This is a genomic window from Xylanibacter sp. (genome assembly GCF_057607445.1).
Window position 1 is genome coordinate 1 of record NZ_DBLZAX010000017.1, and the last position, 57,671, is coordinate 57,671.

Consider the following 57,671-nt stretch of genomic DNA (forward strand, 5'->3'; position numbering starts at 1 on the left):
TGGATGGCAGCATGAAGCTTACCAAAGACTCTAACATTGAATTTTCCATGATGCAAAGATAAGATTTTTTTTCTTTCCCCACTATTTATCGGGTGAGCCCTGAATTCACCGATAAGCTGTAACAGATATCTGTTTTGGTTTACACCACTATCATTCTCACATTTAAAAAATCCGCATGGCGCAAAACTAAAACTTAACAATGACAAAGGAGACAAAGCCAGCAACGACAACATCATTTCACTCATAGCATTTAAGTTTTAGGTTGCTTCTTATACTCCCCAAATTCAGCGTTAACAAACTGGTATTAGATTAATGGAAACAAAAAAGGCATGGGAGTTTCTACTTCTCGCCCATCCCTGCTCTCAGGCCTTCGCATTGCCTCAACTCAAGGATAAGCAACGCAGCCAGCCCACGCCAAGTGGAATTATATATACAACACACAGCCATATAAAACTTATATGGCCATCATTGGGATATAATTCACCCACGCAGACGTTCCGTTGCATTATTTCTGTGAGCTGATTCAAAGTTTGCGAAGTTTTGAGAGCACAGAATTAACGTCCGTAAACGCCTTTCTGAAGTCAGCATCCTAAAAATGCCTAAACTTCAATCCATCGATGTTATGACCCCGCCCGTTCCCAGGGAACTGGCATCGTCGGTGGCAAAAATAACAATATTATATCAAATAAAAAAGTTTTTATGTTTATTTTTTATGTCACACGGTATTATTTTTACACACAATCGCCAATTTGTCTAGCATTGAAACGATTTTATAGACAAACGGTCGGCTGGCAGTATATTGGGTTTATATTATACAATTAAACTTATGTTTTCAGCCGTCTTTTTGTTTACTATTTGCGGCTTGCCGCCTGAACAAGCAGAGGCAGACGTCAACATAAAAATATCCCGGCCGTGGACTGCCGGAAAAACAGGCTATACACGAGACTAAAGACAAGAAAGACATTAAGGAAATATTGACTGAAAATCACATCAGCGGCGAGAACACACGCATCAGCGACTCAAGCAAACGGTGAGGGAACGAAAGACGGCGCGTACTCATATACTTTTCATAGTCGACACACTGCTTCACGTCTTCCATAAAGACCGACTTGATGCGAAGGGCCATATCACGGTCGTAGATAAAGGCGTTGACTTCAAAATTGTTGTCGAAGCTGCGGAAATCGATGTTGGTAGAACCGCAGGTTGACAGGCTGTCGTCGCTGACAAGCAGCTTTGAATGGTTGAAACCGGGCTTATACAGATAGACCTTAACACCGGCATCAACGCTCTCCTGCACGTATGAACGGCTTGCCCACTCAACGAATTTGGCGTCGGAGTGCAGCGGAACCATCAGCCTTACGTCTACTCCGGCAAGGGCTGCGGTGCGCATGGCAAAGAGCACCGGTTCGGTTGGCAGGAAATATGGCGTCTCCATATATACATATTTCTTTGCCTCCAGCAGTATGCGGACATACCCCTGCATCATCTCGGGCCACGGACTGATAGGGCTGCTGGTAACTATCTGCATTATGCAGTCGTTAGGGCGGATGTCGTCGTGGGGCGGATAATAGCAGCGGTTGCTGATGAGCGTGCGGTCGACGAAAAACCAGTCGACAAGGAAGGCGCGCTGTATGCCGTAGACGGCGCCGCCCCTTATGCGCAGATGAGTGTCGCGCCATGCGGTTCCGTTGCGGCCCTTGATATATCGCAGGGCTATGTTCATGCCGCCGATAAAGCCCACGCGGCCGTCTATAACGCACAGCTTGCGGTGGTTTCGGTAGTTGACCTTGCTGGTAAATGCAGGAAACTTGACCGGCATGAAGGCATGCACGTCTATTCCGGCATTGCGCATACGCTCGAAGAACGAATTGGGAACGTTCCAGCAGCCCACGTCGTCGTAGATGAAACGCACCTCAACGCCCTCTTTTGCCTTGGCAATGAGTGCGTCGGAAACGAGACAGCCCAGAGGGTCGTCGCATATAATATAGGTCTCGAGATGTATGTGATGGCGGGCTTGGGAGATGTCGCGCAGCAGAGCATGAAAGAATCCGCAGCCGTCGGTATAGATGTCGGTCTCATTGTTCTTGAAAGGCAAAGCCCAGTTTTGGCTGGCAAAGAGCTTTATGAGCACGCTGTGCTCGTCAGGCAGCACGAGGTTTTGCTGCTCGGCAAATCCGAGCATGGAGCGCTTTGTCAGCTGGTCCATGCTCTGCTGGCTAATGAGCTTCTCCTTGCGTGTGTTCTGCCCGAAGAAGAAATATAGCACGAAGCCCACAACGGGAAGGAATACAAGCACGAGTATCCACGCCATGGTCTTGGCCGGCTGACGGTTGTCCATGAGCACGGCTACCATTGCTGCTATCACTATGAATGCATAGAGCAAGAAGAATATCCAGTGTACGTAAATCATACGGTATGCCTTTTTACGTTATCTATTCCGCCTGCACGCAAGATGCCTGCGGCTGTATTCTCACTGCCTGAGTGCAACGTCCGGCCACGCAGCATGATGCTGCATGAGATGCTACGTCACACGATTATCTCGCTGCCGAGTTCTTTGGCTATCGAGTTGCGTATGCCCTGCATGTCCTTATATTCGGCCATGAGGCTCATCATCTTTTCGGTGTCGCCTGATGCCTGGGTTATCTCGCGCTTCAGGTCTTCCATCTTATGCTCAACATAGTCAAGGCGGAAGTCGAGTATGAGATGTATCACCTGGTTGCGGAGCGTGTCCTCATCTCTCTTCACCTGCAGGCTGCGGCTCAGTTGAAAATGGTCGATAGCCATGTCGGTGGCCACGCGGCTCACTTCGATGTCGGGATGATGGGTGAAGTAGGCCTCTGAGTTGAAGCCTTCGTCGTCGTTGTGTTCAACGGCTTCCTGCAGTATGCGGTTGTAAAGCTCGTTGTGAAACTTGAGTCCGTCTGCCCCGAGGTCGTAGCTGATATACTGCGACACGCTCAGGTTGATCTTTCCGCCGTCCTCGGTCTCCACATCTTTATATAGCACCTCGTTGCCGTGGCGTACCACCATCTGCGTGAGCATGTATTCTACCTTCGACTCTACATCCGACTTGGCGTCTACCTCCACTGCAGGCGGCTGTGCGGCGGCTCTTGCCTCCTCGCGCCTTGCCTCCTTGAGCTGCTCCTCCATCTCGCCCTGTATAAACTTGTTGACAGTGCTAACGAGCGTAGCCTCGTTTATGCCAAGCCGGTGTGAACATTCGGTCATGTATGTGGCCCTGGTTATCTGGTCGTCTATTACAGACACGCTCTTGATAATGCTGCTTATGGCCTGCGAGCGCTTTATCGGGTCGGTTACGCCCTTTAGCAGCAGGTTGGTCTTAAACTCGATGAAGTCGGTCTGATGCGCTTCGATATAGTCGCGAAACTCCTGTGCAGTGTGCTTACGCGCAAAGCTGTCGGGGTCGTCGCCGTCGGGCAACAGCAGCACCTTTACGTTCATTCCCTCGGCCAGGAGCATGTCTATGCCTCGTATAGAAGCATGTATGCCGGCAGAGTCGCCGTCGTAGAGCACGGTGATGTTTTTCGTAAAGCGGCGTATGAGGCGTATCTGCCCCGTGGTGAGCGATGTTCCCGACGATGCCACTACGTTTTCTACGCCGCTCTGGTGCATCGATGTAACGTCGATATATCCCTCGACGAGATAGCAGCGGTCGTTTCGCGTTATAGCCTGCTTGGCCTGATATATGCCGTAGAGCTCGTTGCTCTTGTGGTATATCTGCGACTCGGGCGAGTTGACATACTTTGCCACATTTTTATCGTTGGTAAGTATGCGCCCGCCGAAGGCCACCACGCGCCCCGTTATTGTATGCACGGGAAATATCACACGGCCGGCATATCTGTCCTGAAGCTGTCCGTTCTCCTTACGGTAGCACAAGCCGGTCTCTATCAGAAACTGCTCCTTGAAGCCTTTTGCCAGGGCTGCACGTGCCAGCGCGTCGCGTTCAGGCAGCGCATAGCCCAGCTGGAACTTATATATCGTGTCGTCGCGGAATCCGCGCGAACGGAAATACTGCATGCCGATGGCCTGCCCGTCGCGGGTGTTCATCAGGTTGTCCTGGAAGTATTTAAGCGCCCAGTCGTTCACGATGAACATACTCTCGCGCTCGCTCGCCTCGCGCTTCTCCTCGTCCGAGAGTTCGCGTTCCTGTATCTCTATGTGATATTTCTTGGCAAGCCACCTCAGCGCCTCGGGATATGTCATCTGTTCGTGCTCCATGATGAAGCCTACGGGATTGCCGCCCTTGCCGCACGAAAAGCAGTGGCAGTAGCCCTTGGCGGGCGACACCACGAACGAAGGAGTCTTCTCGTTATGGAAGGGGCACAGTCCCTTATAGTTTACGCCCGCCTTGCGGAGCGAAACAAACTCAGACACCACGTCAACAATGTTGGCGGCATCCATTATCTTGTCTATCGTTGCCTGATCTATCATAAGCATTAAAACGTCCGGCATATCACCGCCCTGCCGCCTTAGGCAGACGGAACGGCTGCGGACGAACTAATGCAAAATTAAATATAAATAGCGAGATAAGCAAATGGCCGACTGATTTTTGTATAATCGGAACATATATTTATCGGTACGACGGAACGGCAAACAGACCTGTCATGAAGGCATTACGGGATATTATGGACAAAGTGAGCCATGACGTCAGAATGACACTTTGCAAACCGGCGGAGCAGCATGACGCGCAAAACGTAAACAGAGAAAATACAACTTTACTGACCATTCTAGAGAAATATCCGCACCGAAAGCCACGAGGCGCAACGCAGACCGGCAGCCTCAACACGACAAAACGACCAACACAGCAGCAAAAACGAACTGCACCGCCGATATAACACAGTGCTTTTTAATACCTAAAAGAGTGCAAATCACAACCCGAAACGGCAACTTTCGACATGCAAAAGGCATGCTTTCAGCCAATAAAGCGCATCAAAAAGATGCACACGTCGACAGCAGTAGCCCGTAAACCACTGTAGAAGTGCGCCTTACACGCTGCACACCAATATCTGCATTATTCTCGTCCGGCGGAGTTTTATCTGCAAATATCGCAGTACGGAAGCGTCAGCAGAAATCAATATGTAAGCAAAGCAGCCGATTAAACGACATGAATTTTCATCGCTGCAAAGCTGCCGGAAAAGGCGCGCCGCACCACTGACGCAACGGCATACGGAAGGCGTCATGACCACGCATAAGACAATATGCAAAAAAAACGGAATTATGCGAAACATTAGTTATTTATGGTCTTTATTTTACTTTTTCATCGATAATTTACTTAAATTTGCACCCCAAATGGTCAAAAAGGCCACTGCAATCAGGCTGGAAGCACCGGCCAGAAAGACCGGACGCAACCGGCAAAAGCCTGAAAGACAACATTTTATTAACAATAAAGAGTAAAAGGAATGAAAAAAGTATTTGTAGCATTATGCATGGCAGGACTGCTCGCAGCCACAACGTCATGCAAGACATCTAACAGCGCTGCATCATCAGTGTCTGCACTAAACGGAGAATGGAAAATAACCGAAGTTAACGGTCAAAGCATAACAAAGGCAGACAACGACAACGAAGCCTTCATAGGATTCGACGTTGAAAAGAAGAGCATGTACGGAAGCACAAGCTGCAACCGCATCTTCGGCCAGCTTGACGCTGACGCAAAGAAGGGCACGATATCTTTCGGCACAGTAGGCAGCACACGGATGATGTGCCACGACATGAAGACCGAGGAGCAGGTGCTCAAGGCTGTCAACGAAGTTAAGGCTTACGAGCTGAAGGACAACAGCACGCTTACGCTGAAGTCAGCCGACGGAAAAGTGCTGATGACTCTGCAGAAGCGCAACAAGTAACAACAGCCTGCAAGACGGTGAGGCGGCATCAGCGCCTGACATCAGTGAAACAGAGCATTATTATGTGTGCGGACACAACGCGCGTTGCACATGCCGCAACCGTTTAAAAGGGTTTAAATACACGGGTAAAAACGTACGTTTTTGCCCGTTTTTTTTGTCAAAAAGCAAAAATAGTGTATTTTTGCAATCTAAGAATTTACATTATAAGCTTAATCTATGAATTTGAAAATCATCGTACTTGCAAAACAAGTACCCGACACGAGGAATGTGGGCAAAGATGCGATGACAGCCGAAGGCACTGTTAACCGCGCCGCGCTGCCGGCAATCTTTAACCCTGAAGACCTTAATGCCCTTGAACAGGCACTCAGACTGAAAGAACAGAATCCGGGCTCAACCGTAGGAATCCTCACCATGGGACCTCCGCGTGCAGCCGAAATAATCCGTCAGGGACTTTATCGTGGAGCCGACACAGGCTGGCTGCTTACCGACCGCCTGTTTGCCGGAGCTGACACCCTGGCCACTTCTTACGCACTGGCTACAGCCATCAAGAAGATTGGCGGAGCCGACATCATCATAGGCGGACGTCAGGCTATCGACGGCGACACCGCACAAGTAGGACCTCAGGTGGCTCAGAAGCTGGGTCTCGCTCAGGTTACCTATGCAGAGGAAATACTGAAATGCGAGGACGGAAAGCTCACCATACGCCGCCACATCGACGGAGGCGTTGAAACAGTAGAGACTCCGATGCCCGTGCTGATAACCGTAAACGGAAGCGCAGCACCATGCCGCCCCTGCAACGCAAAACTCGTTATGAAATACAAATACGCCACCGTTCCGCTCGAGCGCACACCCGACATGCCTTATGCCGAGCTCTACGAGAAGCGTCCTTATCTTACACTTAACCAATGGTCAGTGGCCGACGTTGACGGCGACCCGCAGCAGTGCGGACTGGCAGGCTCGCCCACAAAGGTGAAAGCCGTTAAGAACATCGTGTTCCAGGCAAAGGAATGCAAGACTCTCACATGCTGTGACGACGAGATCGACTGCCTCATCAAAGAACTGTTGGACGAAAAGATTATTGGATAAAAAGAACCTGAGGAACTGCCCGCCGCACATGCCTTCCGCCGCCTTAACGGCAACTGCGGACGCATGATACCACAGAAATGCACAAGGACACGTTCCCGGTTTTCTTTCACAAATAAAGCAAGTAAATTATGAATAACGTTTTTGTTTATTGCGAAATAGAGGGTACTGCCGTTGCCGAAGTATCTCAAGAATTACTCACCAAAGGACGCAAGCTGGCCAACCAGCTCGGTGTTGAGCTCAACGCCGTGGTTGCCGGTACAGGCATCAAGGGCAAAGTGGAAAGCCAGATACTGCCCTACGGCGTCGACAAGCTGTTTGTATTCGACGCTGAAGGACTGTTCCCCTACACATCCGCACCGCATACATCTATCCTGGTAAATCTGTTCAAGGAAGAACAGCCGCAGATTTGCCTCATGGGAGCAACCGTAATAGGCCGCGACCTCGGTCCGCGCGTATCGTCATCTCTCACAAGCGGACTCACCGCAGACTGCACACAGCTCGAGATTGGCGACTACGACGACAAGAAGACAGGCAAGCACTATGAGAACCTCCTGTATCAGATACGCCCCGCTTTCGGCGGAAACATCGTTGCCACTATCGTCAACCCTGACCACCGTCCGCAGATGGCTACAGTGCGCGAGGGCGTGATGAAGCGCGAGATTCTCGACGAGAACTACAAGGGCGAGGTGGTTTATGCCGACGTTGCGAAGTATGTTCCCACAACCGACTATATCGTAAAGGTTATCGACCGCCATGTTGAGAAGGCTAAGAACAACCTTAAAGGCGCACCCATCGTTGTTGCCGGAGGCTACGGCGTAGGCAGCAAGGAAGGCTTCGACATGCTGTTCAAGCTGGCAAAGGAACTTCACGGAGAGGTTGGAGCAAGCCGCGCCGCTGTTGACGCAGGCTTCGTTGACCACGACAGACAGATCGGACAGACCGGTGTAACCGTTCATCCTAAAGTATATATCGCCTGCGGTATCTCAGGCCAGATACAGCACATAGCCGGCATGCAGGACTCAGGCATCATCATCTCGGTGAACAACGACCCCGACGCTCCTATCAACCTGATTGCCGACTACGTAATCGTAGGCAACGTTGAAGACGTGGTTCCGAAACTCATCAAGTATTACAAGCAGAACAGCAAATAATCAAATAAACCGGGAGTTGAGCCTCACAGCCACAAGCCGGCACAGCATGCCCTACGCATCGCGACAGCCGGCGCACGGCGGCAGACACAAGGCAAGGCCCTGACACGACGCCAGCCGCAACACAGCTCCCATTTATCTCATAAAAAGAATAACAACAATGGCAAACTATTATACAGACCATCCTGAGTTTGAGTTTCACCTCAACCATCCTTTAATGAAAAGGATTGTCGAACTGAAGGAGCGCAACTTCGCCGACAAGGATGAATATGCAGACGCACCTGTTGACTATCAGGACGCTTTGGAGAATTATAAAAGAGTGCTTGAGATTACAGGCGACATTGCTGCCAACGTGCTCGAGCCCAACAGTGAGGAAGTAGACCTCGAGGGTCCGCACCTCGTTGACGGACGCATGCACTACGCATCGAAGACCTACGAGAACCTTGACGTTACACGCAAGGCAGGACTCTGGGGCATATCAATGCCTCGCCGTTACGGCGGCCTCAACATGCCGGTAACTCCCTACTCTATGGCTTCTGAGATTGTTGCCGCAGCCGACGCCGGCTTCCAGAACATATGGAGCCTTCAGGACTGTATAGAGACTCTCTATGAGTTCGGCAACGAGGAGCAGCGCCAGAAGTATATTCCGCGTGTCTGCGCAGGCGAGACAATGAGTATGGACCTCACAGAGCCCGATGCAGGTTCCGACCTGCAGCGCGTAATGCTCAAGGCAACATACAGCGAGGAAGAAGGCTGCTGGCTGCTCAACGGCGTAAAGCGCTTCATCACCAACGGCGACTCTGACATCCACCTCGTTCTGGCAAGAAGCGAAGCCGGCACACACGACGGCCGCGGACTGTCAATGTTTATCTATGACAAGCGTCTGGGCGGCGTAACAGTGCGCCACATTGAGAACAAGCTGGGTATCCACGGCTCACCTACCTGCGAGCTTGTATACAAGAACGCCAAGGCTGAGCTTTGCGGAAGCACACGCATGGGTCTTATCAAATATGTAATGGCACTTATGAACGGCGCACGTCTGGGCATCGCAGCACAAAGCGTGGGCGTAAGCCAGGCTGCATACAACGAAGCTCTTGCATACGCCAAGGAGCGCAAGCAGTTTGACAAGGCCATCATTAACTTCCCGGCCGTATACGACATGCTGGCACGCATGAAGGCAAAACTCGACGCCGGACGCAGCATTCTGTATCAGACAGCACGCTACGTTGACCTCTACAAGGCTCTCGAGGACATCTCGAAGGAGCGCAAGCTCACACCTGAGGAGCGCCAGGAGATGAAGACCTACACACGTCTGGCAGACGCATTCACACCGCTGGCAAAGGGTATGAACTCTGAATATGTAAACCAGAACGCCTACGACGCAATACAGGTTCACGGCGGTTCGGGCTTCATCATGGAGTATAAGAGCCAGCGCCTCTACCGCGATGCACGTATCTTCTCTATCTACGAGGGTACGACACAGCTGCAGGTGGTTGCCGCTATACGCTACATCACCAACGGAACTTACCTCTCTATCATCAAGGAGATGCTGGCTGAAGAGGTTGCCGAAGAGCTGAAGCCGCTGCAGGTACGCGTTGCCAAGATGACAGAACTCTATGAGCAGGCCGTAAACTATGTAAAGGAGGCAGGCAACCAAGAGGTTCAGGATTTCCTTGCACGCCGTCTGTACGAGATGACCGGCGACATAATCATGTCACTGCTCATATTGAGCGACGCCACACGTGCTCCTCACCTCTTCACAAAGAGCGCCAACGTATATGTACGCCATGCTGAGGCTGAGGTGATCGGCCACTCTGCTTATGTAAAGAGCTTCATCGAGGAAGACTTGGTAAACTTCCGCGCAGTTGAGGAGAAAGCCGCAGAGGAATAAACAATGAACAAACGAAAAGACATGAAGACGGTCTCGGCAAAGATATCTGAAAGTCTTTTTATTTGATACGTTACTACGCGTAACAACAACAGCCAGGCACATACGGAACCGGTTTCCGCTATGTGCCTGGCTTCGTTTTTACCATATTCTGTTATCTGCCATATAACAATCTGCCCGACTTATGCAGCCACTCGCTGCCAGGCAGAATGACAGAAAAACTTTTTCTTAAAAAACTCGTCACTCGTCACAACCGGCCTTAACATGCAGAATATCAGCAAGATGCAGTGTGACGAGTTGAATTGTCAACTCATCACAACTCGTCACATGACGCTTTTTCGCCCCCTAAACCGGCCATCATTATTCTGCTTTGTTGCGGTATGTTTCCGGCAGAGACTGCCGACCACGATACGAAAGGCAGACGGCAAGACGACAACGGAAAAGACTAGAACGGCTTAGAGCATATATGTGTCTGTAGGATAAATCAAATTCGGGCAATGAACGGTTGACGGTTAAACGCACAGCGCCACACTACGAAAGTTTCAGGCACGTCCGCATGACGCTCATTTCCACACCTGCCATCCGTCTACAAGACTGAACAGACGGCCGAGCGACTTGCTGTATGCCGCCGGATAATGCAGCGCATAGACAAACCATACATTGTCGCCCTTGACATATTTTGCATAATAACGGAATCCGTCGATGAGCATCCCGTCCTCATAAAGCGGCGACGACACCACAAAGCTGTTGCCCCTGCGGCGGCATGAGTCGGCCTTCATGGCAGAGGCTATCGAGTCCATATACTCCTTGAAGCCGCGCTCCTTTCTGTCGTAGACCACGTAGCACTCTATCGTAAGCTGCCAGAAGTCGAAGCGCGAGCATCCGAAATAGCGGCCGGTGGTGTCGTTGTTCTTTACGAATATGTCGGGATAACGTGCCACGAAGCCAAAGTCGCGGTCTTTATATTCTGCAAGCGGCGCCACATTGAGCCTCTCCATGAGCCGCCGTTCCATGTCGGGCATATCGTCCTTGCGGTCAAGGGCGTCTATGCCGAAAGCCAAAGCCGTGAGCAAGATGGCAAAAACAAGTATCTTTCGCATAATGCTTAAATCTGAACTATCCGGGTTGTTACATTGCGCAAGCATGCTGCCGCTGCTGCCGGACATTCAGTCTGCATGCCGAAGGCACACATACCGACGGCTGAGCGGCAGCAGCCCGGCGCAAGCTGTGGCAACTATGCAAAAGTAACGATTTGGCTTTTTTGCAGTGAAAAAACTTACTGACATTTGTCTGACATTTCACGGATAACGCCCCGAAATGAATGTCAGACAGCAAAGACCGGGAACACCCGCTTTGCAAAAGGTCATCTTTCAGCCTGCAAAAGGGCACCTTTTACAAGCTAAAAGGCCGTCTTTCGGAAGGTGAAAGACGGCCTTTTGTAACGTGCTGAATATGTGTAGGTTACGAAAGACATAAGCAACGGCGACATGATGCGGCAAGAGCATCATGCAGGCAGGGCTGCATCCGCCACACCGGCCAAGACTAACCGACGATATGCATCTGCCTCAGCCGCTACCTGCAAGCCCTGGGCGCATACTATTTCAGCATTATTATGCGGCGCAGGATGAGCGTCTTATACTGATGCTTCATGTCTTCCGGCAGGAACGACATGTCGATAAGCTCAAACCACTTAGGCAACACGCGGCTGAACTTGCGCGCCATGTTCTCTATCACCTTCTCCTCAATGCCCGACGAAGCTATCGACTTTATGAAGTCGGCCTTGCGCAGCTTGCGCTTCTTTCCGTTGAGCGTCAGAGCCAGTTCCTCGGTGTCCTCGGGCATTACGAGGGCCGTTGAGAGCATGTCGTAAGCCGGAGTGAGCGTATACGAGCCGTCCATGGCGTTGTAAAGCGAGAAGTTTTTCAGATGCATGTCGGCGTTGCCCGTTATCCATGAGAAGACGACAACCTCCCAGAAGTTTACCACATCGAGCTTCGGCGTGGCCGAATATTTCTTTATCGCCTTGGCTATCTGCTCGTAAGAACCTTTATATTTATACTCGGTAAGCCTCTCCGTCAGCTGGCACATATCCTCCATCGGTATCTTGTGTCCGTCGGCCGTGCGGTCTATTCGCCTTGTTATGTAGCACAGCTCGCCGTCGCTGAAGCGTATAAGACTATGCGGAACGACGGTTATCTTGGCTGCCTCGGCCAGATGCATCGTCAGGTCTTCAAGCTCGGGCAGCGCGCGGTATGTGGTGGTCTGAGGCTTCAGGATGAAGCGTCCCCACAGGCCAACGATGGTAAAGCGGTCGGGCTCGTTCCTGCCTCCGCGGTCGATGTCGAGCGAGAGCTTTGCCTGCACACCCGTAAGCGTAGTCTGACTGCGCACCACCTGACGCGCCAGGTCGCCCAGCTGCGCCCTGACATAAGGCAATGAAGGCGCATTGCGCGTGCCGAAAAACTTGCGGGCACAAGCCGGATGAAAGTCGGTCTGCCCCTCCTTCAACTCCTTGTAACAATAAAGACACCTCATGGTTAATTCATAATTATTAGTTCATAATTCATAATTGAATAAACAAAAGAACACCGAGAAAGAGGATTTAAATTTTTAATTTTTACCTTTTAATTTTTCATTCTTCCCGTTCTTCCTCCTTGTCGTCCTGTTCCGGCACCACGCTCACAGCCCCTATGCAGTCCTTGCAGCAGGCAAGAAGCAGAGACATGCGGTCGCGCTGGTTTATCTTCCAGCTCTTCTCAGCAATGTTGAGGAGCCATCCCTCAGGAATAAGTCCGTCGAAAAACGGAAACAGCACGGTGTCGTGATAAGGCTTGTCGGTAAGCGGCAGTGTAAGGCTGACGGCCTCCGCCCCGTCGGAAGCAAGAAAGTCGGGGTCGTACAAGAACGTAAATCCGTTCTCGTCTTCAGTGAGTCGCCCTGCCAGACGGTCGTAAAGATATACTATCGCTGTTTTCATAGGCACAAGGTTTTAGTCTGTAAGGAATAAAAAACACGGAGACAAACACGCCATACGGCCATGCCCCGCATAACGGCACACGGCACAGCCTACTCATGTTCGCGCCCGGAGCGTATCTCCACGGCACCCACCTGTCGGCCAAAAAGGCTCAGCACTTGGTTCACTTTGTCCATGCGCAAGGTCTGCTTGCCCTGCTCCAGCTCACGGACAAAGCGCAGACCAACGCCCGACTTGTCGGCCAGGTCTACCTGAGTGAGGTTAAACTTCTTTCGCATTTCTTTAACAAAATCTGCTATCAGTCTGTCGTCCATTTTATACCCGTTTGGGTACAAATATACAAAAGAAATATAACAATTATACCTTTTAGGGTATAATTTTATTAATTTTATCTCATATTACACCCTATCGGGTATAAACATAAGTAATATTACCAAACTTTTTATTAAATAAAATTAGGCATAAAAACTAAAAAAGGCAGGCTAGCCATGACGGACTAGCCTGCCTTATGGTCAAGGACGGCACAGCGCCTCGCACACGCGGTCTTGAAAACGGCGGCCCGAAGACGAGTGTCTTATGCCCATGTTGATTATCGAGAAGCACAGCACATGGCCGTTGGCAGCCGTGCAATAGCCCGCAAGGGCACTCACGCCGGTAACGGTTCCGGTCTTGGCATGCACGTTGCCGCGAGCATATCCGCGCTGCATGCGGTCGTCGAGCGTGCCGTCAACGCCGGCCACAGGCATGAGCTCGCGCAGCGGCTCATATATCTTTTTATGCTTATAGGCATATTTCAGGAATGCCACCTCAAGCTCGGGCGACACATAATTATACAGAGAAAGGCCGCTGCCGTCGGCAATGTAATACTTTGAAGGCTTGAAGCCGAGCTGCTGAATCAGCCGGTTCATAACCTGGCGGCCCTGCTTAGCCGTGGCTGGAGCATAAGAACCGGAAGACGCTGCCAAATGATAGAACACCGATTCGGAATAAAGATTGTCGCTCTTTTTCATCATGCGGATCATCACGTCGCCTATAGCCCGCTCAACGGTGCATATCCTGCGGGCGTTGCCGGGCGTGCGGCATGAGCGCACGCTGCCGTCTACGACGATGCCTGCCCTGTCAAGTTTCTTTCTGAACGACTCCACAAATTCGTCCTTTCGCGATACTAGCAGCGGCGATAGCACGGGGTTGTCGTCGTCCCAGCACCATCCCTCGCCAAGGCGGTCGTCGTCTTTCATGGAGAAATCGGCACAGATGTCGCCTGCAATAGTGTCGATGCCAAGACTCTTCAGGCTGTCTACGAAGTCGTTGAGGTCGGACGTTGTGAACGCAGGGTCAAAGTCGCCCTTGCAATAAATATCACCCCTGAGCACACAGCTGTCTATCGTACCTGAATAAGAAAGCGTGGTCTTATACTTATATCCATAGCCCAGCCTGTCGAGCGCGGCCACAGCCACCATCATCTTCAGCGAGCTTGCCGGACGCATAAGCTGCCGCGCGTTGTGGCAGAATATAGCCGAGTCGGCCGTAAGGTCGTACACCATAATGCCCACTGTCGACGTCTCGAACATGTCGTTCTCAAGAAGCGAGCCTATCCTTGCCTTTACATTTGCCGGCCAGGGCAGGTCTTCTTCGGATATAACGGTGTCGGCGTCGGCCGTGTCTTCGTCATTAACGGCATATGCCTCCATGCTTCCGCGCCCGCTTGCCGCGCCTGCCATGCCCGTCACAGACACCATGGCAACCAGCATCAAGGCAAAAAACAGCTTTATTGCAGATTCTGTATTTCTGTTATTCTTTATCTTCATCTTTATTAATGTTTAAGCTTATGCGCTCCTGCCGGTCTCTCACCTCGCGCATGAAGGCCTCCTCATTGATCGGCTGCACAGTGGTTTCATGGCCTGCGCCATACTCTATAAGGATGTATCTCACGCCAAGCAGACCGGGTCTGACCACCCTCATGCGGATAATCTCGTTGACGGGGACAGACAGGCTGCGCGAAAAGCGGCCGCGACTGATAATCAGCCGTCCGTCGGACGTGAGCACATAGACCGTATGTATTATCCTCTCTATCATCAGGACGACGACACCCATAAGCAAAAAGCCCACAAGGGCATTGACGGCAGAGCGGTGCCATAAAGAATATATGGCTGCCCCTGCAACTATAGCTATGCACGTGTAATTGAGCCACGACGCACGATAATGGAAAGAACGGTTCACTGAAACACTGTTTTTTAATATTTGCCGTATGGCAGAATGCCATTGCCGGTCTTACGGCACGAAAGCAGCGCAGCGGCAGATAACACGCCTGCGGGCGACAAAAGCGCGCCGACGAAGCCGGCAGACAGGCCACACGGACCACCAACATCTATTTTTTTGACCATGCAAAGGTAGCTATTTTATCATTAAAAGTGGCATTTTGATGTTTTAAAGTAACCTTATATATGTCAAAAATAGAAATCAGGCACACTCAATTTCAAAAATTCTTATTACTTTTGCAAATGTTTTATAATATATCTTTATGGTATTCAAATACGACTTTTTGATTATCGGCGCAGGAGTTGCCGGTATGAGCTATGCCCTTAAAATTGCAAGAGCACACAAAGGCAAGATATGTATTATTTGCAAAACTACACTTGACGAGGCAAACACAGCGTTTGCCCAAGGCGGCGTAGCGTCAGTAACCAACCTCAAGGTGGACAACTTTGAAAAGCACATTGAGGACACAATGATTGCGGGTGACTACATAAGCGACCGCAAGGCTGTGGAGCAAGTTGTAAGAAACGCGCCGGCGCAAATAGCAGAACTCGTCAAATGGGGAGTGAACTTCGACAAGAAAGAGAACGGAGAGTTTGACCTTCACCGCGAAGGAGGACACTCTGAGTTCCGTATCCTTCACCATGCCGACGACACGGGAGCCGAGATACAGAGAGGCCTGATGGAGGCTGTGAGGAACACGCCGGAGATAGAAATAAAGGAAAATCACTTTGCGGTAGAGATTATAACGCAACACCATATGGGCATCGAGGTGACAAGACGCACACCTGACATTGAGTGCTACGGTGCCTACGTGCTGAATCCTGACACAGAGAAGGTGGACACTTACCTGAGCAAGGTTACGCTTATGTGTACGGGAGGATGCGGAGCCGTGTACCAGTCGACCACCAACCCGATTATATCTACGGGCGACGGCGAGGCCATGGTATACCGCGCAAAGGGAACAGTGCAGGACATGGAGTTCGTACAGTTCCACCCGACAGCGCTCTATCATCCCGGAGAGACTCATCCGGCATACCTCATCACCGAGGCAATGCGCGGCTACGGAGGCATACTGAGGCTGCCTAACGGCGAGTCGTTCATGGAAAAATACGACAAGCGCCTGTCGCTTGCGCCACGCGACATCGTTGCACGCGCTATAGACAAGGAGATGAAGATTCACGGACTTGACCACGTATGCCTTGACGTTACGCACAAGGACGCAGAGGAAACCAAGCATCACTTCCCCAACATCTACCAGAAGTGTCTGTCGATAGGCATTGACATCACAAAAGACTATATACCCGTAAGACCTGCAGCCCACTATATGTGCGGAGGCATCAAGGTTGACCTCAACGGCGAATCGAGCATACACCGCCTGTATGCCATAGGCGAATGCTCATGCACCGGACTGCACGGAGGCAACCGTCTGGCAAGCAACTCGCTGATTGAGGCCGTTGTATATGCCGACGCTGCGGCACGCCACTGCCTCGAGCATGTTGACGAATACAGCTTCAACACGCAGATTCCCGAGTGGAACGACGAGGGAACGATGACCAACGAGGAGAAGGTTCTCATAACACAGAGCGTAAAGGAGGTTGGCCAGACCATGAGCAACTACGTGGGCATAGTAAGAAGTAACCTGCGACTGAAGCGCGCATGGGACCGCCTCGACCTGCTGTATGAGGAGACCGAAGCCCTGTTTAAGCGCGTAAAGGCAAGCCGCGACATCTGCGAGCTGCGCAACATGATCAACGTGGGCTACCTGATTACGCGTCAGGCAATAGAGCGCAAGGAGTGCCGCGGACTTCACTACACGATAGATTATCCGCTCCACGCCTACGACAACAAGAAAGACTGACAAGCCGAGGGCTTTGCTACCAGCGCGAGGAAAGATGCCCAAACGCCGGACGCACGCCTGAAACTGATGATAAAACAGACAAGAGTCTGCCGCCCTTAACTCACGGACGGCAGACTTTTTTTGTGCCTTTTCGCATGGCAGGCAAGGCGGATAATTATGTACAGAGTTTTCTGTAATCTGGAAGACGGACTTTAAACGGATGTTAATTTAATACTGACTAAAGTCCCATTTCATTAACTTACGTTCACAAAATCGGCATAAAATAGCCAACAAATCATCAGTTTTCCACACTGAAAGCAGTGAGTTTGCGTCATGATTTGTGCCGTTTTGCATCATGAAAGCTATGCTTTTGGCATACAAAAGGCCACGTTTTGCATTCTCAAACCATACGCATAATCGTACATTTAAGCATAACCATCTGATAGACAAGACATTACATAGTACATTAAAAAATTGGAGTTTTTCATCCGAAACCATGCTTTTGCCAAGAGCATGGGCATTCTGAGAGCGTCAAAATCAAAAAGTTTTCTGTTTGCAATGCCACAAAACACGACAAGCGTAACCTGCCCTAACAGGCTGAGGCGCATACGATCAGGCACAGAAAAACCGTCAGACAGCATTAAGTTGTAAGCCCTGCGGCTTGCAGAAGTGACATAAATATCTTATTTTTGCAGACAGAGACACATGTTAAACCTTGCGGCAGGCTACGGCACACACCAACAGGCCGGCCGGCAAAAACAAAAGACACGGCAACATGAACAACACTTTGATAATCAAGCTGACTGCATTTCTGACGGCACTGCTATGCATGGCTTCATGCACGGTAGGCGGAGACGACGACAACGAATACGGAAAAGGTATGCTGGAAGAAGGCACCATTGCCCCCGACTTCATGATATACACCGACAGCCGGCCCGAGGGCTTCGCGCTCAGCTCGCTGCGCGGACAGTATGTTCTGATAGAGTTTTGGGCGTCGTGGTGTCCCGACTGCCAGAAAGAAACCGAAAACATGAAGCAGATGTATGCCACTTATGCTCCGCAGGGCGTGGTGTTTGTTGGCGTTTCGTTCGACACCGACAGAGACCAATGGCAGCAGTATATCAGCGAGAACGGTCTTAGCTGGATTCAGTTCAGCGAATTAAAGCCGTGGAAAGAGAGTTCTATTTCCACGGCTTATAACGTCAGGTGGATTCCCACCTTATATCTTATCGACAAAGACGGCCGCGTGGTGCTTGGCACGGTCAGCGTGGCCGAGATGAGCAGCAGGCTCGCCGCCCTTGGTCTTAGCGGTCAGTAACGGCTGTAACAGGACTGCCGATGCTGCCGTTAGGAATCTGTATGTCTATCATGGCGCACACCGTAGGCACGATGTCTGTCATCCACACTCTTTCGTGAGTCTCGCCCGGCTCTACGTGCCATCCCATCAGCAGGAACGGAATGTGCGCGTCGTAGGGGTTCCATGTGCCGTGAGTTGTTCCGCCGTCAATCTTCTCTCCATACACATCATAGTTGGCCGGCTGCACTATCAGCTGTATGTCGCCGCTGCGCATGCGGTTGTATCCGTTGATAATCTTCTCGCGGATAAGTGCAGGAACCGTTGCATCCGACACGTGCTCAAGGTCAACCACATAAGCAAACATCGGGTCTTTCTTCAGCCACTCAATGGCAGCCTTCTTCACGTCGTCAAGACTTACCGCCATAGCCTCAACGGCCTCATGGTTGATAAACACCTTGTAGCTGTCTATGCAGCGCACCAGACTGGTCTTTGAACCGAACTTGTTCATGAGATACGCGTCAAGTTCCTTCTCAACCTTCGGCACCACAAAGCCGTCGGCAGGAATGCCGTGTTCGCGCGACAGAAGTATGCTGTTGGCAGCTCCGTGGTCGGCCATGAGGAACACGAGATACTGGTCCTTGCCTACATTCTGGTCGAGATAGCCGAACAGGTCGGCCAGACGCTTGTCGAGGTCAACATAAATCTCACACGTTTTGTCGCTGTGAGTGCCATACTTATGGCCTATCATGTCTGTGCAAGAGAAGCTTACAGTAAGCAGGTCGGTTACATTGTCGCCGCCGAGCTGCTCTCCTGCCACGGCAGCCTTGGCCATTTCCTCAGTTATCTTGTTGCCGAGCGGCGTGTAGCATATCTGGTCTTTCGTCACCTTTCCGATGCTCTTGTTATAGTCAACGGCCCACTCCGGCAGTTCTTTCATATAGTAGGTGCTGCTTATGAAGGTGCCTGTTGAATAGTCAATCCAGTAAGCTCCGTCGGCAGCATGTCCTGCAGGGAGTATTGCGGCGCGGTCTTTGAGCGACACGCCGATGACTTTTGCCTTAAAGTCGGTGGCTATTTTAAGCTCGTCGCCGATGGTGGTTGTGAGCATGTTGCGGGGCGACATCTTGCCCTCAGCCGACTTGCTGCCCACTGTGCTGACGGTTGAGTCGGAGCAGCAGTACACCATCTTGCCGTTCAGCAGGAAGTTGTTGCCTGCTATTCCGTGTATGGCAGGCACGGTGCCGGTGTATATCGACGCATGGCCAACTGCCGTTATCGAGGGCACATAGTTTATCATCGTGTTCTCACAACTGAAGCCCTCGTTCATAAGACGCCTGAATCCGCCTTCGCCAAACATGTCGTAATAACGGTAAAGATAGTCCCAGCGCATCTGGTCAACAACAATTCCCACAACGAGTTTCGGCCTATCGGCTCCCGCAGCCAACGCTCTGGCGCTGCCAAAGGCCGTGAACATCAACACCGCCGCAACGGCATTAGCAAGTAAAGAAAATCTTTTCATCTTTTGTGTATATTAATTACAGTTTGTTCAGGGTGCTAAATTAACAACACCGGTTTACACGAATGTTTCACCGGTGTTACAATTAAGCTACGCAGCACCACACAAAGTGCGGTGCTGCGTATATGCTAATAAGTAAAATTCTGTTACAGATCCTCGCCCGTGTACTCGAGCAGCGGCAGCGTTCCCCTGAGTGCCCCGAGGGCGTTGTAGGCAAGAGAGCCCATCTCGTCCTCGCCCGGACAGATAACCACAGGAGCTATATATTCTACCTGTGTCTTCAGTCTGTCGGTGCAATAAGTGTCGTAGGCAATACCGCCGGTAAAGATAATGGCGTCCACCTTTCCTACAAGGGCCACATACATGGCGCCTATCTGCTTGGCGATGGTGTAGAGCATGGCGTCTACTACGTTCTTGGCGTGCTCGTCGCCTTCCTCAACATTGCGCGAGATTGTTATCATGTCGTTGGTGCCGAGATAAGCCGTGAGACCTCCGCGGCCGCTTATCATCTGCTTGATCTGCTTCTGTGTGTATTCTCCGCTGAAGCACATCGCAACGAGCTGGCCTGCCGGAAGCGTGCCCGCACGCTCTGTTGAGAAAGGTCCTTCGCCGTCGAGGGCGTTGTTTACATCAATCACCTTTCCCTTGCGGTGCGCACCAATAGATATTCCTCCGCCAAGATGCACGACGATGAGGTTAAGGTCTTCATACTTGCGGCCTATCGAAGCGGCGTATCTTCTCGCAACAGCCTTCTGGTTGAGGGCGTGGAACACCGACTTGCGCTCCATGCCGGGAATGCCCGTGAAGCGTGCTTCGGGACAAAGCTCGTCGACAACCACAGGGTCGGCTATATATGCCGGACAAGAGCAGCGCACGGCAATCTCGTCTGCAATGAGCGCTCCGAGGTTGCAGGCATGCTCCATCTGGGCATGTATGAGGTCGTGCTTCATCTTGTCGTTGACGGCATAAACGCCTCCCTTAAGAGGCTTCAGCAGTCCGCCGCGTCCGATAACGGCGTCGAACTTCAGCTCGATGCCGGCCTCCTCAAGACACTTGAGGATGAAATCACGACGATATTCGTATTGGTCACTGATATGATGGAATGCGGCAAGCTCGCTCACCGGATGGTGTGCACCGGTCATCCATACAGACTTTTCGTCTTCATAAACAGCAAGTTTAGTTGACGTAGAGCCAGGGTTTATTACAAAAATTTTCATTCAAGACAAATTGTATAAATGATAAGTTAAAGAACAATTATCTATGGCATGGCCGCCAGAGGCAGCCACGCTCACATGGAAATGTTTTTGCCCTGAGGGCGCGTCAGCCAAGTATGCCTGTGCAGGCAAGAGCCAGACTGTAATATTTTGACTCGCACGAGTCGGCACGTGAAGCAACAACAACGGGCACTGTTGTACCGCAGAGTATGCCTGCCGTCTCGGCTTTTGCAAACAATGTGATTGTCTTATAAAAGACGTTGCCCGACTCGATATTGGGGAATATCAGCACGTCGGCATTGCCCACAACGGGCGATGTTATACCCTTGATGCTGCCGCTGTCGGCATCGCATGCCGTCTTGACATCCATCGGGCCTCCCAGACACACGTCGCCGTACTCGCCTGCCTCTGCACGCTTCTTCAGTTCTTCGTAGCAGATTGTGTGAGGGAACTTCTCGTTCACCTTCTCTGTGCAGTTGATAAGAGCCACGTTAGGACAGCTTACGCCCATGTGGCGACTTGCGCTGACGGTGTAACGCAGTATGGCATCAAACTGATCGAGAGTAGGACGCGGAACCACTGCTGCGTCTGAGAACACGATAAGCTTGCGGTAGCTCGGTATCTGGGCAATAGTTATATGGCTCAATACTCTGCCAGGCTCAAGCAGTCCGTGCTCTTTATTAAGAATGGCGCGTAAAAGGTTATCGGTGTTGAGCGTGCCCTTCATGAGCACGGCAGCCTGACCCTCCCTGACAAGATCCACAGCCTTATAGGCCGCATCGTCGGGAGTAGGCTCCAGATACACCTCTACATGTCCCTCATACATCGAGCGGAGACGCTCGAACTCGGGTTTACACTCACCAGCACACACCAACAAGAAGTCGGCAATTCCTTCCTTAAGACATCGTCCTACTACATATTCAGTGTGAGAGTCGGCCGGGCAGACTACTGCCACACGCTTTCTGTTAGTAACAGAACACTGACGGCTGACAATGTCGTCAAAATTTTGTATTGATTCCATAGCGAATAAGATTTGAGTATATAGACTGATTTTGCGGGCATGAACAGACTCACGGACTGTCATTAACTGCACAAATCGCCTTGTTTTGTGCAAAGATAGTGTTTCAACGGCAAACTTCAAAATAATTAGAGCAATAATAATGCGTTTTAAAGAATCTTAGACCAATCAATACGAAAAATGCGGTGTTTTATATCACAACGGCACTAAAACACACAGCCAACAGGTGTATATCATGGCTTATATTTACAATAAGCTCGAAGATTAGCACTTTATTACACAAAACGTTAGTTACGAATTGAAAGCAGAACCATCTAAACGGCTGTCCCGACAGGCCGAAAAGCACCCGACAGACACACCCGGAGAGACACAGGCAGATAAAAACCGCAAGTAAAACACCTGTATTTGCTTGTATCTATCACAAAAACTCTACAAATAGTTCTATAATCAAAAGAAAACAACAAGCATTTGGTTATAAACTAAAAGCTATCCTTTCAGGATGCAAAAGGGCATCTTTCACACTGCGAAAGGTCACCTTTTACAAGGCAAAAGCATAGCAACTGAACGGCATGCGCCCCACCCTGCCGGCACGACGCACGCAAACAAAACGGCACAATAGTACTTCAAGGCGTCGGGATGCTTACAGACTGTAAGATGCAGGACGCTAAATAAGCGACAGACCATAGTCGTGCTTTATCTCGTCCATGACAAAGACGCTCTCGATAGACGACAGATAGTCGAGACGGCCGAGCACGTTGAGTATGAAATCCCTGTAACTCTTCATGTCGGTAACGTTCACCTTGAGCAGATAGTCGTATCCGCCGGAGATGTTGTAGCACTCAGTAACCTGCGTCAGCGACCTGACCACGCCGGCAAACATGGCTGCCACATCGCTGTTGAGGCGCGTCAGCTTTACCTTGCAGAACACCACGAAGCCGCGGTTGAGCTTGTCGGCGTTGAGCACGGCCACATATTTCATTATATAGCCTTCGCGCTCAAGACGCTTAAGGCGCTCGAACACCGGTGTGGACGAAAGACTGACGCGCGACGCCAGTTCGCGTGTTGTGAGCCGGGCGTTATCCTGCAGTGCCTGCAATATCTGTAGGTCTACCTTGTCGAGTTTGTCTGTTGCTGCCATAGAATATTTTTCTTTTTAGATGCCGAAAGCGGCATTTGTAAATATTATTTTTCTAAATACAAAGGCAAATATAGTGATATTTTCTAAATTACAGACACATATTGGCAGAATAATCCATACTTTATAACTTTGCAGGACGAAAACAACATTAAGGATAACGTATAACCCTAACAAGACAAACGACATGAGCAAGAATGACGGAAAACTTAGATTTGAGACGCTGCAGCTGCATGCCGGACAGGAACATGCCGACGCTGCCACGGGAGCAAGGGCCGTGCCCATATATCAGACGGCGGCATACGTGTTTGACAACGCTGCCGACGCCGAGGCGCGCTTCAGTCTGAAACAGCAGGGCAACATATACAGCCGGCTGACCAACCCCACGCAGGAGGCGCTCGAGACACGCATGGCAGCGCTCGAAGGCGGCGTGGGCGCACTGGCTGTGGCATCGGGGGCGGCGGCCATAACGTATGCCGTAATGAACCTGGCAAGGCAGGGCGACCACATCGTGGCGGAGAAGAACATATACGGGGGAACATATAATCTGCTTGCGCACATGCTGACTGACTATGGCATAAGCGTAACCTTTGTGGACATATACGATCTCGACGCCATTGAAAGCGCCATAAGAGACAACACCAAGGCTGTGATTATAGAGACGCTGGGCAACCCCAACTCTGACGTGGCGGACATAAGGGCCATAGCCGACATTGCCCACAGGCACGGCCTGCCGCTGATTGTGGACAACACCTTCGGCACACCTTATATAATAAGACCGATAGAGCACGGCGCCGACATCGTGGTGCACTCGGCCACGAAGTTCATCGGCGGCCACGGCACTTCGTTAGGAGGAGTGATTGTAGACGGCGGAAACTTTGACTGGAATGCCGGACAAAAGTTTGAACAGCTTACGCGTCCCGATGCCGGATATCACGGACTGGTGTTCACCGAGGCAGCCGGACGGGCGGCATACATAACACGCATAAGGGCTACGCTGCTGCGCGACACGGGGGCAGCCATAAGTCCGTTTAACGCCTTCATGCTGCTGCAGGGTCTGGAGACGCTGTCGCTACGCGTTGAAAGGCACATCGAGAACACGCTGAAGATAGTAAATTTCCTCGACAGCCACAGCAAGGTTGAAAGCGTGAGCCACCCCTCGCTGCCGTCGCACAAGGGGCATGACATCTACAAAAAATACTACGACAGGGGCGCAGGCTCTATCTTCACGTTCAACATCAAGGGCGGCAAGCATGAGGCTTTCAGGTTTATAGACAGCCTCAAGATATTCTCTCTGCTGGCAAACGTGGCCGACGCAAAGTCGCTCGTGATACATCCTGCCAGCACGACCCACTCTCAGCTCACGCCCGAAGAGCAGATTAGCCAGGGCATTGGGGCAAACACGATACGCCTGTCGGTAGGCATAGAGAATGCAGACGACCTTATAGACGACCTTAGTCAGGCTCTCGACAGCATCTAACCCCAATCAGTCATTAGGCCGCACATAGCTTTATCAATTCTGTGTATTCATGCTTTCAGCCTGCCTTTTTGTTTCTATTGGCGTCTTTTTGTTCGCTTTTTCTTGACATAGCCCGCTATGCCTGCAAAAGATCCAACAAAAAGCTGCTCAATATAAAGCAAAAATACAGACCTAATCATAATAACGGATTGGGGGTTAACTCTAACAGGCTGCACATAAAAACGCCAAGGAGCACATATCCCGAGGAGCCATGCCGCATGGCATAGGCTTTGTTCCGCAGGGATGTGTGCGCCTTGGCGTATGTCTTTATCGCGTAAGCGAGAACTTCAGACTCAGGCCAAAGTCCTGAGTGGTGGTAGGATAGCTGCTGCTCGAAAGCAACGGCGTGTTGGTCTGGCGGTCGTAATAGAAGCTCATTGTGAGCAGGCGCGACAGCGTGTAGTCAGCCGAGAACGACAGCTTGAACGCCGAGTTGCCGCTGCTGGCAGAACTTGTCATCGAGGCTATGTCGCGGCAGATGGACGCCTGCTTGCGGTAAGACAGGTCGAGACGCAAGTTGAGGTCGGTGTTGAATCCGGTGCTGCGCGAGCTGTTCGACGTTGAGTTGTTGTTGTTTTCGTCGTTGCTGCGGCTGCTCTTCACCTTGCGACGGCGGCGTCCGCCAAACAGTTTGAAGTTGTTTATCTTGTAACCCATGCCCACAACCCAGTCGTGACTGGTGGCCTCGTTGATCTGTATACTTGTCATACTGAGGCTGAGCACTCTCGTTGTGCGGTACTCCAGCTTGCAGGTAAGGTTGTTGTTGAAGGTCATGTCTATTCCGAGCAGCGGCGAGAAGGCCTCGTTGATGCTCACGGTGCTGATGTTATACATGCTGCTCGGCACGGGGTTGCCGGTTGACACGTCGCTGACGAAGCCCAGACCGTTCATATATTCCATAAACGTACTGTAAGAGCTGTATGAGCCGATGGCATAGATGCTCTTGTAGGCATGGTTGATGTTGAAGCTCTTGAACACGTCGCGGAACCACGGCAACTGTGACAGTCCGCTATATTTCACCGTCCAGTTAGGCAGCAGGCGCGACAGTGCGGGGAATATGTTCAGCGAGTTGCCGCCCATGCTCGTATAGGCCGAAAGGAAAGCCGGTATCATTACGTCGGCGCTGTACTTGCTGACAGATCCGTTGGCAGGGTCGAACTTCTGTCCGGCAAGCGAGCTTCCGGCTGGATATTCGGCATTGGTGTACTGTGCCTCGACACGGCTCCGGAACGACTCTAGCGAGTTGCAGAACTTCTCGAATGTAGCCGAATGATAGCCGTTGGTGGCGTCGCCCATTCCCTCAAACGCGCTGCCGAGACTTATCGTGGTCATGGTGAGCGTTCCGCTCTGTGTGGTCGGCGAGCCGGAGTACATATATTGTATGCTCTTCGACTTGGTTTCGGTGCGGCTTGCGTTGAGGTCTATCTTCAGGTTCTTCACCGGTTCGAGTGTCATTCTGAGCTGCAGGTCTTCTGTCAGACTTGTCGTTGCAGGCGTGGCCACACTGTCGTTCATGAGCAGCCAGCCGCGTTCGGCACTCTTCTCGATATAGCTGTCGTCAACAAAGCCGAACGCAAAGTCGAGACCCGGAGCCATTGTTCCGCCGCTGCGCTGACCGAACACGTCGCCAACGTTGGGCATGAAGCCCGGCAGATACATGCTGTACTGGTTGCGGTAAGAGAAGCTAACGTTGCGCACGAGCATCAGTCCGCGTGCCACACACTGGGCTGTCTTATACCAGACGTTCTCGTCCAGCGGAGCCTTCGGCGTAACGGTGAGCTTCAGCGTCGTCGTGCTGTCAACCTTCGACGTTATCTTTATGCGGTTGTTGTCCACAGCCTTATACTTCAGTCTGAAGGCCTTGCCGTCCTTTGTCTTGGCCGTCACCATGAGCCTCTTGCTGTTCTTGCCGTGAGACACTATCAGCGTGGTGTCAGGATTAAGCACAATCTCCTTTTCAAAGCTGCGCTTGTTCTTCGGCAGCAAGCTCTTTTCCTTGTCGGCGTCCTTTCCGTCCTTACCGCCGTTTCTGCCATTCTTGTCGTCGGCCTTCGACGTCTTGTTGTTGGCCGAGTTCTTTGCCTGCTTCAGCTGGTTGCGTCTCTTCAGCTGAGACGTGCGCGACGTTCTCGAACTCTTGTTGAATCTGTCGTTGGCCTTCTTCAGGAACGGCACATGGTTGTAAAGCCTTTCAAGATTGAACGTTCCGTTAAGGTTGAACGTGCGGTTTGTAGATATCTCGTTACCCAGCGACGTTCCGTCCTCAAGGTCGGTTCCGCGGGTCCAGCTGTAGGTTGCATTATAGTTGGCATCAGAGTTGATCCAGTCGAATATCGGAATAAGATTCAGCGGCAACTGATACGACATGTTGAACGTCTGGTTATAGTCAAGCGGGCGTCCGAAGTCCTTTATACTTGTCCACACAGAGTCTTTCCATGCCGCATACTGATCGGGATAGAGGTCTTTGTTTATAGGCGTGTAAGGCTCTTCTATCTCGGCATGTGTGGCACTGTTGAAGTTCATGTGGAGATTCTTGGTCAAGTCCCAGCGTATCGAGAACTCACGGTTCCACAAGAACTGCTCGCTGAAGGTCAGCGGCAGCTGATTGCCGTCGGTGCTTTCCATGTCGCGCTCCTGAAGTTCATAATAGTTGCGCAGCATTTCCGTGTCGAACGTTATGTTCTGCGGCAGCCAGTTAAGACCGAAGTTCTTCACGATGTCATACCACTTACTCTTGCTCTTTATCATCTTCTTGAACGGCTCGAAGGTCTTGTAGACAGGAGTGTAGCTGTAGTTGATGGCTCCGCGCCAGTTGTCTTCGTTCTCATAGACGGTTGTCTCGCCGCTCGTGTGGCGGTGGCTGTGGCTGTAAGAGAACGAGAAGTTAGCCGGGTCGTACGGCATGGGGTGACGCTTAGTCTGTATTCCGACACGCACATTCGACAGTGAGAAGTTGGTGTTTGTGGTCTTCGTCACGGCAATGCTCTCTATAGAGTCGCGCTCATGCTCGTTGGCAGTTGCCTCGAGAGCATCTTCAAGGAGCATATCCGTATCAAGCGGATTATACTTCGGACGTGTTTCTTCCTGCGTTATAGAGTAATAAAGCGGAGCAGTAACCTTGGCCTTGTCGGGGAAGAACTTGCCCAGCTCGACGTTTGCCGTGAAGCTGTAAGTCTTATAGTCGTCCTGCGAACGCTCGGCTACGCCGTCTTCAAGTCCGCCGAATCCGTCGGTAACTATTTTTCCTGTAGCGTTTATAGTTCCAACATCCGACAGCTGAACGTTGAGCGCTCCCTGTGCTGCCCATCCGCCTTCGTTGTTATATTCCTTCAGACGGAGCTCGTTGACCCACACCTCTCCTGACTTCATCTCGCCCGAAAGGTTGCGCACACCTATCATCATGACCTTAACCTCGCCAAGGGTAGGATTACCCATGATACTCACCTTGTTGTTAGGCTTGTCTTCATCATAGGCCGAATACACGGTGTTGTATGATGCAAGTCCGAGTCCGCGGGCCTTGTTGCGTTCTTTCTTCAGCGATGTGAACACGCTCAGCGGTATGTCGAGCATATTCTCCTCCGGCCATACGAGCTTACAGTCAGCCAGGCTATATCTGTTGTATTCACCCGGAGCAGTAAGTTTCAGAGGTATCTCATACTCGTAGTAGTTGTTCTTATAGTCGCTTCCAAGACGGACAAACACGGCAAGCTGATTGTCTGTCAGATTAGTTGTATTCTGCTCAAAGGCATTGGCATGCACAAACATCTGCAGGCGCTTATACTGACGAATGTCGAGCGTGGTGTTTTTGTATACGGCCTTCGACTCATTTGTCGACATGTTCTCAATCACTATGTTGAGAGCCTGCTCGTTGTCTTCTGTAAGCTGCGGCTGTGTGGGGTCTTGTCCGCGCTGTATGCCCGGAGGCAGCACATAGTTGACAGGCGTCTTGTCGTTGTTTTCCTCAATGCTCACCGCACTTACCGACATGCTTCCGGTTTCATTTGCTCCGGTGTTGAGCGACTGGTCGTAGACGCGCCATTCACCTCTTACAAGGTCGAACGTGGCAAAACGCAGCACTATAGGCTTCTGGAAGTTTGTAAGGAACATACGCATGAAGCGCACTGATGTGAAATCGTTTATCGAGCCTACACGCTCCTCATACTCGCTCAGAGGTATTCTGAACTGATACCATGTGGCATGTCCTGGCTTGCCGTTACGCAGCGTGGGCGATGTCTCGCGCTTGTCGACAATGAAATTTCGTCCCACCACGAGGTCTTCGGGGCGGATGCTTATCTTGTACTGATAATACTTCTCATATTCGTTCAGCGTGTAATCCTGGTTGATATCCTCAACATCAGGCGTCGTCTTGTAAGACGTGTCATAGCTTTCTGTACGGCTGTCGCTGTCAGGCGAGTTGCCCTGAGGATTGTTTATCCTCTTATATCTCTGCAGGATAGACGCCTCTATCTGGTCGAAGTCTGATCCGCGGAAGTAATGGTAGTCGTCGTTGGCAGGGTCGTTCATTATAGAGTCGAGCTGTGCCGCTGACACCTTACCCTGAATGGCTGTGAGGAACTCCTGATATGGTCCGAACTCTCTTTCCTCTGCGTCGGTAAGTCCGTTGTAACCTACATCCTGCAAAGCTCTTGAACCGGTTGTGGTTGCAAAGGCGTAAGTAACGGTGGCCTGCGTAGGTATCTTACCCCACTGTGTGGTAGTGTAGCTGCCTGAACCGTCGACAGACATGCCGCTCTCATAAAACTTCTTACCATCGCGCAAGATGTCTTCGCTCACTTCTCCGAGGTTGATGTAGAAGTCGCCTCCATATTGGTTGGCATCGCTCTGTTCATTAGAATAGATGAACGGGTCGAGCAGCCAGAACTCGATATATTCAATATTGGCAGTTTCAAAGTCGCTTGTGTCGAGCTTACGCATCATACCGCCCCAGTGCTGCGTAGGATTCTGCAGCGTTCCGTCATAGTTGAGGTTTGGATTAAAGTTGTAAGGACCGCGCTCAGAAGGATAATATGCGAGGTTGAGTATAGGCAAGGTGGCTGTTGCGCCGCTGTAGCTGTTGTTGTCGCGGTTAGGGAAAAGTTCCTTTACATACACCTCACGCACGTAATAGTTGCTTAGCTGCTCAAGGTCGCCCTTGATGTGAGCCGGAGTGAGCGATGAACTGCGGCGCGTGAACAGCGGATCGATGTTATACCATGCCAGCAGCGCACGGTTGTATCCGCTGGAAAGCGTCGTCTTGTCCGACTGCTCGGGGAACATGGAAGGCACGCTCGAAAGCACCCACGATGTAGGCGATGAGACGTCAATAGTGTTTTTGGTGTTCTCAAAGTCGTCGATATACGACGCATTGTCCTGCACTCCGCTTGCCTGACCTGCGATGAGCTGAGCAAACTCTCCGGTGAATGATATCACAGAGGGCTGCGTACAGTGAAGGAAAGGCAGCTTGTCGAGCATGTTTGTCAGCCACTGGCTCTCTTTCTTCCAGTTGATGTTGAAGCCCCATAGGGTGTTGTTCAGAGGTTCAGAGCCCATCGTAACCTTCGTGGTGAGCGCCTGTTCCGACAAGTGCTGTATAGTACCGCTTATCTGGAAGTCTTTCGAGAAGTCGTATTGCCAGTTGAGTCCGAGCATGGTCTTGCGCTCCTGGGCATAGTCGGTATTGCTCTCGAGCGACACATTAATGGCCGTGCCGGCGTCAATGATGCTCTGATTAAGGATTGTCACCTCGCCTGACGAATAGTCTACGGTATAGTCAGAACCTTCGGTAAGCGTAACACCTCCGGCCGTAACAACTACGGATCCCTGCGGCACATTGTATGCACCGAGCGATATTACGTTGGCAAGTGTTCCGCGAAACTGTCCTACAAGCTGATACTTGTCTTTCTCAGCTATCTGCTTTGCCACGGTCTTTGTTGAGTCGTAAAGCTCTGTGAAGCTATATTTTGCAGCCACATCCGGAGCCACGCCCTTGGCCGTAAGAGCCTTATACATATAGTCGCCGAACGGCTCTGCCTCAGGGAAGAACACGCGTCCGTTGCTTATGGTATAGCCTTCAACATAGTCGAAATATCCGTTGCTGTTTGCCTTGTTGTTATTATCGAGTCGGTCGGCACCGAGAAGCTTTATGATGGTCTGGTCCTTCACCTGCTGCTCGGGGATGTAAGACAGGTAGACGCCCGTGGTGTCGCTCTGGAACTTGACGTCAAGACGGAACTTGTCTTTCTCCACAGACGAAGCAAGATAATAAACGTTCTTCATCATCAGGTCCCAGTTGCCCTGCTGCGGGTTGTTGCTCGTGTTCTTGAGTGATTTTACGAACAAGGCTTGGTTGACGTCCTGTATGTCGGAAGCAAACTCTCCCACCTGATATGTAACGCCGCCATAGGTATATTCGTAAGCAATGGCCAGCACCTGGTCGGTCTGCAGCGTCGACTTCAGCGAGATGTATCCCAGCGATGTGTTGACGGTATATTCAGAACTGTTAAGCAGGCGTGCGCTCTCCAGTTTCTCATAGTCTACTCCACCCACGAAGCCAGGAATAGCATCGAGTACGGAAGAAGTCTGGTTAATATCACGTGCGGCAGCATAGCTGTTCACCATTGTCGAATATTCGCTGTTGGCATTGTTTCCCGGCACATTCTGCCCTGTCAGTCCCCACATGGAGTTGCTCACCTTGGTGTTCTCTCCGAGGTCAGTCAGAGCCACGATGTTGCGCGAGTTTGATGTCGTACCCGTCTTGTTGGTCACCCATATCTCCACGCGGTTGATGGTTATACCTGTGGTTATGTTAGGCAACTTCTGCATGGCTGCGTCATACTTGTCGCGGAAATACTGCGAAAGGAAGAAGTGGCGGTTTTCCTCATAGTCGGCAGCATCGATCTCGAACGGCGTAAGCTGCACACCACCCTGCGACGACACGCTCTTTGACGACGACTTTTTCTGTGAGATTACGGTCTGCAGCGACAGCTTGCCAAACTGCAGGTCGGTTCTGATACCAAAGAGCGAGGTGGCTCCATTGACGAGCGACGAGTTGCTCGGGAACGACACGTTACCGCCCTCAACCAGCTTTATTATCTCGTCTTCCTTGCCTTCATACTTCAGCTTCATGTTCTGCGAGTCGAAGTCGAAGGTAGCGTCGGTGTTATAGTTGAGGTTCATGTTCACCTTGTCGCCCACCTTACCGTTCACGCTCAGGTTTATCTTCTCGTCGAAGTCCATCGTCGTGGTCTTACGGTTTCTGATAGGCAGCGAAGGGTTGTCTATGTTCTTGAGCGTGGCTCCAAACTTCAGCTCGGCCGTACCCTGCGTCTTTATCCTCACACCGCCGGGACCGAATATCTTTTCTGCCGGCCCGAGGTCGAAGTGCATGTCGGTGAACGAGAATTTCTCCTTGCCCTGCTCCTTTACTATCTCGTCATTCTTTGAACGGAAGAAGCGGTCGAACTCCTTTTTCTCGCTCCACGCGCGATACTCTTCTGGCGTCATGGCTATCGGCGCCGAAAGATATCCCTCGCCCATCTTTGAACCTATGTAGTAGCGGTTGAGCGTGTCGTTATAGACTACCTCCTGCGAAATGTTTCCGGGCATAGACAGGTCGGCCATGCCGCGGTCGAGATCGTCTTGAGTGATCGGCACAATGCGCTGTATCTTCCAGCGCGGATGCAGCAGCGAGTCGGGTATAGAGTCGTCCTCTATTATCACTTCGGGCATGGCCACTGCCGTGCGCTTGGCCGTATCGGCCTGAGCCACATTGCCGCGCGCACCCTGCTGACGGTTGTTCTGCCGTGTGCGGTCGTCCTGAGTGTAGGGCAAAGCCAATCCGTAGCTGGCCGCACTCACGGCAAGCATTATCAGCAAAAGCCCATAAATCACCCTTTTTATACGCATATCAAAGTTAATGATGAAGAATGGCCGGCAATCAGAAAGGCCGGTTCAGCCACACGTGCCAACAATACAAAACCATTCTTCGCTTTTTGAGTTATTCTTAAATTATCCGTTTATCGCTATATCCAGCACCTTATTTTATCTGTTTCAAGGCCAGCTTAACCACCTGCTCAACCGGCAGTTCGGGCTGCTCCTTCAATATTGCCACGACAACCTTGGCCGACGGTGCAGGCGCAAAGCCGAGCATGGTGAGCGCGCCCACGGCCTCGTCCTTCACTTCCTTGTTAACCATGTCAGCCTGCTGTGCTGTCTCCTGCGGCACTTCGCCGGTTATGCCCAGAGATGCTATCTTGTCTTTCAGGTCTACTATTATGCGCTGTGCCGTACGCAGACCTATTCCTTTCACGGTCTTGAGCACACGCTCGTTGCCCGACGATATGACGCCGCACAGTTCTGCCGGCGAAAGCTCGGAGAGAATCATTCGGGCCGTGTTGGCTCCTACGCCCGACACAGATATGAGCAACAGGAACATGTCGCGCTCCTCGCGTGCGGCAAAGCCGAAAAGCACATACGCGTCTTCGCGTATGCTCTCATATACGTGCAACTTTACTTCTTTCTTGCCTTGAATGGCTGTATATGTGTTTAGCGAAATGTTCAGTCCGTAGCCCACGCCGCCCGTGTCTATCACGGCATAAGCCGGGCTAAGTTCTGCCAGTTCGCCTCTTACGTATTCTATCATTATCTTGTCTGTATTGCTTTTTTACCTTATTTATAACGAGCATATTTATCTTTTATTGCATGACGCCGGGCTATTTAACCAAAAATGTCGCCGGGCACATGCTGCCTGACGACATTTTGTCTATATCTGATTATGCTTTTCTGCGCATCGGTATGTGCTTACCGTGGCGCTTACTTGTATCTCATCCACTTTATCATCTCGCCTATCGACGGCTTCTTGCCGTACATAAGTATGCCTACTCTGTAAATCTTGCCTGCCATCCATATCAGGGCCAGGGCCGACGCGTAGAGCACAACGAGCGAAAGCACTATATGCCATACAGGAGCGCCGAGCGGCAGTCTTACCATTGACACTATAGGCGAGGTGAACGGTATGAACGAACACCACACGGCAAGAGGTCCGTCAGGATTGTCGGCACTGTACATTGCGGCATAAAGGGCAAAGACAAGCACTATGACGATGGGCGTCATAAACTGCTGCGAGTCTTCCGACTGGTTGACCGAAGCGCCTACGGCGGCGAATATAGAGGCGTAAAGCAGATAGCCGCCTATGAAGTTGAGAACGAACACCAGTCCGAGCATGGGCAGGTTGAGTCCGGCTAAGGCCGACATGAAGGCGGCCATATCGTCTGAAGCCATGTCGGGAGTGGCAGCCATGCCTGTGGCCATCATGTCGGGATTAGACAGGCCGAAGCCCACTCCTGCAACGCTCATTATCACGGTTATCATTATTCCCCAGATGGCAAGCTGCAGTATGCCCACAAGGCCAATGCCAATAATCTTGCCTATCATGAGCTGGAACGGGCGCACCGACGACACCATAAGCTCCACTATGCGGTTGGTTTTTTCTTCCATTACGCTCTGCATCACCATTCCGCCGTAAGACATCACAAACATATATATGAGGAACGTGAGCACCATGCCTGCCAGCATTGCCAGTTCGGCGCTCGACTCCTGCTCTGAGCCGTCGTCGGTCCATTTAACGGTTCTTATGTCGTAGCTCTTGTCGAAGTCGTCCATTATCTGCTTGAGCTGCGGGATGTTGTATTTCACGAGTTTGTCGTGGCGTATCTGCTCGTCGAGCGTGTTGTTCACAATGCGCGAGAGGCCCTGCGGCACTTCCTTGCGCGAGTAGATTGTGGCTGCCTCGGGATGCTCCAGCAGGTCGGCCTTTATCTCTATAACGGCGGCAAAAGCGGTGGTGTCCGACTTAAACTCGCCCAACATCATGGGCGTGGGCACAAAGCGGTACGACTCGTCGTCCTTGAACAGCTTGGCATATTTGCCTGTATGGTCTATCACTGCCACCTGTTTCTGCTCGCCGCTCTTTATCGTCGACAGCATCAGGGGCACAAATATCAGTGCCGCAAAGACAAAGGGCATGAGTATGGTGAGCAGGATGAATGATTTTTTGCTAACGCGGTTGATAAACTCGCGCTGTATTATTATTAGTGTCTTGTTCATGATTTGCTCTAAGTTTATTTATTGTTTGCTATCTTCTCCGGCCTTTTCTTCCGTCGCGCCGTCGCCTCCCACGGTCCTGATGAATATCTCGTTCATAGAGGGCAGACATTCGGCAAACGATGTTATCTCGTTGTTTGCCGACACCGCGCACAGCAGCTGCGCGTTGCTCATGTCGGCCTTCTTGCGCAGGGTGTATATCGTCTCGCCGCCCTTGTTCTCTGTCTCTGTCACCTCAATGCCTTCCACGGGCACAAGCTGCTTGCCGGAGGCAAGGCCAAGACGGTAAGTGTCGGTCTTGAAACGTGAGCGCACCTCGTTGACGTCGCCCTGCAGCACCACTTCCGAATGGTTTATCAGGGCTATGTTGTCGCATATCTCCTCCACCGACGACATATTGTGCGTAGAGAATATTATGGTGTGGCCTTCGTTTTTAAGTTCAAGTATCTCGCGCTTCAGCAGTTCTGCGTTCAAGGGGTCGAAACCCGAAAATGGCTCATCGAATATCAGCAGCTGCGGCCTGTGCAGCACGGTTATAACAAACTGCACTTTCTGCTGCATACCCTTCGACAGTTCTTCGAGCTTTTTGCCCCACCACGGCATTATGCCAAACTTATCAAACCATTGTCTAAGTCTTTTTTCTGCCTCGGCCTTATCCAGTCCTTTCAGCCGTGCCAGATAGATGGCCTGCTCGCCCACGCGCATCTTCTTGTACAGTCCGCGTTCCTCAGGCAGATAGCCGATGTTGCAGATGTCGTCCACCGACAGCGGATGTCCGTTGAAGGTAACGCTGCCTGAGTCGGGCACGGTTATGCGGTTGATTATTCTTATCAGGGTTGTCTTTCCGGCGCCGTTCGGTCCAAGCAGTCCGAACACCTTGCCTTCGGGCACTTTTATACTTACTCCGTTGAGTGCAGTATGGTTAGCGTAGCGCTTCACTACGTCGTGCGTCTCGAGGAATATTTTGTCCATGTTATTTTAAAGTATGATATGTTATTGTGCCACAAAGTTAAGGTTTATTCGTCAACAAGCAAAAAAATCTGCAATCTTTATTAAGTTAAAAGTGAAAAGAGAAAAGTGAAAAATCCAAATGCAAGTAAGTTGATAATACCAGCAAGACATTTGACTTTAACTACGGAATGTTAGAAAACAACAAGACTAATGTTCTGTCGGATATGCTATCCGACAGCATAAAATATAAGGATCTTTGATCCGCAACTCATACCTATTAATCAAAATTGGAAGTAATCGGAGAAGCTAATTTGTGATCCGAAATGCATACCTGATAATTTAGAATAGGAAGTAAGCGGATTGATAAATCCTTATACTCAATTCCGGCAGATTACAAATCAGCCGGCACATTAGCTTTGTTGGTTCATATCGGTTGCACAGGCGGTTAAATGAAAAGTGAAATAACAATAATCCACAAGAGTATCGAATTCTTCACTCTTCGTTCTTCACTCTTCACTTAAAAAGCTATTAGCGTTAACACAGAGTCGACTACAGACGCAATGGCGTCGCCGATGGTGAACTTGGCATTAAAGAATATTCTTACACACAGGTATGCGAGAAACATCGTAACCAATATAAACAACGCGGCAACAAGCAGCGTAGCCCATGAAGGATACAGCGCCACAGCCAGCGTGGCACCACTGAAAAGCATATATTCTATGCCTGAAACAATACGTATGCCGCGCAAGTCTGACTTGCTTAATGTTCCCGGGTACATTCTTTTAAGTCCTGGTATCAGCATGTCTGCCTTACCCGACATCACCACAGGCGCAGCAATAAAGATGATGCAAGCAACGATGAACAAAGATATTTTCATAGGCTCGGTTTATATATTATCGCCACAAATATAACTTGTTTACATCAAAAGCACTACAAAAAAGCTTTTAAATTTTCATAATAATACTGTCAGTCCATCTAAAACTTTCACAATATGATGTCTACTTTTATTTCTGCTGCAACGGCTCCAACTTAATGTATAACGAGACCTCCCAAACCTTATCAGGAATTGACAAATCTTTCGAAATATTTCTGTCGAGCATTGCCTCTTTTAGAATAGTCAATATTTCTTCCCAACATGATATGCGTTTCACCCTACGATTATACTTTTTCAACATTATGCTCAGGTCTTCTGCCAAAGGAGTCTTCGCAAGTTCTTTTTCAATATCCGAATGCCAATAATAGCCATGCTCGTTAAGCTTACAATTTGCATTCAGCAGATTGGTTGTCATTACGGCTATATCGCCAAATGTAGACAAAAATCCAGACATCGCATCCATTGTTGTTAAATCGTAGACCTTGGATGCTGCGTCTAAACATAGCTCTATTTCATGGATTGTTTCTTTATATGTGGGACTATAAAAATCATAAGAAATAGGAGATGCATATCCCACTGCCGCAGTGTCATTTTTACTGATATTTTTTCCAGTAAAACAAATTTTTGAACCAACCAAATGATTAAACTCAACATTTTTCACTTTACCATCTCTTGTCGTTATTATACACGAAAGCTCAGAAGTATCTTTTTTTGTTGTCACATAATATTCTGTGTCCTTCCATTCATCAGATGAATCAACAAACTCTGCACGTACTATCGTGTCCGGCTGTGTATTGCCTTTAGGCATACTACAACTTTGACCGGCTAATATAAAGCTTGCAGATGCGGCAAGAAACACTATCGGCAAAAAAAATTTCTTAATTCCTATTTTCATCTTTACACAACAAGGTTTTTATTGTTTTAGATTTAAGTTACAAAGTGTACAGCCCCATAATTCTTTATCACAAAAGACATCAACATGCCTAATTACACTTTAATCATCGCCACAAATTTAATAAAATTAAGACAAATGAACAATTAAGAGACTCACTTTTTCATTTAACATCAGAAGTTTTATAGACTGAAATTAGCTTTACTGACCATCGGCTACTTTATTATATTCCGGCAGTTCTTTCGATGTGCTCAACAATTCGTATAAACCAGCCGGAACAAATTTCATGCAACAAAATAGCAGACAGCACAAAATTTGCATGGAAAACATTCCGTACGAAAATAAAAAGATGATAATGCGTCTTTACAGACGCGCCATCATCTTTATATTACAGCCTAATACTTATCCTGAATGAAGTGTGTGCGCAATCTTTGTTCAGACTGAGGTTTGTCAATGCCGTTGTTGCGCCCACACTCAATACATTTCAACAGCCACGCCATATTATGACCTAACACGCGCATGGTCTGCAGTCCTTCTTTATCCTTCATCACATCGTCGGGCGTGAAGCCATGCACAGAATTCCAGTATTGAGAAGACACAACGGGCATATTGCATATAGTAAAATACTGGTTAAGCTGTTCAAACGTGGCAGACGCTCCTCCCCTGCGGCACGACACCACCGAGGCGCCCACCTTACCGGCCATACGGCTTTCGGAAGAATAGAACAGACGGTTAAGGAACGACACAAGCTGACCCGACGGACCGCTGTAATAAACCGGCGAACCGATGACTATGCCATCAAACTCATCAAGCCTTGCCTGTATGTCTTTTACTATATCGTCTCTGAAGCAGTGGCCCGTGCGCATGCAGCTTCCGCACGCTATACATCCTGCCAGCGGCTTCTTGCCGAGATAAAGCAGTTCTGTGTCTATTCCGTCGGCTCTCAAAGCCGTTTCAACCTCATGCAATGCGGTGTAAGTGCAGCCCTCCTTGTTAGGACTGCCGTTAATAAGCAATACTTTCATTGTATTCAGAATTTATGAGCCAGCTCGACAGCCTTGGCGCAGCCGTCGGTCTTGTTTATGTCTCCCTCGTTAAGCACGGCCGGAACAAGCACTTCGCCCACAACGTCCCATTTCAACAAAGCAGCCGAACGCTCAAGCGGAATGCGTACGCCGTCCATAACCGTCATGTCGTCTTCCTCGCAGCAGGCAATCAAGCCGAATTTCTTACCTGCAATATCCTTTCCGCCTACAACAAGAGAAAACAGACGGTCAATAACGCCTTTTATCTGTGCAGGTATAGAATACCAGTAAGTTGGCATTGTAAACACCACGGCATCGGCATTTAATATTGCCGGGGCTATTATATTGAAATCATCGTCAAACGAGCATGCCTTTCCTGTCTTATAGCATGTCATGCACGCATGGCATCCGTCAATCTTCATCATTGCCGCATCAAAACGTTCTATCTTGTGTCCGCACTTCTCAGCCTCCTTTATAAAAGCCTCTGTCATGGCAAAGCTGTTGCCGTTTTTACGCGGACTTCCTGTAACTACAACTATATTCATAACCTAAAGTTCTATTTATTTCTGTATTGTGTCTGAATTCTGATTATATGCCTTGGCCACGCATTTCCACTCACCGTTGATTTTAAGCATCAGCAGATAATCGGTGAAATCAATGCGTCCGCCCCATTTTTCTTCAAGAACGCGCACCACGGCAAGCGTTTCTTCAACGGCAATAACGTCTACACGCGCCTTGAAGTCTGCGCCTCCGCCAACCGAGTCAACATTGTTATAAAACTGATTTATGCTTCCGTGCTCAAGTTTTCCGTCAAGATAGCCAAACAGCACGGCCTCGTCTATAAACAGTTCTTTAGCATAACTGCTGTCGCCTTCGGCAACACTTCTGACAAACTTCATGGCTGCTGCCTCAACAGCCTTGTATTCTTCAATACTTGCTCTCATAATGTTTTCATAATTTAAAGATTCATTTTATAATGAAAGCGCAAACAAGACGCAAGGGCGTCTAACCGGCCGGAATGCAACTTATCGTGTGCAAAGATACGAGATAGTAAACATTTTTGCAAGTACCGAAAAATTATTCAGATACTGAAAAATATATCAGTATATTAACTTTTCGGATTATTATGTTTACTTTTGCACAAACATTAAGACGAACAATACCATGTATGAAAGAAAGATACCCGTTAACCTCGACTGTCCGCTACGCCTTACGATGAGTCTGATAGGTTCAAAATGGAAGTCGTGCATCTTGGACGAGCTGCGCGACAAGACGCTCAGACCGAGCGAGCTTCATAAGATATTTCCCGAAGCCACGCCGCGCGTGCTCGACTTGCAGCTTAAAGAGCTTGTTGAAGACGGACTGGTGTCAAAGACCATATACCCCGAACTGCCTCCCCGTTCTGAATATGCCATAACGCCACTCGGAGCAACATTAATTCCGATTATCGACGCCATGATTGAATGGGGCAACAAGAACACCGAGCTGTTTCAGAAAAAATACGGCAAGCCTAAAAACGGATAACAACAACTCTTTGCCGTATGCAGAGTGAAACTATTGTTCCGGTGAATTTATGCGAGTTAATAAACGCAGCAAAAAAATAAGACAACATAAAGTATAAGAACCAAAGGTCAGTAAATAATTTTGAAATAGCACCGCTTCGGGTGCTGTCGGTTTGTTGAGTAATAATCCGTGGGTGGCACACCCACGGTTACTAAAGTGAAGCCCTTCGGGCTAAGAGTTAGCCTTAATCAGCTGCAACGCATTTGAATTCTTCACTCTTCGTTCTTCACTCTTCACTTAAACTTAAATTTCCTCTTTTTTGCTTACACTCTGATTTTCCTTGACGCTCTCAGACGGCGATATTTGAAAAATAAAATATGTCGGGCGTAAAAACGGGCCGTTTTCGTGTGCAATTAAAAATTGCTGACTGAATGTGTGTTATCATGAATCGCAGCTGTTATGTGCAACAAAATCAGGCCTAAAACGGCATGAGAACAGGGCTTTTTGCCTTGAAAAGCGGGCTGTTTTTGATGCGAAAACGGGCCACTTTCGGATAAAAAGTGACCGAGTAATTTTTCAAAAGCATACCTTTTGCGAGTTATTGTAAATATACTTTACCATAAGAACCGTATTAGAGGCTCTCAAAATTCTATTTCGGCAGAAAATCCTGACAAAAGCCAGATATCACTTTGAACGGTATTATGCACTTATTGCTTTCATTATGAAACATCACAATAACCGTCATGACACTGAATGTGCGACTAAACATACGGCTGCATAAGCTGTAAACAGAGACCTACATACAGGCCGTTTTTAAGCCAGGTAACAATCCTTTGCCGTTTGCCTTATTAACACGTTCAGAAAGTAAGATATATAATATTTTCAGTTACGTTTAATAACATTAACGCTGATTATTGTTGAAAAAACACATACAAATTATCCGTCAACTGAAAATTTGCATTATCTTTGCATAAGATAAGCAGCATCTCAGCATAAATAAAAGAAATAGGATAATAAAGAATCAGATAAATTTTTAGACAATATGAAGAAAATCAGAGCAGCCGTAGTGGGCTACGGCAACATAGGCAAATTTGCCGTTGAGGCACTCGAAGCAGCTGAAGACTTCGAGATTGCAGGTATAGTAAGACGCCACGGAGCAGAGAACAAGCCGGCAGAGCTGGCCGACTATGAAGTGGTGAAGGACATCACTGAGCTGAAAGATGTTGACGTGGCCATCCTTGCCACACCGACACGCAGCTGCGAGGAGTATGCAACAAAGATTCTTGCACTCGGCATCAACACCGTTGACAGCTTCGACATACACACAAGCATACGCGAATATCGTTCTAACCTGATGAAGATATGCAAGGAACACGGCACTGTGGCTGTGATTGCAGCAGGATGGGACCCGGGTTCTGACAGCGTTGTGCGCACACTTATGCAGAGCCTTGCACCTAAAGGACTGAGCTACACCAACTTCGGTCCGGGCATGAGCATGGGCCACTCTGTATGCGTGCGTTCTAAGGAGGGCGTAAAGAACGCTCTGTCTATGACCATACCTAAGGGCGAAGGCATACACCGCCGCATGGTTTATGTTGAGCTTGAAGAGGGCGCAAGTCTTGAGGAGGTTACAAAGGCTATCAAGGCCGACCCGTATTTCGCAAGCGACGAGACTTACGTTATGCAGGTTGACAGCGTTGACGAAGTGCAGGACATGGGCCACGGCGTAAACCTCGTGCGCAAGGGCGTTAGCGGAAAGACTCAGAACCAACGCATGGAGTTCAACATGAGCATCAACAACCCTGCCCTGACAGGTCAGGTGCTCGTAAACGTTGCACGCGCATCTATGCGTCAGCAGCCCGGATGCTACACCATGGTTGAAATCCCCGTAATCGACCTTCTGCCCGGCGACCGCGAGGAGCTGATAAGCCACCTGGTGTAAATTCTAAGTGAAGAGTGAAAAATCCAATAGTATTGTGGATTTCTGTCAGTAGTTAAAGTCAATATGCTTTAACCACTGAAATAAAGTTAAGGAGATGTTTCTTTGAGCGCAGCAAAAAAGGGAACATCTCCTATCTTTATCAGGCCATAACAGATTGAATTGTCTGCCAGCTACTCACTGTACATAAGAAACGGAATATAGCTGAATGTATTTTAACCAAAATCGTTATTAAAATCCGGTCGGGATTTTTGCTTTATATAAAGCGAATTTTCGTCAGTTTTTGCTGTCATAGCAGACTATGTCAGGAAAAAGCGAACAAAAAGACGGCTGAAAGCATGAATGAACAAAATTGATAAAGCAATGTGCGGCATAATGACCGATTGGGGTTTAATAAACAAGCCCGCCGGAAAAGATTAAGTACGCACTGAATTTTATTCCGCCAACGGATGATTTTATATAGCCCTATGCATTTTACATCGAACATAAACCGGTTTATTATAACAGCATTTATAATATTCAATTCATTTTCTGCATATTCAGCAAATACAGGACACGATGAATATTCAGAGCGAAATGAAGCAGATTCATTCATTGCCCGTATGCCTGAAAAGCTGCAGGAGCGTCAGACTGAAGCTATCCGCAAGGCAATGTCCGGCAATAACGACATGCTTCTTAATGTAAGAAACGCCCGCAATACAGCAGCCAAGCTGCCCAACAGTGTCTATCGAACAGACATCAGTAAGAGTCTGACTCTTTTTAGAAGCAAGCGCTACGACAACAACACAACACCACTGCTTGTATATTTCCATGGTGGCGGCTGGGTTATAGGAAGTATAAACAGTTGTTCACGTTATTGTGCTGCGATGGCCGAAAGAGGCATTGCCGTACTTGCCGTAGATTATAGGCTCGCCCCCGAACATCCTTTCCCGGAAGGACTGAAAGACTGCATAGATGCCGTAAAATTTGCCTGCGAGAATATGGCGAAATGGAAATGCCGCAGCATATCTGTAGGCGGAGACAGCTCAGGCGGAAATCTTGCCATAGCCACGGCATTGAGTTTCCCTGAAAACACTTTCAGCAGCCTGATTACATTCTATCCCGTTACAAAAGCCTATGCTGACAACTCCGAATCATGGAAACTGTTCGGAAAAGGATTCGGGCTTGACAGCGAACTGATGAACGCTTTCAACGAAGCATACACCACCGAATCGCATAATCCATTAGTATCTCCCGCAGAAGCAGACGACCATGCCCTTGCAAAACTTCCGCCAACGTTGCTCGTGGCGGCCGAACGCGACATCCTACGATGCCAAGGAGCAGAATTTGCAGAGAGGCTGAAAAATATTGGCATAGAACAGAAATACATTCTGATTCCCGGTTCGGTCCACTTGTTCATTACGGTTGACGGACAGCCCACAGCGTTCAAACATTCTGTAAATGAATCGTCTGAGTTCATATTCAGATATTCAGGACAAGCCACGCAATAAGGATAAGCGCCATATATGCGCTGAAACCACATGTATTGCACAACAGCAATCCACCCCAAGAAAGAGCAACGCCCATTCATGCAGCTCTACCGTATGCCGGAAAACAAAAGGCCTATCGCCACTCTGACTTCCCACATACGTGAGGTAGCATATAAGAAAACACATTGCATAACTGATTTTCAACTTATTCAGAAATTACATTGGAAAAATAAAAAGAATATTATGAAAGACACATAAAAGACATATACCGACATGGAATAGTCAGATGCATTTAACATGTTGAAAGTTAGTTAAATATAATTCAAAAGTCGGATTTATTTATTTTTATACATTAAAATTTCATATTTTTGCGTTTGGCATTTACAATAGTCTTGCAGCCCGACGCATCTTGGAGATCCATGCACGAGCCTTGCATCACTTGTTTGCAACGCCGGGCGGATTCTGCTTCAACGAGTTATTCTAAGCCGTCATCAACATGAAGGCAAAAAGATGTGTGGAGCATATCATTTATGCAGACTAAGATATTTGCCATACAAAAACACTTCGCAGACGACAGAACTAAACACAAAGCCAACGGCATTGACTTTTGTGATAAAGCAAACCAAACCGCCACAAATATCTAAGAAAATAAACATAAAATAGTAATGAAACACATAAGCATTTTAGTATTATGCCTATTGTTATGCCATATAGGCCGTGCACAAACTGGGAGAGCATTTATGACAAGCCCAGACGGAGGCATGTACGCGTATAAAAAAATCAATCATACTGTTTATGACACAACAGATGTCAATGTGTTTTATAAAGTAAGTTTCTTGTCCGACTCTACTAAAAAGAACAGATACAGAGACGGACAAACGTTGTTGATGATATCTGACGACTACACATGGTTTGGCGACTACTACAAAATAAAGGCAGACTCCGTAAACAATTATCTTGCTAAAAGCAAAAAGAACGCACACGACAAGAAGGCAAATGATGATTTCAATATGCTTGTAACGAAAACGACATTCGATTACATCATGCTTGCCGACCTGAAAAGTTCGCAGACTACCGTGCAACTGAGATCACCATTGAACAAATACCAATACACCTACCCCACACCACAAATCCAATGGACTTTGCTGTCTGGAGACACCATAATAAACGACCTTCAATGCAAAAAAGCGACATGCCGATACGCCGGACGCAACTTCATAGCATGGTACGCCGAAAGCATGCCGCTGCCTTATGGTCCTTTCGTTTTCAGCGGTCTGCCAGGACTCGTTATGAAACTGTATGACGACAAACTGAATTGGATATTCACAAACAATGGCATATCAAAAGCCGCGCCAACAGATATGATGTATCTTTATAAAGACAAGAAATATAAAAAGACAACAAGAGAAAAGGCCTTATCTGCCTACCGTAACGAAGTGGAAAATTTTGTGAGCATTGCGATAGAAAGCGGAGTTATGACAGTTGTAAAAAAAGGTCCAAACTTTGATAAAATGATGGCCCCACGCCCGAGCAATATGCTTGAACTGGAATGGTAAATACTTATGATTAAGTATAACTAAGAATATATGAAACGGATATTTCCTTCATTAATCGCTATTTTATGCACATTGCCTATGTCTGTAAAAGCACAGATGCCACGCATAACAAGCTATGACGGAGGTCTGAATGCGTTCAGAAAAATAAGAAAAGAAGTGTACGACACGGCCAAAATCGCGGTGTATTACGACTTGAAATACTTGAAAGACAGCACCAAGACGGATAAATATACCGAGGCAAAGACACTGTTGCAAATATCAGATAAATATACAAAGTATGGCGACTATTATCAGCTTGCACTCGACTCGATGGATATTTCATGGGAAAAAGCAAGAAAAACGCACGTGACAGGCAAGCCATCAAAACATGGAATGAAGCAATAGGCAGAATCAACTATTACACAGTTAGCATTACTGACCTTGCTGATTATCAGACCAAAGTGCAGTTTTATGACAATTTATATAACTTTGAATACTCCTTCACGCCACAGATCGCCTGGAATCTTGCAGCGGGAGACACAATAATAAGTGACATTCCCTGCAAGAAAGCCACATGCAGCTATGCCGGAAGAGATTATGTGGCATGGTATGCCGATAACATAAGCCTGCCCTACGGACCGTATATATTCAACGGACTGCCCGGACTGATAATAGATATCCGTGACACAAAAGGCAACTGGATATTCACCTATGCCGGCATGGAGAAGGCACATTCTTACCGCGACATGTATCTTTATGAAAAAGAGTTTTGGGGCAAGCTGAAGACTGTAAGCCGCGAAGAGGCTCTAACTTCGTGCTGCAACGATATAGAGAACTATGACAATCTCTCAATAGAAGTTTTTAAAGTAAAGACTAAAGTGAACGGCAAATGGGTGTCGCAAGAGGCTAATTATCCACGCCGTCCGAGTAATATGCTTGAACAGAAATGGTAAAAAACTTTATCTTAATATTGTTTTCGCTGATGCTTGACTGCGTTAGTGCGGCGGCTCAGAATGACATGACGGCCTATTCGGGAAAAGTTACCGATACTGCAGGAAAAGCCGTAGGCAACGTTACGTGCAAACTGCTGGACGGCAAGGACTCGCTCCTTGCATACGCACTGACAAGAAGAGACGGAACATACAGGCTGAAAGCCGTGAACGGCGGACGGCAGATTGAGTTTGCGTTTCTCGGCTACGAGACGCGGCGCATACCGCTCAAAGAAGGCTGCAACGTGTATGACGCGCGACTTGAGCGCAAGGCCGTAGAGCTGAAAAACGTAACCGTGACAGCCGACCCTATAACACGGCGCAAGGACACGCTGCTGTATAACGTTGACGCCTTCCGACAGAAACAGGACCGAAGCATAGAAGACGTGCTGAAGCGGATGCCGGGCATAGAGGTGAGCAACAACGGAGAAATAAGCTATCAGGGCAAGCCGATAAACAAAGTGAACATAGAAGGGCTCGACCTCATGGGCGCACAATATAACCAGGCCACGCAAAACATGCCTGCCGAGGCCGTGGCGCAAGTGCAGATAATGGAGCGCAACCAGCCGATAAAGGCCCTTGAAGGCAAGGTGAGCAACGACCGCGCAACGCTCAACCTGAAACTGAAACGAGGCTACAAGGCACGCCCCTTCGGCGAGGCCGACGGCAACATAGGCGGAAGTCCCGTGACATGGGACAACCGACTGACGGCAATAAACATAAACAAGAAAAACCAGCTGCTGTTCACAGGAATGATGAACAACTGCGGAATAAGTCTGGAGAGTCTTACCCAAGGCATGAACAGCTATACGGGAATGTACACCACAGAGCCGCTGCCCGCGCCTTTCATGTACTCACCAACGGCACAGACGCCGCCAATCTCGCAGCTGTATTATCTTAAAAACAAGTCGTATTACACGGGACTTAACTATCTGCACGCCTTCACACAGGAAAAGACGCTGCGCATGAATGTGATGTATTATCATGACAGCGGACTGCAGCAGGACAGTATTTTCAACAGCTACACAGCCAAGGATGATACAGTAAACGTGTTTGAAAACAACAACATACACAACAGGAACGACCTTGTGAAGGGCATCTTGCGGTATGAACAGAACACAAAGAGCGTGTATCTCACGGATGAAGCGTCGGCAACGTTAGGACTCGGCGACGCCCTAAACAACGGCAGCAGCAACATAGGCATATTGCAGGAACAGGTAAAGCGCAAACAATATGACGTGCAGAACATACTCGAAGCAACGATAAACACCGACGCTATGCTCTTCGACATGTCGTCGATAGTGCGCCTTTACGGCTCGCGCGAACGGCTCGGCGTTACATCAGGCGATGAAGAAATGCTGACAGACTATACGGCAAGACTGCGCAACCTGTTTACGCGCAACCGCATAGGCACCAACTTCAGCCTTTTCGGCGGCAGTCTCGGCATAGGCTACATCATGGAATACAAGCGCAACGAGACAACCGTGAGCGGTGTTAAGGACGATATGACGGGCAGCTACTGGCTTCACACCCTTGAGCCGAAATACGAATATAACCTGCCCGACGGCTCGCTGACGCTCACCCTGCCGGTTGAATATATTTCTTATTCGTACCCGATGCGCGGCATAAAGACGCACAAGGTGATGTTCTCGCCAATGCTCGACATCGACTATAAGCTCAGCACAATGGCATCTTTCGACGCGTCAGTGGGCATCATACGCAATGCCGACACACGGAGCGTGCCTTTCTACGGGACAATGATGAACAACTACCGCACCTATACACTGGGCGCTGACTCGATGTCGTTCAGCCGCACTAAGACTGCCAGCATACGGTTGTCGTGGCTCAACACGGCAACAATGCTGTCATGGAATGTGTATGCCATTTGGCAGCAGATTAATCAAGACCGTTATTTCAGTTATCTTTACGCAGGCGACCTGACGCTGATAAATCCTGTATGGGCCGACAACACGCACACATCATTCAGCGGTGTCGGCAACGTTAAGAAGATATGGCGCAACGCAAGGTTCACGCTGAAAGGCTCTGTCTCTTACTCTTACAACAAGGCGCTTGCCTCACAGAATGGCGTTGAAGGCTATATAAGATATAATGCCGCCAACGCGCAAGTGGGTGCGTCATGGGACAAACTTAATTGGCTGACGGCAAACCTGACCGTTGCAGGCAACATAACATGGAAACGCCCCGACACTTTCTCGTCAACAGACAACGTTCTGAAAAACGCATACTGCTCACTGAGCCTCGACTTCATGCCGATAAAAGCTCTGCGCCTGTACGCAGATGCTGCCGGAACCACATACGAGATAACCCACAACCAATATTCAACCAACCTGTTTCTGAACACCGGAGCAAAGTATGACTTCAACAAAACGCTCAGCGTAACGCTCACAGCCATCAACCTGCTTAACCGCGAAAGCTACGAGATTTCGTCATATCAAGGTTCAAACTACACATTTCTGCGTGTTCCGTTGAGAGGCCGCACTGTGATGGCAGGCATAAACCTGAAGTTCTAAAACGAATATTTTTTCATTCATAAGCATAAAAAAATCCGCCGGACAAAAGGACGTCCAACGGATTTTATTTTTAAGTATGAGTAAAAGACAAATTAAAGAATTAATCTTCGTAGATATCAATTGTCAATAGCAAAAGCCCTAATCACTCCATTATCAACAAAGCATATGGCTTTAACTCCTTTAACTACTTCTAACTACTTTAACTCCTAAAACAACTATTCATCCGGCAAAAAGAGCGGATCTTCGGGCATAACCATAACAGGCTTCTGCTCATACTGCTTAAGAGTCTTGGCAGGAACATACTTCTTGTCGACAACGAGGCGGAACATATACTCGTTGAACCACTCGTTGGTCATTATCAGGCAGCCCTTCTGGCCCCAGTCGCCGCCCCAGCTGTTCTCAACCTTCCACTTTGTGGGGTTGCCCTTGGCGTCGAGGTCAACGGCCGTAAGAGTCATGGCGTGAGTAGAGCCGCTGTCGTAAGTCATAATGCGCTGAGCCTTGTTCATGCCGAATGTTGTGCCGAAGAGCGAACCATAGTCATAGTTGCGCGGGTCACAATAGCCACGCTTGCGGTCGAGGAACTTACCCACGTCGTAAGAGCTGTACATCTTCTTGCCGTCTTTCAGAGAAGCGATGGCAAGTTTGGCTATTTCTTCCATCGGCAGGTTAAGATATTTCCAGTTAGTTCCGTCGTATGTATGGCGGTCGTATTCCACCTCGTAAGTCTTGTAATACTCGCGGCGCGGGTCGTTCATAACCATGATGAAAGAGCCGCCTATGGCCTTGCCGCCAAGCATCTCGGCAGCAAACGACTTCGGAGTGAATTTCTTTGCCTCGGTAACGGTGCGTCCGTCCTTGTTCTTGAAGGCATAAGTAAACTCCTTTACAGGCTCGCCTATGGTAAGAGCCAGCATGCGGTAGATCTCGCCCAGCATCTTTGTCTTCTCGGCATTAATCTCCTTTGCGCTCTTTCCGCTGTTAGCCATGTCGCGCAGCTTCAGGCCGAACTCGCGCAGCTTTGACTTAATCAGTGACGTAGCCTTAGATGTGTTCTCGGCAGAGAATGTCTCGGGCATTACCTCGGCAGGCACAAGTCCGTATTTGTCAACAAGGTCTGACACACCGCAGAATGTACCGCCGTCGTTGAGCGGACTCTTGAAGAAGAACTGAACACGCACATCGTCCATAGGCTTCGACGCACAGTCGATAACGCCCTGCAGGAAGAGATTTGACTTCTCGAGCTGATCCCAGAAGAAGAGATAAGCATGAGACAGGTCGACACGCAGCGAGTCGGTGCGGTTGGCGAAGTTTGAGCGTATCACGTTGAAGCCGCTGAACATCCAGCAACGACCGCTCTGCTTCTGGTCGGTAATGTTCTGCGACTTGGTCTCAACACTGAAGTAGGTGTCGAGAGCACCCTGGTTGGCGTAGTTCTGAGCCAGGTTGTCGATACTGTTAGACGCCACGGCGTTAAACAAAGCCTTGTCGGCAGTTGTCAGCTTCTGCGACTGCTGAATTTCCTTGAGCATATCAGCCGATATGCCTCCGTCCTTTGTCTGTGCATGACATGGCAGCGATAACAGCGCAACCACCATGCCCGACATGAAAATACCCTTGTTAATATTCATTTTTTCTTTATTTTTTTGTTTGTCGCAAATTTACATCTTTTTATTGAAAAACACACTATACGGCCTTTCATTTTACATTTATCCCCACTTAATTACAGTCATTAACGCCCCCATTTCATCCGCCAGGGCACTTTACACCTTAATAAAAATAAACGAATTTATTTTGTTCTTCAATCTGTTTACATTATCTTTGCAATGATATTCAATAATAAGACGACCGTGGAATCTAACGATTTTAAGCTTCTTAACAAAATAAATTATCCCGCCGACTTAAGAAAGTTGAAAGAAGAACAGCTGCCGCAACTGTGCAAAGAGCTGCGCGACGACATTCTGAAAGAACTTTCGGTAAACCCGGGGCACATGGCCTCGAGCATGGGAGCAATAGAACTTACCGTAGCCCTGCACTACGTGTTCAACACACCGGAAGACAGACTGGTTTGGGACGTGGGACACCAGGCCTACGGACACAAGATTCTGACAGGCAGGAAAGACCGCTTCTGCACCAACCGCAAGCTGAACGGAATAATGCCCTTTCCGTCGCCGTTAGAAAGCGAATACGACAGTTTTGTGTGCGGACATGCCTCTAACTCTATTTCTGCCGCGCTGGGAATGGCACTGGCTGCAAAGAAGACCGGCAACGGCAAGAGACATGTGGTGGCTATTATAGGCGACGGCGCCATGAGCGGCGGACTGGCCTTTGAGGGACTCAACAACGTGTCGACCACGCCTAACGACATGCTCATCATCCTCAACGACAACAACATGAGCATAGACCGCAGCGTAGGCGGACTGAAGCAGGCTCTGCTGAAGCTGAACACCAACGAGACCTACAACAATGTTAGATTCAAGCTGTCGAAATGGCTCAACGCAAAGGGATATCTCGACGAAGACCGCCGGCAGGGCATACTGAGGCTGAACAACGCGCTGAAGTCGGCCATAAGCCATCAGCAGAACATCTTTGAAGGCCTCAACATAAGATACTTCGGCCCGTTCGACGGACACAACATAACAGAACTGGTAAGGGTGCTGCGACAGCTAAAGGACATGAAAGGCCCCAAGCTGCTGCACCTGCACACAATAAAGGGGCACGGATATGCACCGGCCGAAAAGGCTGCAACGATATGGCATGCCCCCGGAAAATTCAACATCAACACAGGCGAGCGCATAACAGACGACGAGACTGGAGTGCCGCCTAAATATCAGACAGTGTTCGGCGAGACGCTGCTCGAACTGGCAAAGAACAATCCGCGCATAATAGGCGTAACGCCGGCAATGCCTACAGGATGCTCCATGAACATTCTGATGAAGGCGATGCCCGACAGAGCCTTCGACGTGGGCATTGCCGAAGGCCACGCCGTAACGTTCTCGGCAGGAATGGCAAAGGAAGGCATGCTGCCGTTCTGCAACATATACAGTTCGTTCGCACAGCGCGCCTACGACAACATCATTCACGACGTGGCAATACTGAAACTTCCCGTCGTTATATGTCTCGACCGCGCCGGACTGGTAGGCGAAGACGGAGCCACACACCACGGCGCCTTCGACATTGCTGCCCTGAGACCCGTGCCTAACCTGACCATAGCCTCGCCTATGAACGAGCACGAACTGCGCAACCTTATGTACACGGCTCAGCTCGACGGCAAAGGACCTTTCGTGATAAGATATCCGAGAGGACACGGCGTGATAGTAGAATGGCACAATGAGTTTGAAGAAATTGAAGTGGGAACAGGACGCAAGCTGAAAGACGGCAACAGCGTGGCCGTGCTGTCAGTGGGCCCGATAGGCAACAACGTTACCAAGGCCATAGAAGCCGTAGAGAAAGAATGCGGCGGAGCACAGATTGCCCACTACGACATGCGCTTCATAAAGCCGCTCGACGAGAAACTTCTGGCCGAGGCAGCATCAAAGTTCAAGCATATCATAACCGTTGAAGACGGAGTGCGCAAGGGCGGATTCGGCTCAGCCGTGCTCGAATGGCTCAGCGACAACAACTATACAACACGCGTCACAAGACTCGGACTGCCCGACAAGTTTATCGAACAGGGCACCGTAAACGAACTGCAGCACATAACGGGCATCGACACCGAAACGATAGCCGCGACAATAAAGAATGCCATAGGCAGCATATCCTAAACAATAAAGATGTAAAATGAAAATCATCATAGCTGGAGCTTATGCCATAGGTACTCACCTGGCAAAGCTGTTATCACGCAACGATCAGGACATTGTGCTGATCGACGAAGACGAGGAAAGGCTAAACAACATCAGCAATGACTACGACCTGATGACCATCCACTCCTCGCCTTCGAGCATACAAACTCTTAAAAACGCCGGCGTGCAACACGCCAACCTGTTCATCGGAGTCACGCCAGACGAGAACATGAACATGAACAGCTGTATACTTGCAAAGGCTCTCGGAGCAAAAAGAACGGTGGCAAAGGTGAACAACTATGAGTTTATTGACGAAAAGCTGAAAGAATTTTTCAACAATCTCGGCATCGACTCGCTCATCTATCCTGAGAACCTCGCCGCACGCGACATAACCAACGGTCTGAAGATGAGCTGGGTGAGGCAGCGCTGGGACGTGCACAACGGCGCACTGATAATGCTCGGCATAAAGCTGAGGGAGACATGTGAGATTCTGAACGAGCCGCTAAAAGACCTCTGCAAGCCCGAATCGCCATATCACATCGTGGCGATAAAACGCGGCGAAGACACCATTATACCACGAGGCGACGACGAACTGAAGATATACGACATGGCATACTTCATGACCACACGCAACTATATTCCGTATATCAGAAAAATTGTCGGCAAGGAACACTACGTGGACGTAAGGAACGTGATGATAATGGGAGGCGGCAACACGGCCATAAGAGCCGCGCTGACCATGCCCGAATACATGAACGCAAAGATTATTGAGGCCGACGAGAAGCGCTGCGAATATATCAATGAGATTGTAGACACCGACAGGACAATGGTGATAAACGGCGACGGACGAGACCTGCCGCTGCTCATTGAGGAAGGAATAAAGAACACACAGGCCTTCGTTGCCCTGACGGCTAATGCCGAGACAAACATCCTGGCATGCCTAACGGCGAAGCGCATGGGCGTGAGAAAGACCATAGCAATGGTTGAAAACCTCGACTATGTGAGCATGGCTGAAAGCCTTGACATCGGTACTATCGTCAACAAGAAGGCCATAGCCGCAAGCCACATCTACCAGATGATGCTCGACGCCGACGTGAAGAACACCCGTTTCCTCATGACCGCAAACGCCGACGTGGCCGAGTTTACGGCACAGCTGGGTTCGAAGATAACCAAAAAGAAGGTATACGAGCTGGGACTTCCCAAGGGAACGACAATTGGAGGACTGGTAAGAAACGGCGAAGGACATCTTGTGTCCGGTAACACGGAGATTGAGGCAGGCGACATAGTGGTTGTGTTCTGCCACAACGTCAACATGAGCAAAATAGAAAAGTTCTTCAACTAAAAGCATAAAATGATAAACTTCAAAATCATATATAAGGTTATAGGCTCGCTGCTCTTTATTGAAGCGATAATGATGCTCTACAGCCTGTGCGTGTCGCTCTACTATAAAGAAGACGACATTATGGCGTTTGTCATATCAATAGCCATAACCGTCACCACGGCCATAGGACTGAAATATAAGGGCTATCATGCCGAAAACAGCATGGGACGCCGCGACGCTTATCTGCTTGTAACGCTGACATGGGTCATATTCAGTATTCTTGGTGCCCTGCCGTTCGTGATAAGCGGATATATACCGAGCTTCACAGATGCCTTCTTTGAGACGATGTCTGGCTTCACAACCACAGGAGCCACGATTATCGACGATGTGGAGAGCCTGCCCCACGGCCTCGTGTTCTGGCGCTCCATGACCCACTGGATCGGCGGCCTTGGTATCGTGTTCTTCACCATTGCCATATTGCCGTCGCTCGTAGGCGGAAGCATGAAGGTGTTCTCGGCAGAGGCTACGGGCCCGATAAAGACGAAGATGCACCCACGACTGAGCACCAACGCCAAGGCTATATGGGCCGTCTACCTGCTTCTCACCGTAGGATGCGCAGCCAGCTTCTATGTTGCCGGCATGAGTCTTTTCGACTGTCTTAACTACTCAATGTCGATAACGGCCACAGGAGGCTTCGCACCTCACAACTCAAGTACAGGCCACTTCCATTCGGCCGTGATTGACTATATCTCTATAATATTCATGTTTCTGTCGGGAACTAACTTCACCCTGCTGTATCTAAGTCTCTTTAAGGGAAAGATAAAGTCGGTTGTGAAGGATGCCGAACTTAAATTCTACTTCTGTGTTGTGGCACTGGCCACTGCCGGAATTATGTTCTTCCTGATAAAAGACCTTAACTATAATCTGGCCGACGCGTTACGCTACGCACTGTTTCAGGTAGTAGCGTTTATAACAACAACAGGTATATTCAACGCCGACGCGGGCAAATGGCCGCACATAACATGGGTGATTCTCAGTATCTGCATGTTTGTCGGAGCATGTGCCGGCAGCACGAGCGGCGGCTTTAAGTGCATCAGAAGCGTCATTCTGCTGAAGATTATAAAGAACGAGTTCAGGCACATCATTCATCCCAAGGCTGTGCTGCCCGTAAAGATAAGCAACAACACGGTGCCCTATCAGGCGCAGGCCACGCTGCTTGTGTTTCTGTCTCTCTATCTCGCCGTGTGCCTGTTTGCATATTTCTCACTTACATGCATGGGCATAGACAGCACCAACTCTGTAACGATAGCGCTGAGCTGTGCCAGCAACGTCGGCCCTACGCTCGGTCTTGAGATAGGTCCTACGATGTCGTGGAGCGGCATTCCTGACGCCGGAAAATGGATTTGCTCGATACTGATGCTTATGGGACGTCTCGAGTTTTTCAGCGTGCTGGTGCTGTTCACACCTGCTTTCTGGAAGGAAAACTGATGCTTGCGGGAAGCAACAAGAGTCTGTTTTTTATATAAGACTTTACTTACTGAAAACGGACTTTTACCTTTATATAAGAAATAATGAATAATGCATCTGCTGCGAAATTATTAATTTCATCCGCAACAGATGCATTATTCATTTTCTGCGCCATTACAGCGGCTATATTATTACCAAAACTTACACATTGTAAACACACTGAAGGCGGCTGTCATTGCCGCCCTTTCTCGTGCCTGTTGCTCTCTGAATTCTTATTTTCAGATGGCGTAACAGCCGGCGCATCACCGTCTGCCGCAGCATTGCCGGCCTGAAGATACGCCTCGATGTCGCGCTTCATACGCATGAACGGACCTGAAGTGTAATAGCCCATGTTCTTCTTAAGCATCTGCTCTATGTCCTGAACGCTGTGAGAATAGCACGAAAGCTCGTTGCGCATCTGCGTTGAATGTACTGCCTGACGTCTTATCTCATTCTCACGCTCACGCACAAGCCGCTCGCACACCTTGGTCATTACGGGCACCACCACCTTGTCGAACAGATGATGTCCCTGTATATATAGATAGGTGGTGTCGGGCGTTACGCCAAGGCTTATCAGCTCTTTCTTCAGCGCCAGATACGACTCCTTGGCGTTGGGGTTATGATGATGCAGCCAGTTGATTTTCTTTGTAACCTTGTTGCGCACGTTGGCTATGGCCTGCTCCGGTGCGCCAAGACTGAAGCTGCCTATCTCTATCACACGGTTAAACTCAGTTATGGTGAACTGCGTGTAGATATCTCTGCGGTAGTACCATATAGACCATACGAACAAAGGGAAGATGGCCTCGCTGTACTGCTTGAGGAACTCGCTGAAGTTGAATATGGCGTGGTCGTTGAGCGTAACCATCACACAGACATTGTGCAGCGACGGGGCATAGCACTGAAGGTTCTCTATCGAATAGGCGTAGGTGTGAAAGACGAACGGATTGCTTAGAATGTTGCGCGACGTAACCGTAGCGCCCTGTATCAGATAGTCGTAGTCGGCATCCACGCAGGCTATCATGTCCTGCCCCACCTTGCCGTATAGCAGGTTCATGAGCACGGAGCGCTTGCCCCGCTCGAGCGTGTTGTGCGACGGCAGCATCACTTCAAAATATTTTGTGTCGTCCTCATAGCTGCCGAGCAGCATGCGCCAGAAGAGCACGTCGTCGTAGCTCTCAACGTAGGCCACGATGCGCCGGCGGGCAGTCTTCGACTTCAGTCTGTTTGCCGCCTCAAAGTATTTTGAGTTTATGTTGTCCTTCAGCCGCCTGTTCATATGCCCTAAACCTTAACGTAAGTTCTGGTCGGTGATGTCGCTCACCTCTGTAACATTGTCCATCCATCCGTTCATTATCACGGCCGGCGAGTGTGTCGTCAGGATAATCTGCACGTTAGGATTAAGGTCGAGAATGAGGTCGATGAGCCTCTTCTGCCACTCGATGTGCAGACTGACTTCAGGCTCATCCATGAACAGCACGTAAGGAAGATTGTCCTCTATGAGCACCGTGAGCAATATAACCAGCATCTGCTTCTCGCCGCTCGAGAGCTGATACGGATGCAGCGTCTCGCCTATCTGCGTGAACCTTATCTCGTTTTCGGTGCGTATAATCTTCTTTCCGGTATCAGAAAAGAGGTCGTCTATCAGGTCCTGAAACTTCTTCTTGGGCTCCGACAGCTGCTGCGCCTTCACCGCCGCGTCGGGCTCTCCGCTCTGAAGGGCCGCAATGATGCGGTTGCCGATGTTCACCTGATAGTCGAGAAACTTGCGCTGAAGCTTGAACAGCTGCCAGTCGAGCTCTGTCACAAGGTTGGCTCCCACCTCGCTCAGCATGTCGGCATTGAGCAGCGGACGGTCGAAGGAACGTATCACGTCGAACCGGATATGCGTGGCGTCAGCCGGATTTACCTTGATGTGAACACCCTTGAGCAGATGGTTGTATATGTCGCCCGTTATGCCGACGCTCTTCACCAGCTTGTTAAGGATGGTGCTCTTGCCCACTCCGTTTATGCCGCTAAGGACGTTCACCTTGCGGTCGAGGTTCCACTCCACATGGCGGCGCCCGCTCCATAGCGACTCTATCTCCACCTGTTCTATATAGTCAGCGTATTTCTGCATAATATCAAATTAATAAGCTCTTTAGACAGCAAATATAATTATTTTATCCGAAAATGTGTACCTTTGCACCCGTAAATATATCAAAAAAATAAAAAACAACATGCAAAACAATCGTCCGCTAATTGCTCACCTCTGCCTGTTCTTCGCATGTGCGTTCTGGGGTCTGATGGCTCCGCTCGGCAAAGATGCCATGACGCACGGCATAACGGGCATAGACATGGTGACATTCAGGGTAACAGGAGGAGCCATCCTGTTCTGGCTGACATCGCTGTTCACGCCAAAGGAACACGTTCCGCGCAAAGACCTGCTCATGCTTATAGGAGCTGCCATATTCGGCCTTGTGACCAACCAGTGCTGCTACACGATAGGCCTGAGCATAACATCG

44 protein-coding genes (1 of these 44 running past the window's edge) are annotated in these 57,671 nt (G+C 49.4%); 18 read left to right on the plus strand and 26 right to left on the minus strand.

Annotation, left to right across the window (positions count from 1 at the left end; translation table 11 throughout):
- The 3 genes from ACZMIG_RS12135 to dnaG form a co-directional block, all read right to left on the minus strand.
- Positions 1-245: hypothetical protein (locus ACZMIG_RS12135; protein WP_487889625.1), on the minus strand; the 245-nt coding region annotated here is incomplete at its 3' end.
- A gap of 740 nt (positions 246-985) precedes the next feature.
- Positions 986-2,410 (minus strand): cardiolipin synthase, encoded by a 1,425-nt coding sequence (cls, locus tag ACZMIG_RS12140; RefSeq protein ID WP_418873930.1) that lies wholly within the window; start codon positions 2,408-2,410, stop codon positions 986-988.
- A 116-nt stretch (positions 2,411-2,526) separates the two neighbouring features.
- Positions 2,527-4,452 (minus strand): DNA primase, encoded by a 1,926-nt coding sequence (gene dnaG / locus ACZMIG_RS12145; protein ID WP_053397994.1) that lies wholly within the window; start codon positions 4,450-4,452, stop codon positions 2,527-2,529.
- 968 nt (positions 4,453-5,420) lie between these two features.
- Between dnaG and ACZMIG_RS12150 the strand changes: the two genes are divergently transcribed.
- The 4 genes from ACZMIG_RS12150 to ACZMIG_RS12165 all read left to right on the plus strand — a co-directional run bounded on the left by ACZMIG_RS12150 (position 5,421) and on the right by ACZMIG_RS12165 (position 9,986).
- Positions 5,421-5,861: an META domain-containing protein gene (locus ACZMIG_RS12150; protein WP_021855676.1), complete on the plus strand. Its 441-nt coding sequence runs from the start codon at positions 5,421-5,423 to the stop codon at positions 5,859-5,861.
- Between the two features lie 216 nt (positions 5,862-6,077).
- A complete protein-coding gene (locus ACZMIG_RS12155; protein ID WP_053397941.1) occupies positions 6,078-6,947 on the plus strand; it encodes an electron transfer flavoprotein subunit beta/FixA family protein in 870 nt (289 codons plus the stop codon).
- A 128-nt stretch (positions 6,948-7,075) separates the two neighbouring features.
- Entirely contained in the window at positions 7,076-8,098 is a 1,023-nt protein-coding gene (locus tag ACZMIG_RS12160) for an electron transfer flavoprotein subunit alpha/FixB family protein (protein WP_487889626.1), read from the plus strand.
- A 157-nt stretch (positions 8,099-8,255) separates the two neighbouring features.
- Positions 8,256-9,986, plus strand: a complete 1,731-nt coding sequence (locus ACZMIG_RS12165; RefSeq protein WP_487889627.1) for an acyl-CoA dehydrogenase family protein — start codon at positions 8,256-8,258, stop codon at positions 9,984-9,986.
- Between the two features lie 560 nt (positions 9,987-10,546).
- On the opposite strand, the gene ACZMIG_RS12170 is transcribed toward ACZMIG_RS12165, so the two are convergent.
- The 7 genes from ACZMIG_RS12170 to ACZMIG_RS12200 form a co-directional block, all read right to left on the minus strand.
- Positions 10,547-11,083 carry a hypothetical protein gene (locus tag ACZMIG_RS12170; RefSeq protein ID WP_288950716.1) on the minus strand — a complete coding sequence of 179 codons (537 nt, stop codon included), beginning with the start codon at positions 11,081-11,083 and terminating at the stop codon, positions 10,547-10,549.
- A gap of 496 nt (positions 11,084-11,579) precedes the next feature.
- Positions 11,580-12,518, minus strand: a complete 939-nt coding sequence (locus tag ACZMIG_RS12175) for a HipA domain-containing protein (RefSeq protein ID WP_053397944.1) — start codon at positions 12,516-12,518, stop codon at positions 11,580-11,582.
- Positions 12,519-12,615: 97 nt separating this feature from the next.
- Positions 12,616-12,960, minus strand: a complete 345-nt coding sequence (locus tag ACZMIG_RS12180; RefSeq protein WP_021855682.1) for a HipA N-terminal domain-containing protein — start codon at positions 12,958-12,960, stop codon at positions 12,616-12,618.
- Positions 12,961-13,049: 89 nt separating this feature from the next.
- Positions 13,050-13,271 (minus strand): helix-turn-helix transcriptional regulator, encoded by a 222-nt coding sequence (locus ACZMIG_RS12185; RefSeq protein ID WP_021855683.1) that lies wholly within the window; start codon positions 13,269-13,271, stop codon positions 13,050-13,052.
- Between the two features lie 198 nt (positions 13,272-13,469).
- Positions 13,470-14,765, minus strand: a complete 1,296-nt coding sequence (gene dacB / locus ACZMIG_RS12190) for a D-alanyl-D-alanine carboxypeptidase/D-alanyl-D-alanine endopeptidase (protein ID WP_288950720.1) — start codon at positions 14,763-14,765, stop codon at positions 13,470-13,472.
- A complete protein-coding gene (locus ACZMIG_RS12195; RefSeq protein ID WP_487889628.1) occupies positions 14,749-15,177 on the minus strand; it encodes a PH domain-containing protein in 429 nt (142 codons plus the stop codon). The genes dacB and ACZMIG_RS12195 overlap by 17 nt, the downstream gene beginning before the upstream one ends.
- A gap of 14 nt (positions 15,178-15,191) precedes the next feature.
- Positions 15,192-15,341 (minus strand): hypothetical protein, encoded by a 150-nt coding sequence (locus tag ACZMIG_RS12200; RefSeq protein ID WP_487889629.1) that lies wholly within the window; start codon positions 15,339-15,341, stop codon positions 15,192-15,194.
- Positions 15,342-15,478: 137 nt separating this feature from the next.
- On the opposite strand from ACZMIG_RS12200, the gene nadB reads away from it, so the two are divergent.
- Together nadB and ACZMIG_RS12210 are read left to right on the plus strand one after the other, a co-directional pair.
- A complete protein-coding gene (gene nadB / locus ACZMIG_RS12205; protein ID WP_021855687.1) occupies positions 15,479-17,074 on the plus strand; it encodes an L-aspartate oxidase in 1,596 nt (531 codons plus the stop codon).
- Between the two features lie 754 nt (positions 17,075-17,828).
- Complete coding sequence (locus ACZMIG_RS12210; protein ID WP_021855688.1) at positions 17,829-18,371, plus strand: TlpA family protein disulfide reductase; 543 nt, start codon at positions 17,829-17,831, stop codon at positions 18,369-18,371.
- On the opposite strand, the gene ACZMIG_RS12215 is transcribed toward ACZMIG_RS12210, so the two are convergent.
- From ACZMIG_RS12215 to ACZMIG_RS12230, 4 genes are all read right to left on the minus strand, one after another.
- Positions 18,358-19,869 (minus strand): alkaline phosphatase family protein, encoded by a 1,512-nt coding sequence (locus ACZMIG_RS12215; protein WP_418873937.1) that lies wholly within the window; start codon positions 19,867-19,869, stop codon positions 18,358-18,360. The genes ACZMIG_RS12210 and ACZMIG_RS12215 overlap by 14 nt on opposite strands.
- Before the next feature lie 143 nt (positions 19,870-20,012).
- Positions 20,013-21,083 carry a butyrate kinase gene (gene buk, locus ACZMIG_RS12220; RefSeq protein ID WP_487889630.1) on the minus strand — a complete coding sequence of 357 codons (1,071 nt, stop codon included), beginning with the start codon at positions 21,081-21,083 and terminating at the stop codon, positions 20,013-20,015.
- 103 nt (positions 21,084-21,186) lie between these two features.
- Positions 21,187-22,101: a phosphate acyltransferase gene (locus ACZMIG_RS12225; protein WP_418873939.1), complete on the minus strand. Its 915-nt coding sequence runs from the start codon at positions 22,099-22,101 to the stop codon at positions 21,187-21,189.
- Positions 22,102-22,762: 661 nt separating this feature from the next.
- The gene (locus ACZMIG_RS12230) at positions 22,763-23,236 is read right to left on the minus strand and encodes an Lrp/AsnC family transcriptional regulator (RefSeq protein ID WP_021855694.1); all 474 of its coding nucleotides are present in this window, start codon (positions 23,234-23,236) and stop codon (positions 22,763-22,765) included.
- 184 nt (positions 23,237-23,420) lie between these two features.
- Here ACZMIG_RS12230 and ACZMIG_RS12235 point away from each other — a divergent pair, with 184 nt between their 5' ends.
- Positions 23,421-24,713, plus strand: a complete 1,293-nt coding sequence (locus ACZMIG_RS12235) for an O-acetylhomoserine aminocarboxypropyltransferase/cysteine synthase family protein (RefSeq protein WP_418873940.1) — start codon at positions 23,421-23,423, stop codon at positions 24,711-24,713.
- A gap of 306 nt (positions 24,714-25,019) precedes the next feature.
- Here ACZMIG_RS12235 and sov read toward each other — a convergent pair whose 3' ends face one another.
- The 9 genes from sov to ACZMIG_RS12280 form a co-directional block, all read right to left on the minus strand.
- Positions 25,020-32,519, minus strand: a complete 7,500-nt coding sequence (gene sov / locus ACZMIG_RS12240) for a T9SS outer membrane translocon Sov/SprA (protein ID WP_487889642.1) — start codon at positions 32,517-32,519, stop codon at positions 25,020-25,022.
- 268 nt (positions 32,520-32,787) lie between these two features.
- Positions 32,788-33,393, minus strand: a complete 606-nt coding sequence (ruvA, locus tag ACZMIG_RS12245; protein ID WP_021855697.1) for a Holliday junction branch migration protein RuvA — start codon at positions 33,391-33,393, stop codon at positions 32,788-32,790.
- 170 nt (positions 33,394-33,563) lie between these two features.
- Positions 33,564-34,856, minus strand: coding sequence for an ABC transporter permease (locus tag ACZMIG_RS12250; RefSeq protein ID WP_287602466.1), 1,293 nt, complete (start codon positions 34,854-34,856; stop codon positions 33,564-33,566).
- Between the two features lie 18 nt (positions 34,857-34,874).
- A complete protein-coding gene (locus ACZMIG_RS12255) occupies positions 34,875-35,825 on the minus strand; it encodes an ABC transporter ATP-binding protein (RefSeq protein WP_487889631.1) in 951 nt (316 codons plus the stop codon).
- A gap of 496 nt (positions 35,826-36,321) precedes the next feature.
- Positions 36,322-36,681, minus strand: coding sequence for a hypothetical protein (locus ACZMIG_RS12260; RefSeq protein WP_487889632.1), 360 nt, complete (start codon positions 36,679-36,681; stop codon positions 36,322-36,324).
- Between the two features lie 127 nt (positions 36,682-36,808).
- Complete coding sequence (locus ACZMIG_RS12265) at positions 36,809-37,573, minus strand: hypothetical protein (RefSeq protein ID WP_487889633.1); 765 nt, start codon at positions 37,571-37,573, stop codon at positions 36,809-36,811.
- A gap of 392 nt (positions 37,574-37,965) precedes the next feature.
- Positions 37,966-38,595, minus strand: a complete 630-nt coding sequence (locus ACZMIG_RS12270) for a flavodoxin family protein (RefSeq protein WP_021855702.1) — start codon at positions 38,593-38,595, stop codon at positions 37,966-37,968.
- A gap of 5 nt (positions 38,596-38,600) precedes the next feature.
- On the minus strand, positions 38,601-39,140 hold the full coding sequence (locus ACZMIG_RS12275) for a flavodoxin family protein (RefSeq protein ID WP_021855703.1): 540 nt from the start codon (positions 39,138-39,140) through the stop codon (positions 38,601-38,603).
- A 15-nt stretch (positions 39,141-39,155) separates the two neighbouring features.
- On the minus strand, positions 39,156-39,539 hold the full coding sequence (locus ACZMIG_RS12280; RefSeq protein WP_021855704.1) for a nuclear transport factor 2 family protein: 384 nt from the start codon (positions 39,537-39,539) through the stop codon (positions 39,156-39,158).
- A gap of 220 nt (positions 39,540-39,759) precedes the next feature.
- On the opposite strand from ACZMIG_RS12280, the gene ACZMIG_RS12285 reads away from it, so the two are divergent.
- From ACZMIG_RS12285 to ACZMIG_RS12315, 7 genes are all read left to right on the plus strand, one after another.
- Positions 39,760-40,119 (plus strand): winged helix-turn-helix transcriptional regulator, encoded by a 360-nt coding sequence (locus tag ACZMIG_RS12285; RefSeq protein WP_125104806.1) that lies wholly within the window; start codon positions 39,760-39,762, stop codon positions 40,117-40,119.
- Between the two features lie 1,021 nt (positions 40,120-41,140).
- Positions 41,141-42,040: a diaminopimelate dehydrogenase gene (locus ACZMIG_RS12290; protein WP_021855707.1), complete on the plus strand. Its 900-nt coding sequence runs from the start codon at positions 41,141-41,143 to the stop codon at positions 42,038-42,040.
- 599 nt (positions 42,041-42,639) lie between these two features.
- Entirely contained in the window at positions 42,640-43,527 is an 888-nt protein-coding gene (locus ACZMIG_RS12295; RefSeq protein WP_487889634.1) for an alpha/beta hydrolase, read from the plus strand.
- A 644-nt stretch (positions 43,528-44,171) separates the two neighbouring features.
- Positions 44,172-45,062, plus strand: a complete 891-nt coding sequence (locus ACZMIG_RS12300; RefSeq protein ID WP_487889635.1) for a GLPGLI family protein — start codon at positions 44,172-44,174, stop codon at positions 45,060-45,062.
- A gap of 30 nt (positions 45,063-45,092) precedes the next feature.
- On the plus strand, positions 45,093-45,446 hold the full coding sequence (locus ACZMIG_RS12305; RefSeq protein WP_487889636.1) for a hypothetical protein: 354 nt from the start codon (positions 45,093-45,095) through the stop codon (positions 45,444-45,446).
- Entirely contained in the window at positions 45,383-45,994 is a 612-nt protein-coding gene (locus ACZMIG_RS12310; protein ID WP_487889637.1) for a GLPGLI family protein, read from the plus strand. Before ACZMIG_RS12305 ends, ACZMIG_RS12310 begins: the two co-directional genes overlap by 64 nt.
- Complete coding sequence (locus tag ACZMIG_RS12315; RefSeq protein WP_487889638.1) at positions 45,988-48,561, plus strand: TonB-dependent receptor; 2,574 nt, start codon at positions 45,988-45,990, stop codon at positions 48,559-48,561. Before ACZMIG_RS12310 ends, ACZMIG_RS12315 begins: the two co-directional genes overlap by 7 nt.
- Positions 48,562-48,776: 215 nt before the next feature.
- Here the strand turns inward: ACZMIG_RS12315 and ACZMIG_RS12320 are convergent, their stop codons facing one another.
- Positions 48,777-50,192 carry a C1 family peptidase gene (locus tag ACZMIG_RS12320; RefSeq protein WP_418874064.1) on the minus strand — a complete coding sequence of 472 codons (1,416 nt, stop codon included), beginning with the start codon at positions 50,190-50,192 and terminating at the stop codon, positions 48,777-48,779.
- Between the two features lie 195 nt (positions 50,193-50,387).
- Between ACZMIG_RS12320 and dxs the strand changes: the two genes are divergently transcribed.
- The 3 genes from dxs to ACZMIG_RS12335 are packed head-to-tail and all read left to right on the plus strand — an operon-like array spanning position 50,388 to position 55,152.
- Positions 50,388-52,325: a 1-deoxy-D-xylulose-5-phosphate synthase gene (gene dxs / locus ACZMIG_RS12325; RefSeq protein ID WP_021855710.1), complete on the plus strand. Its 1,938-nt coding sequence runs from the start codon at positions 50,388-50,390 to the stop codon at positions 52,323-52,325.
- A gap of 16 nt (positions 52,326-52,341) precedes the next feature.
- Positions 52,342-53,685 (plus strand): Trk system potassium transporter TrkA, encoded by a 1,344-nt coding sequence (trkA, locus tag ACZMIG_RS12330; RefSeq protein WP_487889639.1) that lies wholly within the window; start codon positions 52,342-52,344, stop codon positions 53,683-53,685.
- Between the two features lie 9 nt (positions 53,686-53,694).
- Complete coding sequence (locus ACZMIG_RS12335; protein WP_487889640.1) at positions 53,695-55,152, plus strand: TrkH family potassium uptake protein; 1,458 nt, start codon at positions 53,695-53,697, stop codon at positions 55,150-55,152.
- Positions 55,153-55,363: 211 nt separating this feature from the next.
- Here ACZMIG_RS12335 and ACZMIG_RS12340 read toward each other — a convergent pair whose 3' ends face one another.
- Entirely contained in the window at positions 55,364-56,446 is a 1,083-nt protein-coding gene (locus ACZMIG_RS12340; protein ID WP_021855713.1) for a DUF4435 domain-containing protein, read from the minus strand.
- A 12-nt stretch (positions 56,447-56,458) separates the two neighbouring features.
- Positions 56,459-57,286, minus strand: coding sequence for an AAA family ATPase (locus ACZMIG_RS12345; RefSeq protein ID WP_021855714.1), 828 nt, complete (start codon positions 57,284-57,286; stop codon positions 56,459-56,461).
- 100 nt (positions 57,287-57,386) lie between these two features.
- Here ACZMIG_RS12345 and ACZMIG_RS12350 point away from each other — a divergent pair, with 100 nt between their 5' ends.
- A protein-coding gene (locus ACZMIG_RS12350) for a DMT family transporter (RefSeq protein ID WP_021855715.1) crosses the window boundary here: on the plus strand, positions 57,387-57,671 show its beginning. It continues 651 nt past the right edge of the window; the window shows 285 of its 936 coding nt (coding positions 1-285); it begins with the start codon at positions 57,387-57,389; its stop codon lies off the right edge, out of view.

Coding starts and splice junctions, on each gene's coding strand:
- ACZMIG_RS12310 (WP_487889637.1), top strand. CDS start 45,383: ATGGGAAAAAGCAAGAAAAACGCACGTGACAGGCAAGCCATCAAAACA.
- ACZMIG_RS12320 (WP_418874064.1), bottom strand. CDS start 50,192: ATGAATATTAACAAGGGTATTTTCATGTCGGGCATGGTGGTTGCGCTG.
- ACZMIG_RS12155 (WP_053397941.1), top strand. CDS start 6,078: ATGAATTTGAAAATCATCGTACTTGCAAAACAAGTACCCGACACGAGG.
- ACZMIG_RS12185 (WP_021855683.1), bottom strand. CDS start 13,271: ATGGACGACAGACTGATAGCAGATTTTGTTAAAGAAATGCGAAAGAAG.
- ACZMIG_RS12180 (WP_021855682.1), bottom strand. CDS start 12,960: ATGAAAACAGCGATAGTATATCTTTACGACCGTCTGGCAGGGCGACTC.
- ACZMIG_RS12260 (WP_487889632.1), bottom strand. CDS start 36,681: ATGAAAATATCTTTGTTCATCGTTGCTTGCATCATCTTTATTGCTGCG.
- ACZMIG_RS12285 (WP_125104806.1), top strand. CDS start 39,760: ATGTATGAAAGAAAGATACCCGTTAACCTCGACTGTCCGCTACGCCTT.
- buk (WP_487889630.1), bottom strand. CDS start 21,083: ATGAAAATTTTTGTAATAAACCCTGGCTCTACGTCAACTAAACTTGCT.
- ACZMIG_RS12200 (WP_487889629.1), bottom strand. CDS start 15,341: ATGGTCAAAAAAATAGATGTTGGTGGTCCGTGTGGCCTGTCTGCCGGC.
- ACZMIG_RS12225 (WP_418873939.1), bottom strand. CDS start 22,101: ATGGAATCAATACAAAATTTTGACGACATTGTCAGCCGTCAGTGTTCT.
- ACZMIG_RS12270 (WP_021855702.1), bottom strand. CDS start 38,595: ATGAAAGTATTGCTTATTAACGGCAGTCCTAACAAGGAGGGCTGCACT.
- ACZMIG_RS12315 (WP_487889638.1), top strand. CDS start 45,988: ATGGTAAAAAACTTTATCTTAATATTGTTTTCGCTGATGCTTGACTGC.
- ACZMIG_RS12210 (WP_021855688.1), top strand. CDS start 17,829: ATGAACAACACTTTGATAATCAAGCTGACTGCATTTCTGACGGCACTG.
- ACZMIG_RS12345 (WP_021855714.1), bottom strand. CDS start 57,286: ATGCAGAAATACGCTGACTATATAGAACAGGTGGAGATAGAGTCGCTA.
- ACZMIG_RS12235 (WP_418873940.1), top strand. CDS start 23,421: ATGAGCAAGAATGACGGAAAACTTAGATTTGAGACGCTGCAGCTGCAT.
- ACZMIG_RS12175 (WP_053397944.1), bottom strand. CDS start 12,518: ATGAGGTGTCTTTATTGTTACAAGGAGTTGAAGGAGGGGCAGACCGAC.
- ACZMIG_RS12150 (WP_021855676.1), top strand. CDS start 5,421: ATGAAAAAAGTATTTGTAGCATTATGCATGGCAGGACTGCTCGCAGCC.
- ACZMIG_RS12165 (WP_487889627.1), top strand. CDS start 8,256: ATGGCAAACTATTATACAGACCATCCTGAGTTTGAGTTTCACCTCAAC.
- nadB (WP_021855687.1), top strand. CDS start 15,479: ATGGTATTCAAATACGACTTTTTGATTATCGGCGCAGGAGTTGCCGGT.
- ACZMIG_RS12340 (WP_021855713.1), bottom strand. CDS start 56,446: ATGAACAGGCGGCTGAAGGACAACATAAACTCAAAATACTTTGAGGCG.
- dnaG (WP_053397994.1), bottom strand. CDS start 4,452: ATGATAGATCAGGCAACGATAGACAAGATAATGGATGCCGCCAACATT.
- ACZMIG_RS12305 (WP_487889636.1), top strand. CDS start 45,093: ATGAAACGGATATTTCCTTCATTAATCGCTATTTTATGCACATTGCCT.
- ACZMIG_RS12170 (WP_288950716.1), bottom strand. CDS start 11,083: ATGCGAAAGATACTTGTTTTTGCCATCTTGCTCACGGCTTTGGCTTTC.
- ACZMIG_RS12265 (WP_487889633.1), bottom strand. CDS start 37,573: ATGAAAATAGGAATTAAGAAATTTTTTTTGCCGATAGTGTTTCTTGCC.
- ACZMIG_RS12300 (WP_487889635.1), top strand. CDS start 44,172: ATGAAACACATAAGCATTTTAGTATTATGCCTATTGTTATGCCATATA.
- ACZMIG_RS12160 (WP_487889626.1), top strand. CDS start 7,076: ATGAATAACGTTTTTGTTTATTGCGAAATAGAGGGTACTGCCGTTGCC.
- cls (WP_418873930.1), bottom strand. CDS start 2,410: ATGATTTACGTACACTGGATATTCTTCTTGCTCTATGCATTCATAGTG.
- ACZMIG_RS12295 (WP_487889634.1), top strand. CDS start 42,640: ATGCCTGAAAAGCTGCAGGAGCGTCAGACTGAAGCTATCCGCAAGGCA.
- ACZMIG_RS12255 (WP_487889631.1), bottom strand. CDS start 35,825: ATGGACAAAATATTCCTCGAGACGCACGACGTAGTGAAGCGCTACGCT.
- trkA (WP_487889639.1), top strand. CDS start 52,342: ATGAAAATCATCATAGCTGGAGCTTATGCCATAGGTACTCACCTGGCA.
- ruvA (WP_021855697.1), bottom strand. CDS start 33,393: ATGATAGAATACGTAAGAGGCGAACTGGCAGAACTTAGCCCGGCTTAT.
- ACZMIG_RS12250 (WP_287602466.1), bottom strand. CDS start 34,856: ATGAACAAGACACTAATAATAATACAGCGCGAGTTTATCAACCGCGTT.
- ACZMIG_RS12280 (WP_021855704.1), bottom strand. CDS start 39,539: ATGAGAGCAAGTATTGAAGAATACAAGGCTGTTGAGGCAGCAGCCATG.
- dacB (WP_288950720.1), bottom strand. CDS start 14,765: ATGAAGATAAAGAATAACAGAAATACAGAATCTGCAATAAAGCTGTTT.
- ACZMIG_RS12215 (WP_418873937.1), bottom strand. CDS start 19,869: ATGAAAAGATTTTCTTTACTTGCTAATGCCGTTGCGGCGGTGTTGATG.
- ACZMIG_RS12230 (WP_021855694.1), bottom strand. CDS start 23,236: ATGGCAGCAACAGACAAACTCGACAAGGTAGACCTACAGATATTGCAG.
- dxs (WP_021855710.1), top strand. CDS start 50,388: ATGATATTCAATAATAAGACGACCGTGGAATCTAACGATTTTAAGCTT.
- ACZMIG_RS12275 (WP_021855703.1), bottom strand. CDS start 39,140: ATGAATATAGTTGTAGTTACAGGAAGTCCGCGTAAAAACGGCAACAGC.
- ACZMIG_RS12290 (WP_021855707.1), top strand. CDS start 41,141: ATGAAGAAAATCAGAGCAGCCGTAGTGGGCTACGGCAACATAGGCAAA.
- ACZMIG_RS12335 (WP_487889640.1), top strand. CDS start 53,695: ATGATAAACTTCAAAATCATATATAAGGTTATAGGCTCGCTGCTCTTT.